Genomic DNA, 55,312 nt, shown 5'->3' on the forward strand with positions numbered 1-55,312 from the left:
CCGTCACGAGAGCGGTCGACACGCCCGGCGCGGACGAACAGATTTTCGGCGCGATCGCGGCGACGCTGGGAACGACACAGGCCGAGCAGCTGTACGATCTCGCCCGGATCGAGACGGAGTACGACGCGCAACTGACCGACGAACAGCGCGAGCTGTTCACGTCGATCCGCGAGCACCTGTTGCACATCGACGTCGCCCGGAAGTACTTCCGGACAGTGTACATCACGAAGGAGCTCTCGTTTCTCTCGCGGGTACTGCTGATCATCGGCCTCCCGGCGCAGCTGTTTCTCGCCGCGACGCTCGCGGTGTACGATCTCGCGGCGATCGAGGCACTTCCGGCGGCAGGAATCGTCGCTGCGACGCTCGTCGCCATGGTCGCCTGCTTCGCGCCGCTTGCGGTCCTGGCGTCGTTCGTTCTTCGGCTGTCGTGGGTCGCACAGCGAAACGCGACCGTGATGCCTTTCGCAGCCTCCGAGAAGGATTACACCCTGTTCTCGACCGACGAGTGACGGGTGGGACGTCCTCGAACCGGGGTGGCGCTCGGGCGAGCGATACGCCTCTCGTGTCGCCGATCCGCGCTCCGACGTTCCCTACAGGAAACGGAACGTCTCCAGGTTCTTCGGCGCGAACGTTCGCATGTTGTAATCGTGGTACAGCGCCGAGGAGAGGTCCTGCGTGGAGCGTTCGTCGCCGTGGACACAGAGGACCTTCTCGGGGCGGGGGTTCATCGTCTTGACGAAGTTCTCGAGGCCCGCGCGGTCGGCGTGGCCGGAGAAGCCGTCGACGGTCTCGACGTTCATGTTCAGCGAGAGCGTGCCGCGGCCGCCGCCGTTGCCCATCGCGCCGACCTCGCTTGTCGGAATCTCGTCCCAGCCGTTCTGGATGCGTCGGCCGAGGGTTCCCTGGGCCTGGTAGCCGACGAAGACCAGCGAAGAGTCCGGATCGGGGCCGAGGTGGCTCAGCCAGGACATGATCGGGCCGCCGGTGACCATCCCGGACGTCGAGAGGATGATACAGGGGCCGCCGTCGGCGACGTCCTGTCGTTCCTCCTCGCCGCCGTCGATGTGGTTGAACTGCTCGGCGAGGAAGGGGTTCTCGTCCTCGTGGAAGATCCGATCCCGCAGATCGTCACGGAGGTACTCGGGGTAGGTCGTGTGGATCGCGGTCGCCTCCCAGATCATCCCGTCGAGGTGGACCGGCATCTCCGGAATGTCGCCCTTACGCATCGCCTCCTCTAAGACGAGCATGATCTCCTGGGAGCGCCCGACCGCGAACGCCGGAATGAGGACCTTTCCGTCGCGGTCGTAGGCCTCGTTGATGACCTTCTTGAGCTTGCGCTCGGAGTCCTCCTGGTCGGTCTGGTAGTCGTTGCGACCGCCGTAGGTCGACTCCAGCACGAGCGTTTCGACGCGCGGGAAGTCGTTGACGGCGCCGTTGAACAGGCGCGTGTCGTCGTAGTGGATGTCGCCCGAGAACGCGACGTTGTAGAGCCCGTCGCCGATGTGGAAGTGCGAGACGGCCGAGCCAAGGATGTGGCCGGCGTTGTGTAGCGTGAGTTTGACGTCGGGCGCGATGTCGGTGACGTCGCCGTACTCCAGCGGGATGGTGTGTTTGATCGCCTCGCGGACCATCTCGGACTCGTAGGGCGGCGACCGACCCTCCTTGGACGCAACGTCGAGGTAGTCGAGGGTGAGCAGCCCCATCAGATCCCGCGTCGGCTCCGTACAGTAGATCGGACCGTCGTAGCCGTACTTGAACAGCAGCGGAATGAGCGCGGAGTGGTCGAGGTGGGCGTGAGTGAGCACGACCGCGTCGATCGTCTGGGCGCCCGCCCCGAGCGCCTCGGGGGCGTGGAGGTACGGCACCTCACCCTCGGCGCCCGGTTTGTCGCCACAGTCGATGAGGACGCGGGTCTCAGGCGTCGAGAGGATAAAGGAGGCCCGACCGACCTCCCGGCAGCAACCCAGCGTCGTGATCCGGACGTACTCGTCGTCGGACATCTCCTCGCGGTGGATCTGTCGGCCCACTCGCTCGAGGATGTCACGTCGGTCGTCGCGTTCCTGTTTGAGGAAGCTCCGAACGTTCGAGACCGTCGAGGACTCGATCGGCGGCGTGCGGACGACCTCGGGGGTCCAGCCGACGCTTTTCGTGATATCCCGGAGCGTCGAGCCGTGACGGCCGATGACCATCCCGGGTTTCTCGGCCTCGATGACGACCTCGCCGGTGTCGGCGTGGAAGTCCAGATCGGTGACGCCGGCCTCCTCCGGGATGACGTTCATGATCTGCTCGCGGGCCTCGTTGGGTCGCGAAAGGACGCTCGGATCCGGGCGGACGGTAATCCGCTTGCGGAGCTTGCTCGCGAGCTGCCGGATGAGATCACCCTGCTGGGCGAACTCCTTGGGGTCGCGCGTGTAGACGACCAGTTCCGGACCTTCGTACTTCACCGAGGAAACCGAGATATCGTTCGGTAACTCGCTCGTGATCTCTGCTTTCAAATCGTCGAGTTGCTGCTCTACAGTGCTCATAATCGCCAGTTGTCGATTGCGTGAACTCGCCGACGAGGGAACGCCGAAACCGTCGGAGCGAACGCACCACCGCGGGGACCGTCGGTGGCTCGTCGGTCGCCGATCCGCAACCGCTGCAGTACTGCCACGGACTGCGATCGACGGCACCGTCGGACAACGGAGGAGCCGTTCCGTCCGGTGTCTCGAGTCATCTGTGGTGATTCGTCCGACGAAGACGCTCCCAGGTCGGTTATCCTGGTTCGTGCGGGACAATTCCAGGGAGAACCCGCTTACCCGAGGCTATTCTTTGCGTGGTATAAAAGCCTTCGCAAAACCCAGGGTGGTTCGGCTCGAAACGGCGGTATGCACCTCACACCGGACCGCGTCGCCGCCGAGTATGAGTGGGTTCTCGAACGCGCTGACACCGTCGTCCCGATCATCAACGACGTGCGCGACGACCTCGGCTCGATCTTCGAAACCGACGTCGATCCCGTCACCGAGGACGCCTACCGCGAGGAGGTCGAGATCGTCTTCGCCGACGGCGACCTCGCGGTCAATGTCGCCGCGATGGTCGCGATCTTGCGGAACCTCGACGTCGACGGGGACTACCCCGGCTTCATTGTCGACGAGATCGTCGGCCGCGAGCTGGCGGCGACGATCGCCGGCAGCCAGCCCCTGCGGACGCTGGGCGAGGCGACGTTTCACTACGCCGACCTGCAGGTCCACGGCGATGAGACCGAGAATGCCGGCGTCGACGACTGCGAGGCCGCGCTGGCCGCGGGCTTTCAGGAACGGCTACCGGGCTGGAACTGGACCGAGCGGGAAAGCCCCTTTAGCGTCCAGTAGCAGTTAGCGTCGGATTACGCGTCGGCGTCGTCTGCGTCGAGCTCCGGCTCGTCGTCGGCATCTCCGCCGTTTTCGCCGTCGGTCGCGTCGTCGTCACCGTCCTCGTCAACGTCGCCGTTTCCGTCATCCTCCCCGTCGGCGCCGTTTTGGTCGTCGGCGTCTTCCTCGTCGGCACCGTTTTCGTCGTCGGCGTCTTCCTCGTCGGCACCGTTTTCGTCGTCGGCGTCCTCCTCGTCCGGTTCGATCTCCTCTTCCTCCGGATCGATCTCCTCCGGCGCCGGCTGCTGTTCCTGCTCCTCGAGGATCCGATCGTAGGCCGCCCCCTCCGAGAGCGAGGCGATCGATCCCCCCTTGAGCTCGTCGACGATCGTCTCTGCGTCGCCGTCGATCCGGTAGAGCCCGTACTCGGCGCTTGCGTCCTCGATCTCGAGCCCGTCGTCGTCCTCGGCTCGCGCCTCGAAGTCGTCGATCGCGTTCTCGACGAGTTCCTGCTGGCGCTGCTGGGCCTCGGCCATGTCGAGTTCCTCCTCGGCGACCTGCTCCTGGAGCTCCTCGATCTCGGCGGTGCTCGGGCCGACGACGGCCGTCAGGACGTCGTCGTACTCGCCGCCGTCGTCGCTCAGCGGGTTGAGGTCGGCACAGCCAGCCAGCGCCGCCGCGGCGCTCGTTCCGGTGAGCTGAAGGAATCGGCGGCGGTCGTGTTCGCTTGTCATTGGTGGTTTGAACCCATCCCCCGACGAAAATAAGGGTTTTCGATCGGACAGGACGTCGTCGATCGCGCGTCGGTCCGGGCCTCTTATCTCTCTCAGCCGGCTACGCCGATCCGTGACCTCCGGTACGCGATCCCCGCAGGCGACGACGCTCGAGCGACCCGCCCTCGAGGACGCGCGCGACGCGATCGTCGACGGCATCGAACGCGAGGCGATGATGACCGTCTTCGGGCGTTGCACCGTCGACTACGACGGGCGGGCCTCGAGCCAGCTCGAGGCCGGCGACCGCCACCTCATGCTCAAACCCGACGGCGCGGCGCTCGTCCACACCGACGAGGGCCAACAGCCCGTCAACTGGCAGCCTCCGGGCTGTGAGCACTCGGTTCGCTGCGAGGACGGCGCGCTCGTGATCGAGAGCGTGCGGTCCTCGCCGGAGGAACGGCTGGCCGTCAGCTTCGAGCTGGTGTTGCAGGTCTCGACGTTCGCGGGGTCGGATCCGACCGAACTCGCGGTCGTCGGCACCGAGGAGGACCTCCGCCAGCGGATCCTCGAGGAGCCCAGGCTGCTCGAGGAGGGGTTCACCCCGCTGGCGACCGAGCGGGACACGCCCGCGGGAGCGGTCGACATCTACGGCGAGGACGCGACGGGCCGATCGGTCGTCGTCGAGCTCAAGCGCCGACGGGTCGGTCCCGACGCGGTGAGCCAGCTCCGGCGCTACGTCGACGCCCTGGAGCGGGATCTCCACGCTGACGCCTCGGTCCGGGGCGTCCTCGTCGCACCCTCCGTAACCGACCGGGCCGATCGGCTGCTGGCCCGCCACGGCCTCGAGTTCGTCGCGCTCGAGCCGACGGAGTGAGCTACGGCGCGTAGGTCCCCTCGAGCGTCGCGTCCGCGAGAACGTAGCCCTCCATCGCCTCTCGGAGGCCGTCGGCGTCGGTCCCGGAACCGAGGTCGAAACTCGTCTCGAGCGCGAAAACCGCAAACCGGTAGGTGTGCTCCCGATCTGGGGGACTCGGGCCGCCGTAGCCGACCTCGCCGAAGTCGTTGGTGCCCTCCGTCGCGTCGTCGTCCGACCAGTCCTCGGGGATCGTTCCGGTCTCCGCGGGAACGTTCCAGACGACCCAGTGGTCCCAGATCGTCCCCGCGGGCTCGACCGCGTCGGGATCGTCCACGATCAGCGCGAGTGTCTCGGCGTCCTCGGGAACCCCGTCGATCTCGAGGGGCGGGTTGACGTTATCCTCGTCGTAACCGTACCGATCGGGGATGCGTGCGCCCGAATCGAACGCGGGACTCGTGAGGGTAAGCGTCGCCATCACTCGGCTCTCCCACTTCATCTACGAAGTAAGTTACACCGGAACACAGTGACATCGGTGTCAGCGCGAACTTATCCCTCTCGGTTTCCTAGCCCCGGTGATGGCATTCGCCTCTCGACTCACGAACCGCAGCGACAGCGACGAGGGTTCCCCCGACCGCACCGAGCCGACCGATGACGACGGGTCGGTCACCGACAGCGCGCTCTTCCGTCTCGGGCGCGTCCTCTTCGGGGGCGTCCTCGCGTTCAACGCGATCGACAACCTGCGGAACCTCGAGGAGCGCATCGGCTACGCCGAGTTCAAGGGCGCACCCGAACCCGACCGCACCGTCCCGGCAGCGAGCGTCGGCCTGCTGCTTGGCGGACTCGGCGTCGTCCTCTGGAAGCTCCCGGCCGCGGCCGCGCTGGGAATCGCTGGCTTCCTGGCCGGTACGACCCCGGTGATGCACGACTTCTGGAACCAGGACGATCCCGAGGAGAAACAGCAAGAGCAGATCCAGTTCCTGAAAAACACGGCACTGTTCGGCGCCGCGCTCGCGTTCGTGCGGGTCGCCCGTCGCTCGAAGTAACGCCGACGATCGCTTCGTTGCCGTTTCGACTACTCCTCGAGCAGCCGCTGTAACCGATCGAGCTCCGTCAGCGCCTCGACGGGCGTGAGGTGGGCCAGTTCGAGCTCCCGGAGCTCGCTTGCGACGTCGTCGGGAAGCGCCTGACTCCCGCCGTCGGTCGACGCCGGAACGTGGGGCTCGGCCGCTCGGCCCTGCGGGTCGGACTGGGAGTCGGGACCGTCGATCGCCGGCTCGTCGGCGTTTTCCGCGACGAGCTCCCGGGAGCGCTCGACGACGTCCTCGGGGACCCCCGCGGCGGTCGCGACCTCGACGCCGTAGGAGCCCGTCGCCGAACCGGGGGCGATCTCGTGGTGGAAGACGACCTCACCCTCGCGTTGCTCGACCTCGAAGTGCAGCGTGAACGCAGCCGGGAGCTCCTCGGCCAGCTCGGTCAGCGGGTGGTGGTGGGTCGCGAACAGCGTCGTCGCGCCGACCTCGTCGTGGAGGTGTTCGGTGATCGCCTGTGCGATCGCCAGCCCGTCGGCCGTCGAGGTCCCGCGGCCGACCTCGTCTAACAGGACCAGCGAGCGTTCGTCGGCCTCCCGCAGAATGGTCGCGAGCTCGTCCATCTCGACCATAAAGGTCGAGCGCCCGCCCGCGATGTCATCGCTGGCGCCGACCCGGGTGAAGATCCGGTCGACAGGCGAGATCCGGGCCGATTTGGCGGGAACGAAGCTGCCGACCTGGGCCAGCAGGACGATCTGGGCTACCTGGCGCATGTACGTCGACTTCCCGGACATGTTCGGTCCCGTGATCACCGCCAGTCGCCGATCGGGCGAAAGGTCGGCGCCGTTGGGGACGAACGACTCTTGGGTGCGCTCGACGACGGGGTGGCGCCCGCCCTCGATGTCGATCTCGAGGTCGGCGTCGCGCTCGCGGATCTCGGGTCGACAGTAGTCGTACTGGGCCGCGACCGTCGACAGCGAGACCAGGGCGTCGACCGTCGCCAGGGCGTCGGCCAGCGCCTGGACGCGCTCGACCTCGTCGGCGACCGCGCTTCGCACCTCGCAGAACAGCTCGTACTCGAGCTCGTCGGCTCGCTCCTCGGCGCCAACGATCTCGTCCTCGCGTTCCTTGAGCTCGGGCGTGACGAACCGCTCGGAGTTCTTTAGGGTCTGGCGGCGCTGGTAGTTCTCGGGTACCGAATCGAGGTTCGGGTTCGTCACCTCAATGTAGTAGCCGTGGACGGAGTTGTAGCCGACCTTCAGCGAGTCGATCCCGGTTCGCTCGCGCTCGCGGGCCTCGAGGTCGTCGATCCACTGCTTTCCGTCCCGCGCGGTGCCCCGGAGCTCGTCCAGATCCGCGTCGTACTCCTCGGCGATGATCCCGCCTTCGGTGATCTCGATGGGCGGGTCCGAGACGACGGCGTCGTCGATCAGCTCGCGGACGTCCGCGAGGGGGTCGAGCTCCTCGTGGAGCCGCTGGAGGCGATCGCAGTCGGCGTCGGCGAGCACCTCACGGATCTCGGGGACCACCGCTAACGTGTCCCGCAGCGAGCGCAGGTCCCGGGCGTTGGCCCGCTCGCGGGAGATCCGTCCGATCAGTCGCTCGAGGTCGTAGACGTCTCGCAGCAGCTCGTACAGTTGCTCGCGGCGCCGGACCGCGCCCGTCAGCTCCTCGACGGCGTCGAGACGGGCCTCGATCCGGTCCGGTTCGAGCAGCGGTCGGCGGAGCCAGTCCCGGAGCGCCCGTCCGCCCAGCGCGCTGGCCGTCTCGTCGAGGACACCGACCAGCGTTGCGTCCTCGTGAGCGCGGACCGCGCGGGGTTCGAACAGCTCGAGGCTCCGCAGGGCAACAGCGTCGAGCAGCAGGTACTCGCGGGGGTCGTACCGGGTGAGGTGGGTGAGATACTCGAGGCGGCTCCGTTCGGTTCCGTCGGCGTTCTCGTCCGCGTCGCTCTCGGCACCGCCGCGGGCGTACTCGGCGTACTCCAGCAGGGCGCCACAGGCCCGAATCTCGGCGTCCGCGGCCAGCAAGGCGTCGGGTTCGCCGAAGTACCCCGAGACGGTGTCGGTCGCGCGCTCGAGGACGAACGCGTCGGGATCGAACGGCGTCACCATGCAGTCCTCCGGGAGGGGGTCGGCGCTCGCGTCGGGGCCGACGACGGCCTCCGAGGGTGCGAACCGGCTCACCTCGTCGGCGATCGCTTCGGTCGAGGTCGAACTCGTCGCGAGGAAGTCGCCCGTCGAAACGTCAAGTAAGGCGACGGCAAGCTCGTCAGTGCTTCGGCCGTCGCCGTCCCCCCGTGCCAGCGCGGCGACGAAGTTGTTGTCGTCGCTGGCCAGCAGCTCGTCCTCAGTGAGCGTTCCGGGTGTGATGACGCGGGTGACTGCTCGCTCGACGACCCCCGGTGACTCGCCGGGCTCCTCGATCTGGTCGGCGACGGCGACCCGGTAGCCGGCCTCGAGCAGCTCCTCGATGTACGACTCGGCGTTGTCGACCGGGATCCCGGTCATCGGATACTCGCCGGTCGAGTCCTCGCGGCTGGTCAGGGTCACCTCGAGCAAGCGGGCGGTGCGTTCGGCCGCACCGCAGAACGTCTCGTAGAAGTCCCCCACCTGAAAGAGCACGAGCGCGTCGTCGTAGCGCGCACAGAGATCGTGGTACTGACGCATCATCGGCGTCAGCTCGTCGCGTTTCTCGGCCATCGCGTCTGGCGGGCCAAGCGCCGGATCCATACCCGCACTCGGCCGCTCGGCGGGGAAATAACTTGCTGGATCGGCGCTCGACTTCCGGATTACCGTTCGAGGTAGTACTCGAGGTGGTCCTTGCAGCCCGGGTTGAACGGCGCTTCACAGGCCGGACACCGCGAGTCCGAGTCGAGATACGTCGGCGCCGTCAGCGTCGTCCCGCAGGCGCCACACAGTACCGACGGCTCGTCGAACCGCGTTTCGGGCCAGCCGCCCGCCTCGTGGTCGGCGACGGCCGCGTGACAGCGAAAACAGGGGTAGTACCGCTCGCAGCAGGCGAACCGGAACGCGACGACGTCGCGCTCGCCGCGGTAGTGCTCACAGCGGGTTTCCGGGCCGACCTCGAGGCCGTACACGGGTATCTCGCCGACGAGTTGCACGATCGGCTCGAAGACGGCCAGCGGCTTGGCGGTTTCGACGGAGCGTCGCGGAACACGGTGAACTACCCCACCCTACTCACTCACGGCTGACGCCGTTCGTTCCTTGAGGGTGGGGCTTCCTGCTTCGATGACGCGCTTTGCAGGAACCGAATGGGTTCCCCTAGGGAGCGCAGTCTCCACAGGCGTTGACGAGAGCGGAGCTCTCGTCCGCACATCAGAATCGCCTTGCGATTCTGAGGACGTTGATTCGGAGCGTCCCGCTCCTAACTGCTTGATACCGCGAGAAAGAATGTTCCAGGCTGCGTTCCAGTCCCTGTCAGCGGTGAATCCGCACGATGGACAGGAGTGTTCGCGGACCCAGAGCGGTTTGTCGGTCGACATACCGCAGGCTGCACACTCTTTGGTCGTCCCGGACGGATTGACGGCGACGAAGTGTGTGCCTTCACGTTCGCACTTGTACTCGAGCATTCGGAGGAACGTACCCCATGCTGCACCGGCACGGTTCCGAGAGTTGCCGTCAAGTTCGACCAGACCTTTTGCGTCAAGGTCTTCGACCGCGACGAGATCGTACTCTCGAGCGTAGTAGTTCGAGAGCTTGTGCAAGAAGTCTCTGCGCTTGCGCTTCAGGTCGGCGTGACACTCGGCCACACGACGGCGTTGTTTCTCGTAGTTGTTTGAGCCGTGTTCTTTGTCCGAGAGTTTTCGTTGCTCACGTTCGAGTCGGTCGCGTTCGTCCGAGAGGTCGACCGATTCGATCGCGTGGCCGTCAGTGTCGTGTGCATACTTGAGAATCCCCACGTCGATACCAACGATGTCCTTCGGATTCTCTGGTTTCTCTGGCGGGTCGTCGGGCGTTTCGACACCGAGAACAGCGAACCACTCGCCCGTTGGTTCCTTTTTCACCGTGGCCTGTTTGATCGTAGCGTCGTCGGGTAGCTCCCGGTGGAGCCGAACAGGTATTTCTCCGATCTTTGAAAGCCGTAGGACGGTCTGACCACCCGTGTTCTTGAGTTCGAAGCCAGACTGTCGGTACGTGAATGATCGGTACTCGTTCGGTGCTTTCCACTTGAGCTGGCCAACCACACGACCATTATCTTTCGCGTCTTTGAGGCGTGAGAGATTGTTGTACAATCGCTCGACGACGTTCTGAAGCGTTCGGGAATACAAGTCGGTGAGGTCGGTCCACCACTTCTTGACCGACGGAAGTTGGTTGATCTCGTCGTACTTCGTCGTCCCGTCGTTGTGGTTGAGGCGGTGGAGGAAGTGGTTGTACACTTGCCGGTACAGATCTCGGTGTCGGTCCAACGTCTCTCGGAGACCATCAGACGGCTCGAGTCTGTACCGGTAGTTGTAGTTCATCTACGAACGTTCTTCGATGAGCTCGTCCAGTTTCTCTTGGACGAACGAGGAGAGATTCAGATGGTTCTCCTGAATCCACTCCTCTTGGTCATCTCGGATCGATATGTTCTTTCGCGTTGCCACAACACAAGCTACACACTTTGTGTAATTAAGTGCCTCGGGCGTGGGCCTGTGGGCCTGCTGTAGAATAGTGTATGAAAGACAAGTGGCGTTGACGAGACGCTTCGCGTCTCGTTCGCGCACAAGAGCTTCGCTCTTGTGAACGCTGTATCCCCTCCCTGCTCGAGCCTTCGACTCTCGCTGAGGAAGGGGTCTTAGCGCCTAAATTCAGATAAACTAGAGAGTGATCGACGGAGCGAACCGACGGTGACGGCCGCGTTACTCGAAGGCTTTCGTGTCGCCGCGGCGGTACCGTCCGAGCCGTCGGTACCCCTGGACGACGCCGTCCTCGTCGAGTTCGATCTCGTAGCGGCCGATGATGTCCTGGGTGTCGGGCACCGCCGAGCGCTCGACGACCTCGACGACCGCGCGCCAGCCCTCGTCCATCGGCGAGATCTCGCTGACGCCGTCGAACTCGTGGCCGATGAGTTTGCCGGCGGTCTCCCGGACCCGCTTCCGGATCGCGAGGACGCCGGCGATCTGGTCGTCGGCGTCGACGTCGTCGGCATCGACGTCCTCGGGGTCGGTTGCCTCCTCGTCGGCCATCTCCGCCGACTGGACGTCCTGATCCTGGTCCTGGTCGGCGTCCTCGGCCTGTTGTTCGTCCTGCTCCTGTTCCTGCTCGTCGGCTGATTGTGTTTCGCTCACGGTCGGATCACTCTCGTCGTGTTGATAACAGAACCCGTCCTCCTGGGCCGGACGGGAGCACCGCTCGTCGTCCCCGGTGCGTGCCCGGCATTGCTCCTGGTCGGTCGTCTCGGCGTCGGACATAGCTTACAGCGCGTCTTCGATCGTCTCTCGAAGCTCGTCGATCTCGTCGTCCTCGCCGGCGAGTTTCGGCGCCAGCACGTCGGTAAACACGTCCGCCAGCAGCTCGTCGTCGAACTCGTCGGCGTCCTCAGCGAAGACGGACAGTCCTTCCGCGGCGGTGATCGCCGCGCGAGTGCCCACGACGACGTCGAGTTCGTCCCGGAGGGTTCGGATCGCGTCGACGACCCGTTCGATCGTCTCCTCGGGGACGTCGGTGTGAGCGGCGACGATCTCGCGTTCGGTTTCGGCGTCGTAGTAGCCGACGTGGACGCCGACGAACCGGTCGAGGAGGGCGTCCTGCTGTTCGTGAACGCCCGCGTACTCGACGTCGTTCGAGGTCACGAGCAGCCGGAACTCTGGGTGGACGTCGATCGTCCGATCCTCGCCGTGTTTGCCGGGTCGCTCGAGGACGCCCTCCTCGAGGACCGACAGCAAGACGTTGTGGGCCGCGGGATCGCTCCGGGAGAACTCGTTGTACACGAGCGTCGCACCCTCCCGAACGGCGACCGACAGCGGGTTGTCGACCCACCGCTCGCGGACGACTTCGGTCGTCTTGCTGACGCCGCTGACGAACTGATCGCGCTCCTCGTAGCGCTCGCCGCCGGAGTGGGTACCGACGAGTTCGGCGGTGCCGACGGCCTCGTCACCGTTGAGCCAGACGACGGGCCGTCCTCGCTCGGCGGCTGCCGACAGCGCAAGCGCCGTCTTCCCACAGCCCGTCGGCCCGATCAGATGGACCGGCTGGTCGGCCTCGAGCCAGCCGGTGATTTTGTCCCGGACCTCGGTGACGGCGTCGGTTTCGACGAACGGATCGGGGGCGATCTCCTCGGGACTCGTCAGCGTGGACGGGTCGGTACCGTTCGCGCTTTCGCCGTCGGTGCCGTTCGACGCACGCTGCTTTTTGGCTTGCTTCTTGGCCTTCCGGCGTTTCTTCTTGCTGCGATCCGCCCTGATCTTCCGGCCACGAACCTTTCGGTCCCGCGAAGACGAATCCCCCATGTGGATTACTCGGCGGACTGGGGCGAGGACTCGGGTCGCTCTTCGATCTCGAGCTCTTCGAGCTCCTCGAGATCGCCCTCTGCGGTGGCTTGCTCAATTTTTGAGATCTCCTCCGCGTAATGGAGGAAGGTGTCGACGGAGGCGACGACGACGCGGGCCTCGATCGTCAGGAGCTCGATCCCGACGACCGAAACGCGTGCCCAGACGTCGATGACGACGCCCTTGTCGAGAACGCGGTCCAGTACTTCCGCGAGACTCGAAGCGTCGGGTCTTCGTTGGGATGCCATTGTATCCCGCCGTTCACACCCGACCGGTAACAGTACTGTCGCTGCGCATGCAAGCTATCGGGAAGCGGGTAGGGGTACTCGCCGACACTGCGTCTGCAAGCAGCACCATAACGCGCGCAGGGCTTCTATCGCTCGTTACGAGCTGTCGATTCAGCGGAGTCTTATCTTATGGTACGGACACACACCTCGTTCGGAGTATCGAAACGGGCGCACCGACGGACGGTGATGCGGTCGTGAGCCACAAGTACGTCTACGGCGTCGTCGAAGCGAGCGACGACGTCGAGTTCGAGACCGACGCGGTCGGCGACGCCGATCGGGTCTACACCGTCTCGCACCGCCGCTACGCCGCGGTCGTCTCGGACATCGATACGACCGAACCCGAAGAGACCGACGAGGACGCCCAGCGCCACGACGACGTGCTCCGGGAGATCATGGCTTACGAGGGCGGGCAAACGATCGTCCCGATGCGGTTCGGGATGGCCTTCGAGGGCGACCGCGAACTGAAAAACGTCCTGCGAAACGCCCAGCCGGCGTTCCGTCGCGCGCTGCGTGACATCGACGGCAAGATCGAACTCGGACTCAAGCTCGTCGAGGAGGAAGACGCCGACGTCGACCGGGAGACGATCGAGGAGGAAGTCGCAGACGTCCTCGAGCCGATCGCCGACCAGTCGGTGCCCAACGACCTGTTCAGCGATCGACTGGTGTTCAACCGGTCGTACCTGGTCGAGAAGGACGACCGGGAGGCGTTCGACGACGCGGTCGCCGACCTGGAGGAAAAGTACGAGGATCGACTCATGGTCCGGTACACCGGACCGTTCGCACCATACAGCTTCGTCGACGTCAAGATCGGCGCCCAGTAACCATGTTCGTGCTCGACGACCTCCTGTTCCGACCGTTCATCGGCATCGTCGACGCGTTGCATTCGATCGCGCTCGACGAGCTGTACGATCTGAACGAGCTCGAGGACCAGCTCAAGGAGAACCAGCTGCTGTACGAACTCGGCGAGCGCTCCGAGTCGGAGTACCGCGAACGCAAAGAAGAGCTGGAGGCGGAGATCGAGATCGCACGCGAAGTCCACGAGCGATTCTCGAGCGGCCGTGTAGAGGTGAAACGATAATGAGCGACCACACGAACGATCCGACCGAACCGAACGACGACCGTAGCGGCTCCGGCCACTGGCTGACCAGCCTGCTGTCGGCGCTCGAGCGCCTCGAGCGCGGGCGTAGCGACGCGTCGGCGACCGGTCGCCGGCGCGGGAACTCGATGCGCCTGAACTACGACATCTCCATCGGCTCCGGGCTCGACCGGGCGATCGACAGGGTTCGGACCGACCGCAGCGGTAGCCGGAGCCGGAGCCGCGACCGCCCCCGTCGGCGGCGCCGATCGTCCTCGCCGGACGGCCACGTAGCCTCACGGCGACACGGCGAGGAGCTGCTGGTCACAGCCGACGTCGACGACGCCGGTGCGGACGATATCACGGTCGGGTTCGACGGGGACGAGCTCGTCGTCGGCGTCTCGGGAAGCGAACTCGACCGGGTCGAGGTTCCGTGGACCGAACGGACCGCGACGGCGTCGTTCAAAAACGGCGTCCTCACGGTCGTCGTCGAGCCGACGGAGGACGAACAATGAGCGAGGACGACGCGGACGAGGAGTCCTTCGAGGAGCTGCTCTCGGCCGGCGAATCGAGCCTCGAGAACCTCCAGACGGCGCTGGAAGACGTCGACACGCCCGAGGAGCTCGGCGACGGCGAGCTCGAGGAGCTGCTCGGCGACGTCGACACGCTCGTCCGGGTCGCCCAGGAAACCGGCGAGCTGGTCGAGTCGCTTGATCTGTCGGAGCTGCCGGAGGCTGTCGACGGCGACGAGCTGCTCGAGGCGATCGAAACCGGCGAAATCCCGGACGCTGTCGGCGAGGACGAGACCGGCGTAACCGACGTCGTCGACCTCACGCAGCTGTTCTCGGCGCTCGATCTCCTGCGCATGTGGGACGCGTCGGACCTGACCGAGATCTGGGAGCAAAAGCGCGAGCTCGACGAGGCGACCGATGCGCTCGGCGACGGCGAGGACGACGGCACCCTCGAGGACGCCGCCGAGACGGTCGTCGACGAGGGAACCGACCTGATCGGCGACGAGGACGACGACGGACTCCTCGACGACGTCGAGCCGCGGGAGGCGGCGATGGAAGCCCTCGAGAAACCCGACGTCGAGGAGGATCCCGAGGCGTATCAGGTGTTCATCCAGCAGCAGGCGATACGCGGGATCGACGCCTTCCGCGACGCCCTGCTCGAGACCCACGAGACGTTCCAGGAGCTCTACGAGACCAACCGGGAGAAGATGCGCCGGGAGGATACGAGCACGTCCTCGCGGAATCCGACGGCCGCCTCGACGATCGCGACCGAACGGCGCGATATCGGCACCAGCGACACGCGCCACTCGACGGTGCCCAAACAGGTCAAGCTCTCGACGGCGCCGACCCGACGACGCATCTACGGGCGCCGGTTCGAACTCGAACTCGAGCGAAAACGACGCCAACAGAACAATGACTGACACTCCACACACGAAGCGTACGACGTCCGAGACCGGTATTCCGAGCCCCGCTGAGCGCGACCGGAGGGCGATCGATGCGGGGTCGAACCGACGGCCAGGTCACGGCCGTATCCGAGACGACAGGCGGGGTGATCGCCGTGGTCGATGACTTTCAGCCCAGCCGTCAGAAGGCCGATCTCGCCGAGGTCGTCGAGATGTTACTCGACAAGGGGATCGTCATCAACGCCGACATCGCGGTTTCGATCGGTGACACCCAGCTGCTCGGCGTCCAGCTCCGGGCTGCGATCGCCTCCTTCGAGACGGCGGCGAAGTACGGACTCGAGTTCCCCGAAGGGACCGACATGCAGCGACTCGCCGAGGCCATCGACGATCCCGAACTCGCTGCGGAGCGTCAGTCGACCGCGCCGGTCGATCCGACCCGCGGCGTCAACGTGACAGCCGAGCCCGGCACGGAGGAAGCGTCGAACGACGAGGACGAAGCCGACGGCGACGACGACGTCGTGGCGGCCGACCACCCCGGGCTGAGTCCGGATCCCGACCGGCCGACCAGCGGCGGATTCGACCTGCTCAGCGACGAGACGGAGGACGACGAGGCGAACGACGACGAAACGGAGGGGGAGGACTGAACCGTGTCCACGATCGACGTCGGCGACGGCGAGAACGCACGCGACGGGCTGATGACCCTCGTGATCGCCGTCGTCGAGATCCTGATCGAGGCCCTCGAGGGCGAGGCCGTCCGGCGCATGGAGTCGGGCGATCTCACCGACGAGGAGATCGAGCGGCTCGGCACCCAGCTCGCGACGATCGAGGACGAGATCGACCAGCTCAAGGCCGACGAGGGGATCGAGGACGGCGTCGAGGACCTCCGCGACGACCTCGACGGGCTGGTCTCGGACGCGATCGAACAGCTCCAGGGGGAGACGACCCCGACCGACAAACCCGGCTACTCCGTGTTCGGAGGTGAGGAACAGTGAGCTCGGACGAGCGGAGCCTCGAGGACGCCATCGACGACGAGGACGTCCCCGAGATCGACGAGGGGCGGTACCTCTACTGTCTCGTCCGGACCGACGGGGACGCCACCCTCGAGATCGAGGGGATCGACGGCGAGCCGGTGTCGGTCCTCGTCGAGGACGGGATCGGCGCGGTCGTCCACGCCTGTGAGGGGCTCTACGACTCGGCGGATCTCGCGCAGGTCAAGCGCTGGCTCGTGCGCCACCAGACGGTCATCGACGAGGCCAGCGAGCGGTTCGGGACGCCGATCCCGTTCCAGTTCGACACGATCCTCCGGGGCGACGACGAGCGCGTCCGCGAGTGGATCGACGAGGAACGCGAGACCCTCGAGCGCGCGCTGTCGGGGCTGGCCGACCACTGGGAGTACCGCGTCGAGGTCGTCGAGGTCGACCCCGTCGACGACGAGACGCTGATCGATCGCGACGACCGTCTCCGGGAGCTTCGTGCGAAGATCGACGACTCCGAGGAGGGAACGGCGTTCCTGCTCGAGAAGAAACTCGACCAGCGCCTGGCGACGGTGCGGGCGAACCGTCGGGAGTCGGCGACCGACGACCTCGAGGACCGCCTGGCGGCCGAGGCCCGCGAGGTCCACTCACTCGAGCGCTCCCCGTCGGCGTCGCTTTCCGACGAGGTCGCCGACGAGCAAGAAACCGACGGCGAGACGCTGTGTCGGCTCACGCTGCTTGCCCACGAGGACGACGAGGGAGCAATCGGCTCGATACTCGACGACGTCGCGGCGACCGACGGGCTCGAGGTCCGCTTTACGGGGCCGTGGCCGCCGTATACGTTCGCACCGGAGCTGGGCGGCGGAGACGAGGAGGGGAACCCGTGAGGCCCCAAAAGGACGAGGACGCGCTGGTCGACGTCCTCGACGTGGTCCTTCGGGACGGCGCGATCTTGCGCGCGGACGTGATCATCTCGGTCGCAGACGTCCCCCTGGTCGGGATCAAGCTCTCGGCGGCGATCGCCGGGATGGAGACGATGACCGAGTACGGACTGTTCGAAAAGTGGGACGTCGATCGCCGAGCCAGGGCGGTCGAGCGCCGGCAGTACGGGCGCCAGCGAAGCGACGAGCGAAGCGAACCGATCACCGTCAACGGCAAGCAACGGGACGAAATCGAGTGATCCGTCACCGACCGCGAGACGTGTTCAGGAACGATACGGCGACCCGAGCCCCCGGTTTCCGGGGGCGTTCGATCAGGCGAACGTCGGCCGTTCGGTCGTGAGTTCGACCTCGCCGGAGACGGATTCCTCCTCGCGGTCCTCGTCGTAGACGTACTGTCCGGTGCCGCCACAGAGCGTACACTCGTAGTTCTCGGAGATCTCGTTGATCATCTCTCCGTCCTCGAAGTAGACGCGGCTCTGGACGATCTGCAGGAACTGCGGCGTCTCGCAGTTGGCACAGGTGATCATACCCGGGAGGTAGCCGTGATCGGTTGTAGTTATCCGGCTTGTAACCGACGGCGTCGGGTGACCTATGGAGGTCTTACCCCGCGTCGGAAGCGGAGCCGGACGACGGTTTCGGTCGGCGGTCTTCCCGACGAAATCACCCGGGGGTCGAAACCCGAGTAAACGCGTCATAATCGCAAGCGGGCGTCGCGATCGTTCGAGTCGTTGCGCCGATCTTAGTAACCGAACAACCGTCGATGTACAGAGGCGGAACGGACGGTACCGCGGTCTTTCCGCGGGGCGATTCCGACCGCGAGGCGGAGTTCCCCGAGATGTCGGTTCGGCCTCGTCTGTCGCCCGTTCGGCTCGCGATCTCGACCCCGACGCGGTTCGCGGGTCGCTGCGTCGTCGCTTCCGATCCCCGATCGAGCGCAGTCGGCTCGAGGACGCTGTCGCTCGAGGTCGACTACAGATCCGGTTCATTCGGCCGTAGCCGACCGCTACGACGGCGTTATACCGTCCCTGTCGAGAGTTCGTACGTGCTACCGGTTGGCAAGACGCCGCATAACAATGATCCTCTCGGTCCTGCCTTCGTCTGCGGGGATTCCCCCCGCCGGGTACGCGCTCGGCCCGCCGCCGACGCGCTGACCAGCCGATTGCGTGCGGTCGTGCCCGGACTCGACGTGGACTCGCCCCCGCCTCGAGTACGCTCATGTCTCTCACGCCAGGGTGGGTTCCCGCCCCCACCCGGCTTCCAGGTAGGCTCACTGTCTACAACCGTGTGAACGACGATATCAGTAGGCTCGGGCCGTCACGGTCGGCCCATCGGAAAACAGCTGCACAGTCCTCGGACCGGTTCTGGGAACATTCATCCAGATTTCCCGCGTAGGGAATCAATTGATTAATACCCCTTACGTCCCTCTATCGGAGATGTGGCACCCGACATCACCCTGATGAACAGCGGGATCAACGGCCTGGACGAGATCTTCAACGGAGGGCTCGCGAAGGGGCGGATGTATCTCGTCCACGGAGAGCCCGGCACCGGGAAAACGCTGCTCGGGATGCACTTTCTCGAGGAGGGGCTGAAAAACGACGAGACGGTGCTGTTCATCCACGGAGAGGAGTCCAGACGGGAGATCTTGGCCAACGGCGAGGCAGTGAACATCGACATTAGCGACGCTGAATTTCTCGATCTCGGCCCCGAGTCGGACTTTTTCACCGACGACGATTCCTACGATCTGGTCGAACCGAGCGACATCGAGCGCGACCGCTACACGAAACGGATCCACGAGGCGATCAAGGAGATCAACCCGTCTCGGGTCGTCCTCGATCCGATCTCACAGCTCCGATACGTCGAGGCCAACGAGTACCAGTTTCGCAAGCGGATCCTCTCGTTTATGCGGTTTCTCAAACAACACGAGATCACCGTCGTCGTGACGGCGACGCTGTACTCTAAACCGGAGTACGACACCGAGCTTCGCTCGCTCAGCGACGGGATCGTCAAGCTGACCCGCGGCGAGGACGGACGACGCGCCGAGGCGACGAAACACCGGGCGCTCGGGCAGATGGGTGGCGATCACGGGATGGAGATCCGCGAAACCGGCCTCGATATCTTCCCTCGCCTCGTCCCGGAGTCCCAGGAACACACGTTCACGCCCAAACGGATCCACTCGGGGATCGACGAGCTCGACGAGCTGCTCGGCGGCGGGTTCGATCAGCGGACCGTTACCTTCCTCAGCGGGCCGACCGGGGCGGGGAAAACCTCGACGGGGACGCAGCTGTTGGCCCAGGCCGCACAGGAGGGGCTCAACTCCGCGATCTACCTGTTCGAGGAGAATATGGAAACCTTCACCCACCGTTCGGAAGCGATCGACATCCCGGTTACGGAGCTTCGTGAGGACGGCGCCCTCTCGGTAACCGAGGTCGAACCGCTCTCGCTCTCGAGCGAGGAGTTCGCCCACATGGTCATCGATCAGGTCGAAGAAGCGGAGACCGACATCGTGATGATCGACGGGATCGACGGCTATACGATCTCGATCCAGGGCCAGCAACAGGAGCTCGTCCGGGAGCTGCACGCGCTGGCGCGGTATCTCAAGAACAAGGGTGTCACTGTCCTCATCACAAACGAGATCTCCGAGATCACCGGCATCTCCGAGGCGACCGACAACCAGCTCAGCTACATCGCGGACAACATCGCGTTCGTCAGCTACGTCGAGATGGACGGGAGCCTGCGAAAGGTCATCGGCGTTCTCAAGAAACGGACCGGAAACTTCGAGAAGACGCTTCGGGAGTTCGAGATCACCGGCGACGGCATCCGCGTCGGCGAGCCACTGACTGGACTCCACGGGATCCTCCAGGGGTCGCCGATGACACAGGTGACCGACCGCAACCGAAACGAATGACACGACCACACGGGAGTCCGAGTTCACGATCAGACGCATGAGTAGACCCGACCGCACGGAAACGATCCAGGTGCTGATCAACGACGACGGAAATCGCGCTGCGGTTCGGCAACTGCTCGAGGATCGCTACGAGGTCGAGACGGAGCGGTCGGTCGAAGACGTCGATCTCTACCTCGTCGACGACTACTCGTTTCACGACTACCACGACCCGCTTCGCGAGCGTGTCGAGGAAACCGATCCGGTGTTCTGTCCCGTCGTCCTCGTTCGCCGCGACGACGAACACCACGCGGTGCCACTACCGAACCCGAACGAACGGGACTCCCCGCTGTTGATCGACGACATCGTCGAGGCACCGATCGATCGGACGCTGCTCTACCGGCGACTGAACACGCTGTTGATTCGACGCAACCAGTCCCAGGAGCTGATGCACTACGTCTCGAAACTCGAGGAGTCGAATCGCTCGCTCGAGCAGTTCGCCTACGCCGCCAGTCACGACCTCCAGGAGCCCCTGCGGATGGTCTCGAGCTATCTGCAGCTGATCGAGCAACGCTACGAGGACGACCTCGATCAGGAGGGCCAGGAGTTTCTCGGGTACGCGATCGACGGCGCCGACCGGATGCGAGACATGATCGAGGGGCTGCTGGAGTACTCCCGGATCGATACGCGGGGGAGCCCGCTCGAGCCGATCGATCTCGACGGCGTCCTCGACGAGGCGCTCGCGGATCTCCGGATGAAAATCGACGAACACGACGCCGACGTCAGGGCCGAGTCGCTCCCGCGGGTCCGTGGCGACGACGACCAGCTCCGGCAGGTGTTTCAGAACCTGATTTCCAACGCGATCGAGTACAGCGGCGAGCAGTCACCGCAAGTACGGGTGACCGCGCGTCGCAGCGGCCTCGAGTGGGAGATTTCGGTGTCGGACAACGGGGTCGGTATCGATCCCGACGATCAGGACCGGATCTTCGAGCTGTTTCAGCGACTCCACAGCCACACGGAACACGACGGGAGCGGGATCGGACTCGCACTCTGTAAGCGGATTATCGAACGCCACGACGGGCAGATCTGGGTGGAGTCGAACGCCGATTCCGGCTCGACGTTTTCGTTTACGCTCCCGGCGGTCGACACCGGCCGGAACTGACGGTCGTCGACGCACCGAATGGGAAGGCGCTTTAGGAAGGGGCCACTGCTAGGAACCGATGATGCGACGTCGCATTCTGGCCGCCGGCGGAGCCCTCGCCGGAACGGCCGTCGCCGGCGCAGCGAGTCGGCCGACGGGCGACCACGAACTGGTGGCGAGAGCACGCCGATCGGACACCGATCCCGAGACGAGGACGGAGACGCTGCTGTCCGGGACCGTCCACGAGACGCCGCTGTACGTGATCGACGCCCCGGCGGACGGTCCGACCGCGATGGTCTTCGGGGGCGTGCACGGCGACGAGTACAACGGAATCGACGTCGCACACGAGTCAACCGAGTGGGTCCCCGACGCCGGACGACTCGTCGTCGTTCCGGAGACCGACCGCGTCGCGGTCGAAAACGACGAGCGCGAGGGGATCGAAGGCGATCTGAACCGCCAGTTCCCGGCCGACGACGAGCCGACGAGCGAGCTCGCAGCCGGTATCTGGGAAGCCATCGAGCGCCACGATCCCGACGTCGTGTTGGATCTTCACCGCTCGCTTGGAATCTACGGCGTCCACCAGGAGTACGTCGGCCAGGCGATCTTTTACTCGCCGGACAGCGAAGGCGACGTCCTCGCGGCGACGCTCAACGACGAGGTCGTTCCCTGGTATCTCCCGTTACATCGGTTCGTTGCCCACGAGAGCCACCTCTCCGGACCATTGCTGTTTCACGAGACTGCACGCGAACTCGACGCCGCGTCGTATCTATTCGAAACGACGAACTTCATGCTCGACCGAGAAACCAAAAACGAGATGACGCGAGTCATGACTGCAGCCACGCTCGAACGACACGGGCTGCTGGAGGAACGATGAGGGTGGCGCCGTTTCGCCGCGTGCTGGTCGCGCCGGTAACGATCGCGACGTTTCTCGTGCTTACCGTTCCACTGGCGCTTGGCTGGCTCAGAACGTCGCTGCTGTCGCCGCTCGCGCTCCCGGGGTATCTGATCTATACGATCGGCTCCGCGATCGGGAACCTCATTGCGCCGCGATTCGAGCTCTGGGCGTACTGGATTCCGTTTGTGGCCGGCTGTTGTGTCGTTTCCGTCACCGTCGGCTACGCCGCCGAGCTGGTACGGGCGCAGCTGTCGGACGACGAAATTCGTCGGTAATCGACCACCGTTTGTTGTCCAGCCATCTGTTATCGGATCGACCAGCCGTCGTCCGCTGAATGAGAATTGCTAGCAATACTTATGGTGTATCAACCCATAGCCCCGCGTACACACCGATGTCATCCAGGTCCCGACCGCCCCGATCGACCACCCTCTCGCTGTCACACGAGGAGCACTGGACGCTCCATCACGTCCTGCTCCACCGGATCGAACGAGAGGAGACCGCTACCGACGCGACCGACGTCGATTCGCCGCCCCTCGAGCTGTTTCAGGCGTTCGATACGATCGACGACGGTCAGCTTCGGTTTACGGAACCACAGCTCGAGGCGATCCAGAACACACTCGCCGAGTATCAGCGGTCGACCGGGTGGTGGGAACTCGAACGGAGCGAGCTCGAGTCACTGCTCGAGCACGTCGTGACTGCACTCGAACACGATCGGCTGCCGGCGGACTGAGCGCCGGCTCCGAGCGGAACTTTTCGAAAACGGTGATACGAACGGCTAGCGCGTTCGAAAGTAGACGTTAGCAGTCGACCGGCAGGTCGTCGACCGTGCGGTCACCGCTGAGATCGTAGTCCTCGCCGGCGCCGATTCCACCGCTCGAACCGGAGCCTCCGCTGCTGGTCGACCCGTCGTCGTTTTCGTCGTCATCGCCGTAGTCCGCGTCGGAATCGTCGCCCGCGTCGGAATCGTCGCCCGCGTCGGAATCGTCGTCCGCGTCGGAATCGTCGTCCGCGTCGGAATCGTCGTCCGCGTCGGAATCGTCCGCTTCAACGTCCTCCTCCGACTCGCCATCGTCGACTTCTTCGCCGTCTTCGACGGTCTCGCCGTCGTCGTCGGAGTCCTCGTCGACGTCCGCCTCATCGTCGTCGTCAGCGTCGTCGGTCTCGTCCTCGACGTCCGACTTCTCCTGTGGCTCCTCGGCCTCGTCGGCGTCCGTCTCGGTCTCGTCCTCAACCTTGTCTTCGGACTTCTCGCCGTCGGGTGCGTCCTCGAGACGCGCCTCGATCCAGTCGATAACTGTCTGGGTCCCGTGATGTGGCGCGGTCGCGTCACCGGCCAGCTCGAGCTGTGGCGTAAAGGAGATTCCGTCACTGCTTGCCAGCTCAGCAACCTGTTCGACGGCCGTATCGTACTCGCCGGCCTGGGCACGCTCGATGCAGGCTTCGGCGTTGCTTACGTCGGCTGCACGCGCGCGGTCCTCGAGCTCGTCGTAGCCAACGTATCCCGATGGCGAGTCGGTGTAGGTCTCGCTGACGAACTGCCAGTAGCTGTTCGGGTCCTCGTCCCAGACTGCGAGTCCGACGGCCGCAAGCCGCGGGTCGCTGTCGGAGATGTAGTGTTGGGAGCTGTCGCCGGGCTCGTAGGCGAGATTACAGAACTCGACGTTGAGTCGGCCCGTGGCGACGAACTCCGCGATAATCTCCTCGAGGTTCCCCGAGACGAAGTCCTCGCTGTAGGGACACTTGAAGTTCCCATAGAAGGTAGCGGTCGGTGCGTCGGCGTTCGTTCCGATCGTCGGATACGTACGCTCGTCGGCGTCGTCCGGTACCGGCATCCCGTCGTCGGACGACGCGTTCCCGGACGCGACCCCAGCGAGTCCGAGCAGCGAGAAGGCCCCAGTAGCTGTCAGTACACTTCGACGTGTCGTCTGCGACTTCCGTGACATCGACTGCTTCTGCTCAGGGGAGACGTATAAACGGGTTCAGCCGTTCTGTATACTTCCCCGAACTTTACGAAACTTCCACCCGATCCAGACACCTCTCGGAACGGCAACCGATCTCGACACTGTTTCAGCTCCGTTAGTTTCGTCGAGAGCGAACGAGCAAAACCGCAAGCAAGCAGCGCTGTTTTCGATACCGAACGGTTATCCTCACCCCAGATCGAGTTTCGATTCTCGAAATGGTGTAAAGATACCGGTCGGTTTAGTCGCTCCTAACTTCATTACAGATGAACTGTCAGAGAGATCGATCGTGAAGCTGCTCGGTGCGGATCTCGCTCGTTAGCTGTGCGTTTTTGTGCCACGATATTCTCACACATATCCTCTCTGTTACTGGATGTATCCGGGAACGAACCGTCGACGCGAACGGTAACCCCCGGAGGAGCGTTCCGGCACCGATCGCGACCGCACCGGTCGTCGCGGAGACCGCGATCGTCCCACGAGGACGTACTCCTCGGGCGGAACGATACGGGCTCCGGCGGCGACGGCTCGCCGATCGAGTCCTCGAGTCGGCGTTCGAACTGTTCGAGTCGCAAGCACACCACGCCGGTGTCCGCGAGCGCGTCGAACGCGGATCGACCGAGCCGCGTTCGGGTGAGCTTCCGGACGGAAACTGCTGTTAGACGTACTCGTTCGGGTCCGAGAAAAACGCCGTTTGATGACAGTGCAGGCCGGCTGGAAGGGGATCGTTCTAGGTAGTCGAGGCGACGGTGACGTCGCCGTCAGCGGTGACCGTAACGGTGTATCCGTAGTAGCGGAAGGTGATCGAGTCGAGCGTGGAGCGACTGCATCCGACGAGGGCGTTTAACGCGTCGGTATCGATCACGTCGTACAGCGGCGGCAGGGCCGTCGGATCCGTATCCGAGACCCTGGCGACCGCATAGACGATCTCGGTCGTGAGCTCGCTCTCCGAGGTGCTTCCGGGGGGTTCGTTTCGGTCAGGGAGCGACGTTTCGGTCATTGCACTCTGGTGCACTTTCCGAAGGGATATTTCTTGGCCATGAACCCGTAGCGGTTATCTAGATAATCGTTCTGCAAGTAAATTTTAACGTTGTAAGTGGGGAACGGGCTCAAACCACGCCCAAGGATCTGCTCGCTTTCCCCGCAGAACCCCGGTCTCGTTGGAATCTGCCAAACGTCACGGATTCGTTCGGCGCAACGCAGTGGGTTGGGGCAGATTTGAACGACGCCCGAGAACCTGCTCGCTTCGCTCGCAGAATCTCGGTCTGATTCAAATCTACCCGTAACGGTTTCTGACGACACGGACTCGTCACTCCGCTCCTCGTCGTTGTGTCGTCAGGAATGGGTTGGGGCAGATTTGAACTGCCGACTTCCTCCGTGTGAAGGAGGTATCATAACCGGACTAGATCACCAACCCGCACTCCGTGATATCCGTGCGCTCGACTTAAGCCTTCCTTTCACTCGTCGTCGATCGAGGACGTCCCCGCGGTCAGTACGTAGGAGCCTCCTCGGGTTCGTCCTCGCGCTGGTTGACCAGTCGGGCGAGGGTGAACAACCCGTCCGAGAGGCGGTTGAGGTACTCGACGGTCCGTTCGTTGATCTGCTCGCTCGCGGCCAGCGCGACGGCGCGACGCTCCGCGCGCCGACAGACCGCGCGTGCGTGGTGGAGCCGCGCCCCCCGGTCGCTGCCGGTCGGCAGGATAAACGAGGTCAGCGGCTCAAGCTCCTCGTCGGAGTCGTCGATCCAGTCCTCGATCGTCTCGACGTGTTCGGCCCGGATCTCGGGATCGTCATCCTCGGGGTCGGGATTCGCGAGGTCGGCCTGGACGACGTGGAGGTGGTTCTGGATCGTCCGGAGCCGGTCGTCGACGTCCTCGTGGCCCGTCGGACGGACGGTACCGAGCAACGCGTTGAGTTCGTCGACAGTGCCGTAGGCCTCGATTCGGGGATCCGTCTTCGAGACTCGGGTCATGTCCCGGAGGTCGGTTTCGCCGTCGTCGCCGCGACCGGTGTAGATCGACATACCGGCTCCGAGGAGGGGTGTCCACTTAGTTTCAGCGTCGGAGCGGGGTCGCCGCGATTCGATCCCGCCGGTCGAGCGAATCAGTACGTTAAACTCGCTTCGAACGGTAGCCGTCGGCATGGCCCTGGAACTCGACCACGAGTGTCCGAACTGCAGCGGCGAAAAGACGTTCTACCGCGCCGCGAGCACGACGCTACACCTCGGCGAGAAGATCAAGTGGCACTGCCCGGACTGTGACTACGGTTTCGTGCAGATCGACGGCATCGACTCGAGCGCAGCCTGAGCCGACGACGGTTTTCGACCGACACCTTGCGGTACCGAGCGTCAGACCCATAGTGACGCGGTTCGACGACCCAACCGATGCAAGGACGGAGGCTCGCGACGACCGAGGAGCTCATCGCGATCGTTAGCCCCGACAGCGACGCCGTCGTCGCTCGTCTCGCGGCCTGGGCCGACGACCGCGAGATCGAGCTCTCGACGGTCGACGTCGGCGAGCCGATCGAGGACGTCTACGACGAGAACCGAGCCACCCTCGGGATCACGGTCGGCGGCGACGGGACCTTTCTCGAGGGGATCAAGACCTTCGCCCCGCGGGGGGTCCCCCAGCTCGGGATCAACACCGGGACCCTCGCCTTCCTCGCACGGGTCGAGCCCGAGGACGTCGAGGCGGCGCTCGACGAGGTGGTTCGCGGGCGGGCGACGATCGACAGCCGCCAGCAGGTAGCGGTCCGCGGGGCGGGAATCGACGCGACCGGGATCAACGACGTGATGATCGAACACGTCCCCCCGGAGAACCCGATCGATCGCAAGGTCACCCGGCTCGACGTCTACGCCGACGACGAGTACGTCGGCGAGTTCGAGGGGACGGGGATCGCGGTTTCGACACCGACGGGCTCGACGGGCGTCTCGCTGTCGGCGAACGGGCCGATCCACTACCCGGCGAACAACCACACGCTCCAGCTGGTCCCGCTGCACACCCACCAGCTGGGCGTGCGACCGATCGTGGTCGCGCCGGAGACGGAGCTACGGGTTCGGACGCAGGGACCGGCGAGTCTGCTCGTCGACGGGGGACGGGCCAACACCCTCCTCGAGGAGGGAGAGGAGGTGGTCGTCACGGGTGCCGAGAAGCTCGCACACGTCGTCCACACCAGCTACGACGACCACTTTTTCACCGCGATTTCGAAGAAGCTCGGTTGGGACGTCCGCAACGTCGACGAGCCGCCACGGGTGGCTGCCGACGCGTCCGAAGGAGGTGTCGGCGAGGACGGCGGGGCCGAGATCCGCGAGCGCGCCCGCCGGATCGCGACCGAAGCTGCCGAGGCAGCCGGCGAACCGCTTCGGGAGCTGCACGGACAGGTCGAATCGGTCGGGGTCAAAACCGACAAGTCAGATATCGTCACCGAGGCTGACCACCAGGCGAACCGCATCATCACGACGGTGATCGAAAACGAGTTTCCCGACCACGGGATCGTCTCCGAGGAGTCCCCCCGGGAGGTCGGCGAGACCGAGTACACCTGGGTCGTCGATCCCCTCGACGGAACCGGGAACTTCGCCCACGGTAACCCCAACTACTCGATCTCGATCGCGTTGCTCGAGCGGGAGTATCCCGTCGTTGGGGTCGTCTACGTCCCCGAGACCGACGAGCTGTTCAGCGCGATCGCCGGACAGGGCGCCCGCCGGGACGGGGATCCGATCGAGACGACAGACCGGGACCGCCTCGACGAGAGCATGCTCATCTCGGGGTACGACCCCGACGGCTCCTTTCTCACGCGGTTCTACCAGGAGACTCGCGGCGTCAGGCGGCTCGGCTCGACCGCGCTCAACCTCTGTTATCTCGCCAGCGGCAGCGCCGACGCCACCTGGGAGTACGACACCTACCCGTGGGATATCGCCGCGGGGCTGGTGATCGCCCGCGAGGCCGGCGCGCGGCTCACCGACGAGCGCAGCGAGCCGTTCGTCTTCGAACTCGCGACCGAGGGGCGCTCGGCGCTGCTGGGTTCGAACGGGCCGCTCCATCCGGCCTTGCTCGAACACCTCGAGGACGACGGGTAGCGCGACGAGCCGCCCCCGTCAGGTCAGCAGCGCCACGCCGGCGACCGCGGCGCCGACGTAGACGCCGTGGTAGAGGACCGTCGCGATCGAGGTGTGAAGCGTGTACCGCGCCGTCGAGTACGAACTCAGCGCCGCGGGGACGGCGATGACGCCGCGGCTCACCGGCACGATGTTGGTCGTAAAGATCGCAACCCCGCCGTACCGCTCGAACCAGCGGTCGAGCCGGCGGTACCGCTCGGACTGGGGGTCGAGTTCGACGTAGGGAAGCCCCTCGAGGACGGCCCAGCCGTATCGCCTGACGCCGAGATACAGCGCTAGCTGTCCGAGGACGTGGGCGACCGTGACGACGACGACAACCAACGCGGCGCCCCGTCCCGTGAGACCGCTGCCGACGACGTAGCCGGGAAGGAAGACGCTCGTCGGGAAGACCTTGCCGACGAGGGCTCCCTTCAGCACGAACACCCCGAACAGTACCGGCAGGCCGAAGGTCCGGATCGCAGCCTGGAGGGCCTCGACGGACGCCGCAGTCGTCCCGATCATCGCTCGGCTCCGGCCGTCGCCGCTCGACCTATTTGTTCCACCACCGACATTCCAGTTAACTATCTGATCCCGTCCGGCGGTTATTTATTTTGTGGTAATCCTAACAAATCACTGTGCGGCCGTCTCGAGCAGGGACGGGACGAGCCTAGAGCGTCGCCGATCGCGAGTATCAGGGAGAAGCGACGTCCTCGTCGCGAGGACCGACTCGCCGACGGACCGGAGCGTCATTTGCCGGTTTCTGTACTGAATTGGGGGTCAGCGACGGAGGATCGAGGACATGCAAACGATCGACGACCGACGAGTGAGCTTCGGCGAGTTCGCCGGCCCGCTCGCGCACGGTGCGTCGTTTTTCGACTGGCAGCTGATCTCGACCCAGGAGGTCGCTGCGGCTTTCGAGTACTCCTTCGCGGAGATCCTCGCCGACGACGGGATCCCTTATGCCCCGGTGGTTGTCAGTACCTCGGTCGACCGCTACCCGCGCATCGGCGAGGCGATCTCGGTCGAAACGGTGCCCCGGAGCGTCGGCGACTCGAGCGTGGAGCTGCTCTACGAGATCGACGGCGACGACGGGGAACGGCTGGCGACGGCACGGATGACCCACGTCACGATCGGTTCCGATGGCACCGCGCTGGCGCTGCCCGAGGACGTCCGGGCAGCGTTCGCGGACGCCTGTGTCGACCGGGCTCCCGCAGTCGGCCCCGAGGACGCCGGGACCGACGCGGACGACGAGCTGGCGTCGTTCTCGTCGACCTTCGAGATCCGCTCTCCGCACATCGAGGGCGCGGAGCTGGCTTACTTCGAGGAGTACCCCCGCTTTGCCGACGTCGCCCTCGAGTGCCACCTCGAGGACTGCGAGACGAGCCTCCTGGAGCTGCGAAACGAGAAAGAGCCCTACCGGATCCGGGACTGGCGCTGGGAGTTCAAAGCCCCGGTCGCGTTCGGGACGACGCTGCGGGTCGACTGCGAGGTCCTGGAGGCGTCGACGGAGACGCTGCGAGTCGCCCACGAGCTCTCGAGCGACGGACGGACCAACATCGAGGGGATCACCGAGTACGGCTGCTTCGATCGGTCCGGAGCGCCCGCGCGGTTCGACGAGGCGATGCTCGAACCGTTCCGAACGTAGGGGCCCCTACTCGTCGCTCTCCAGGGCGTGCCAGGACAGCTGGGGCTCTCGCGCCGCGCTGGTCTGGTCGATGCGCCGGGCGGCCGTCTGCTCGGGGGCGTCCTCGAGGGTCTCGTCGTCCTCCGCGGCGACGGCGTTGAAGGCGGCCGCGAGCCGATCGAGCGTGGCCTTGCTCTCGACCTCCGTCGGCTCGGTCATCAGCGCCTCGGGGACGATCTCCGGCCACTTGGTCGTCGGCGGGTGAACGCCGTGGTCGAGCATCCGCTTGGCGACGTCGGCCGCGTCCTGGTCGCCGGCGCTGGCGACGAACTCGTGGTGGAAGGGGCCGTAGGGGACGTCGTACTCGATCCGGCTCGCGAGGTAGTTCGCGTTGAGCACCGCGGTCGCGCTGGCGTCAGCGAGACCCTCGTCGCCGAGCCGGGCGATGTAGGCGAACGCCTTCACGAGCACGAGCCAGTTGCCCTGGTAGCCGTGGACCTTCCCGATCGTGCGCTCGGGATCGAACAGCTCGTAGGTCGGCTCCGACCCGCTGTCAGCCTCGCGGACGCGGGGTGCCGGCAGGTACGGCGCCAGCTCGTCGACGACGCCAACCGGGCCCGCGCCGGGACCGCCGCCGCCGTGGGGCGTCGCGAACGTCTTGTGGACGTTGTAGTGCATCACGTCGAAGCCCATATCGCCCGGGCGGGCGCGGCCGAGCAGGGCGTTGAGGTTCGCCCCGTCGTAGTACAACAGTCCCCCGACGTCGTGGACCATCTCGGCGATCTCCTCGATGTCGCGCTCGAACAGGCCGAGCGTGTTCGGGTTCGTCAACATCAGTGCCGCCGTCTCCTCGCTCAGGGCGGCCTCTAGAGCCTCGAGGTCGACCCGTCCCTCGTCGTCGCTTGGCAGCGAGACGACGTCGTACCCGCCAAGTGCCGCGCTCGCGAAGTTGGTGCCGTGGGCGCTCTCGGGGACGATCACCTCGTCGCGGCCCCCCTCGCCGTTGTGCTCGTGGTAGGCCGCCGCGACCCGGATGCCGACGAACTCGCCGGCCGCCCCAGCGGGCGGCTGTAGAGTCACGGCGTCCATCCCGCCGATCCGACCGAGGTAGTCCTGCAGCCGGTACATGAGCTCGAGGGTTCCCTGCGTCGAGCGCTCCGAGCGATCGGGGTGGACCGCGGCCTTCGGCAGTGCCGCGACGTCCTCGGTGAACTTGGGGTTGTACTTCATCGTACACGACCCCAGCGGGTAGGGGCCGCTGTCGATCCCGTAGATCATCTGGGAGAGTCGCGTGTAGTGGCGCGCGAGCTCGGGCTCGGAGAGGGCGGGCAGCTCGAGGGAGTCGCGTGTCAGCTCGTCGGGCAGCGGAGAACCACCGTCTTCGTCACCGTCGCCGCCGATCTCGACGCGCGTCAGATCCTTCTCCGAGAGCAGCGGCTCGTACTGGCCGTCCTCGACGTAGCGAGCCTGGTCGTACCGAACTCGGTCGTGAGTCGTCGGCTCGGGCTCGTCGCCGCTCATCGTACCACCTCCTCGAGGACGTCGACGAACGGATCGAGCCGCTCGTCGGGGACGCCCGCGACACAGAGCTGGAGCTCGTGGTCGCCGACGACGTGGACGGCGAAGCCCCGTTGCTCGAGATCCTCGGCGACCGCTCGGGCGGGCTGGTCGACGCGGGCGACGAACTCCCGGAGGTGGTGACGGTCGTGAACCGGGGCGCTGACGCCGACGATCCCGTCGACGCGTTCGGCGAGCTCCGTCGCGCGTCGCACGCCCCGCTCGGCGAGATCGACCATCCCGTCGGGCCCCAGCGAGGCGGCGTGCATCGCGGTTCGCAGCGCCACCCAGGCCTGGTTCGTACAGATGTTACTCGTCGCGCGCTCGCGGCGGATGTGCTGTTCGCGGGTCTGGAGGGTGAGCGTGTAGGCCCGCCGATCGGTCGCGTCCTCGCCCGCGCCGACCAGCCGACCCGGGACCTGCCGGAGGAACGACTCGCGGCAGGCGAACAGCCCCAGTCCCATCCCGTAGCTGGTCGGCAGCCCCAGGACGCTCGCGTCGCCGACGACGACGTCGGCGCCCACGTCGGCCGGACGCTGGAGGACCGAGAGCGCCACGGGATCCGTCCCGAGGACGTACAGCGCGTCGGCCCCCGCCGCCAGCTCGCCGATCCGATCGAGGCCCTCCTCGATCGTTCCCCGCACCGTCGGGTTCTCGGCATAGACCATCACGACGTCGTCGCCGACGGCGTCGGCGAGCGCGTCGAGGTCCGCGTTCGCGTCGTCGGTCGGGTACGTCTCGACGACGAGGTCGGTTCCGGCAACGTAGTTCTCGAGGGTGCTCCGCCGTCCCTCGAGCAGGAGATCGGGAACGAGGACGCGGTGGCCGCTCGTCGAGCGAACCCGGTCGGCGAGCGTCGCGGCCTCGCCGAGCGCGGTGGCGGCGTCGTACATCGAGCAGTTGGCGATCTCGAGGCCGGTCAGCTCGACCAGCAGCGACTGGTACTCGAACAGCGCCTGCAGGAAGCCCTGGGAGACCTCGGGCTGGTACTGCGTGTAGGAGGTGAGAAACTCCGAGCGATCCGCCAGGTGGTCGATCAGCGAGGGGACGTAGTAGCCGTAGTGGCCGCGACCGAGCAGCTCGGTCAGCTCGTCGTTGCGCCCCAGCACCGATCGGACCAGCCGTCTCGTCTCCCGTTCGGTTCGCGCGTCGATCCCGAACTCGTCGTCGAAGCGAACGTCCTCGGGGATGTCGAACAGTTCCTCGACGTCGTCGACGCCGACCGATTCGAGCATCGCCGTCCGTTCGTCGTCCGTGTAGGGAGCATAGGGGCTCCCGGTAGCGTGTGATCCGTTCATGGGTAGCGAGGGACTCGGACCGGGGGACCGTTCGCGGTGGCGATCACCCGTTTCGTTCCGAGACACGATACATGGTAGTTACGGAGACGGGATAATGAACGCACCTCTTCGAGGGAGCGAGGTCGGTCGGGTCAGGGCGTCGGGCCATCGCTCGAACCCGGCTCGCCGTCCTCGGCGGAGTCGTCTTCGGGTGCCGGCTCCGGTCCGTCCGCGCCGTTCGAGTCGTCGACGGCCGGTTCGCCCGGCGCCGACTCGCCCGTGATCCCCGTCTCCGTCGCCGTCTCGGCCGCGGGATCGGCTGCCGGCAGCGGACCGACCGGAGGATTCCCCTCCGCGATCGCCCACTCCCGGGCGAACAGGTCGAGCGTGATCTTTGCGCCCCCGAGGACGACGGGACCGATAAACAGCCCGACCGCGCCGAAGACGACGAGGCCGCCGAAGATCCCGACGACGACGATCGCGGAGTTGAACGCGCTCGTTCGGCCGATCAGCGCCGGGCGGAGGTAGGTGTCGGAGGCGCTGACGAGCAGGCCGTAGCCGACGAGGATCGCCGCCGGAACGGTTTCGCCGACGACCAACAGGTAGATCGAGATCGGCATCCAGACGGCGAAGACGCCGATCAGCGGGAGCAACGCAGCGACGAACGCGGCGACGGTAAGCAGGACGACCGAGGGGACGTCGAGAACCATCAGCCCGATTCCGAGCAACACCGCCTGGATCATCGCGACGACGACGTTGCCGACGACCGAGGCCCACATGAGCTGGTCGAGCTCGTTGAGCAGTTCGCGCTGGACGTGGTCCTCGACCGGGAGCACGTACCGGACCCAGCTGACGAGTCGATCCCCGTCACGCAGCAGGGCAAAGAGGACGAACACGGTCACCGTCAGCCCGATGAGAATCGACGGCACCCCGCCGACGAACTCCAGTGCGCCGGTCGCGACCTCCTGGAGCCCGGTCGCGATCGGCTCCTGGTAGGTGTCGTAGGTTTCCTGGAGGTCGATCGCGTAGCCGATCTCCAGCTCGATCTGCTGTTCGACGTTCTCGACGTTGAGCGAGCCGTCCTGGACGGCCATCGCGATATCGAGGGCCTGTCCCAGCGCGACGGCGAGGACGTACATCATCGGCAGCAGGATCGTCAGGATCGCGACGACGACGAGCACGAGCGCAGCCGTCATCGACCGAACGTGCTTTTCGAGCTGGCGCTGGGCCGGCATGAGGATGTACGCAAGAATCACGCCGAGCAGGACGTACTGGAGATACGGCAACACGATAAGCGCCGCGAGAAGGACGCTCACGACGGTGAGAACGACCAACCCCATTCGGTCGGAGAGCCACTCCGAGAGCTCCGGGCGCGTCGACATAGCTGCCGATTGGGGGTCCAGAACTAATTACTTCGCGTTGAGGTGTCCGATCGGTTCCGCCGTACCTGCTACGGCGTATCGCCCGGTCGTGCTCCGTCTCAATCCTCGAGCAGCGACCGCGAGGAGTTGGTGACGACCAGCAGGCTGCTCGCGCCCATCGCGAGGGCGGCAAACAGCGGGTTGAGCAGTCCCGTCACGGCAAGCGGGATCGCGATCCCGTTGTAACAGAACGCCCAGCCGATGTTGCCCTTGACCCGACGGTCGGCAGCCCGGGCGAGTTCGAAGACGGTGTCGACCGAATCGATCTCGTCGTCGACCAGCGCCACGTCCGCGGCGTCTGCGGCCATCGCGGTGCCACCGCCCAGCGCGATCCCCAGGTCGGCTGCGGCCAGCGCCGGCGCGTCGTTGGTGCCGTCGCCGACCATGACCGTGCGACCGGTCCGCTTGAGCCGTTCGACGGTCTCGGCCTTGCCCTCGGGCGGAACACCTGCGAATACCCGATCGACCGACGGCTCCGCGCGGAACCGCTCGGCCGCGCGGGCGTCGTCGCCCGTGAGAACGACGACATCGGTGCCCGTCTCGGCGATCGACGCCAGGGTCTCCGACCACCCGTCCCGGAGTTCGTCGCCGACGACGATCATCCCCTCCGCGACCCCATCGCGGCCGACCGCGACCGGCACGCGACCCGTCTCGCGGCGCCCGGCGATTCGGTCGGCGAGCTCGTCGGGCATCGTCCAGCCCTGCTCCCGGAACAGATCGGGGTGGCCGACGAGGACGTCCTCGCCGTCGACGGTGCCCGCGACGCCGTTGCGGTAGCTCTCGAACTCCTCGATGCCGTCCGCGGTCGGCTCCTCGCCAGCGCTTGCGTCGGCCGCGGCGGCGGGCTCGACGGCCCCGCCGTCGGCGACCGGGCGCTCGGCCGCGATCGCCTGTCCGATGGGGTGAGCCGAGCGTCCCTCGAGCCGGGCTGCCCGTTCGAGGACGTCCGCCGGGAGATCGGTCTCGACGACGGTCATCTCCCCGGTGGTCAGCGTTCCCGTCTTGTCAAAGACGACGGTGTCGGCGTCGCGGATGCGCTCGAAGACGGTGTCGTCGAAGACGACGATCGATCGCTCCAGGGCGTCCCGGATCCCCGCGGCGACGGCAAGCGGGGTCGCCAGCCCGAGCGCGCAGGGACAGGAGACGATCAACACGGTGAGCCCGACCAGCAGGGCGCCGGCGACGCCGGCTCCGGTCAGCAGGTAGACGCTCGTGACGACGACCGACAGCACGAGAACGAGGGGGACGAAGATCGTCGCCAGCTTGTCCGCGAGCTTCTGGATCCCGTGGCTCGAGCTCTGGAGGTCCCAGACCAGTTCGGTCACCCGGTCGAGGCTGCTGGTGGCGTCCTCGCCGACACGGATCGTGACGGCGCCGTCGGTAACGAGCGAGCCGCCGACGACCGGATCGCCCGGCGTCTTGCCGACCGGGAGGGACTCGCCGGTGACGACGGCCTCGTCGACCGCGACCTCGCCGTCGACGACCTCGCCGTCGACGGGGATCCGTTCGCCCGCCCGCACCAGCACCCGGTCGTCGGGTTCGAGGTCGCCGACGGCGACGTCCTCGTGGTTCCCGCCGGGCCGGACACGGCGGGCCTCGTCGATCTGGACCGCGGTGAGATCCGAGAGCCGTTCGGTGGCCCTGTCCTTGATCGTCGACTCGTAGTAGTTGCCCACCGAGACGATGACGATGATCGCGACGGTGACGTCGTAGTAGATGTGGTCGCCCCCGACCGCGATCGACAGCGTGCTGTAGAGGTAGGCGCTGACGGCCGCGATCGTCACCAGCAGATCCATGTTCGGCGACCGGGTCTTCGTGGCGACGTAGGCGCCCTGCAGGATCGGCTTGCCGGTCACGCCCAGCACGATCGTCGTCAGCGCGCCGATCATCAGGTAAAACGGCGTCGCGAGGTCACTCGCCAGCGCCTGGCTGAAGAACTCGTAGGTCCGCTGGTCGTAGAACAGCCCGCCGAAGTAGGTGGGGTAGATGATCAGCAGGTACTGCATCATCACCATCATCCCCATGAGGACGCCGACGATGATCCGGCCCATCATCCAGTTGTCGGCTTTCCGTCGCATGAACGCGTCCTCGCGGTCGTAGGCGCTGTAGCCCAGGCCGCTGATCGCCTCCCGGAGATCAGGCTGTGAGACGGCGTCGGGATCGTGGTCGATCCGGACCGTGTCGGTGACGTAGCTCGAGTCGGCGTTGCTAACCCCCTCTGTTCGCAGCGCCGCCGACTCGATGAAGGCCTCGCAGGTCGCACAGTGCATCCCGTCGACCTCGAGGTAGGTCGACTCGTGATCGTCGGGCACCGCCCGACTCTCGTCATCGGCTCGCTGGCGACGGACGTCCTCGGGGGCGACGTCCTCGACGTCACCTAAGGCGTCGTAGACGTCCCGACAGCCGACACAGCAAAAGCGGTTCCCGTTGTCGTCGGTGACGTCGCTGCCCTCGACGGGGAGCTCACACAGCGTGCAGCCGGGTTCGTGAGTGTGGTCTGTCATCGTTCAGTGGTGATCGTGGGTGTCGACCCCCGGCGCGTCGATCCCGTCGTAGAACGGGAGCTCGGGGTGGGGGACGTGGACGCCGACGCTCATCAGCCCGTGGGCAAAGAGGACATAGCCCAGTACGACGAACGCGACGCCGAGCAGGCGGTGGACCCGCTGGCGGTGGACGACATCGACCGACTCGACGACGGTGCCGTAGAGAAACACCGCTGGAACGGTCCCGAGCCCGAGTGCTGCCAGCGCGAGCGCGCCGCCGGCCGGCGACCCGGTCGCGAACGCATAGAGGAAGGCCGGATAGAGGATCGGACACGGGAGCAGCCCGTGGAGCGCACCCAGTCCGACGATTCCGGGGCCGTTCGCCAGCCCGTCGACGCGGGTCAGCAGCCAGCCCGTCAGGCGCTCGAGACCGGGCAGGTGGATCCCGCCAGTCGTCCGTCCGAGCAGGTAGTAGATTCCGGTGGCGATGACGAACCCGCCGACGAGCAGGCCGACGCCGCCCCGGATCGGCTCGACGATCGGCGTCAGCGAGTCGGTCGTGACGAACAGGAGCCCTCCGAGCGCGCCGAATAAGGCGCCGAGCAGCGTGTAGCTGGCGGTTCGCCCGAGATTGAACAGCGCGTGCTGGCGCACTTCGTAGGTCGACAGGTGCGATCCCCGTTTCCCGGACGGCTCGCCGTCGTCCATCCGACCCGCGTAGACGGTAACGAGCGGCCCACACATCCCGATACAGTGGGCACCGGCCAGCAGGCCGATGACCAGAAAGAGGACGACATCGACGCCAAGGAGTGTGAACGGGTCCATGCGTGGTCAGTGTCGAGGCGTGCTCGACTCGTTGCCCGAGCTATCCGCCCGACAAGGTAATCCGTTTCGGCTCGCGGCTCGATCGGACGCCGGCACCACGGTCGCGCCGTTCCGAACCCGTACTCGTTCGGCCGACCGCGTCCTCGGGCTTACTTCTCGTGCCCTCGCTCGACCTCCCGTGCGCGCTCCTCGAGCTCGTCGGCGTCGGCGTCCGTCTCGGGACCCACGCTCGCGCCGTGGGCCTGGAGCACCGAGGCGTCGAGTCGCGAGGGCGTGAAGGAGCCGTCGTCCTCGCTCTCGTCCTCTGTGTCGCCGGTATCCGTTCCGCGACGGAGTCGCGATGGGAGCGTACGGAACATACGTGTAGAAGCGTCGACAGGACTGATAACCGTTGTGGGGGGTCGGCCCCGAGAACAGAAGCGACGGTACCGACGACTACTCCACGTAGCGGTACTTGCGCTCGCCCATGCGGCCCCAGCCGTCGAAGACGAACTCCTCCTCCGGGGTGGTGAACTCCTCGACGTCGACGTCCATCTCGTGGTTGTGTGCGTCGTGGACCTCCTCGTAGTCCTCCCAGCTCAGGTCGTAGCGCTCGGCAAGCTGTTCGTCGACGTTCAGCGCCTCGATCTCCTCGGCCCAGCCGTCCCGGACCGTCTCGGCGTGGATCTCGGCCTGGGCGCCGCTGCCGTAGGAGCCCACCAGCAGCGTCTGGTCGGTCATGTCGCGGCCGTTCTCGAGGGCCTGCTTCAGCGCGCTGATGCGGGCGATGTGGACCGAGCCGGTGTACCAGTTGCCGACCTCCCGGGAGATCGTTAGCGTCGGGTCGATCGTCTCGGCGTACCACTCCTGGTAGCGGTCAGTTTCCTTGAGCGCGTCCGTGTACTCGCGGCGCGCTTCGTGGTACTCCTCTTCGGTGTCGAACGCCTCCGCCCGTGGCTGGCGACCGATCTCCGCGGCGAGCTCCTCTTCGATGGCCGTATCCCGCGTGATGTAGCGGTAGCCGAGCAGACCCGCCTTGCGGACCATCCCCGGGAACGGCGTGTGGAACGGGATGAAGGCGACGTCGTCGGGGTGGACGTCGCCCGCGACGGTCTCGAAGTCCTGCAGGGCCTCGCGCATCCGGGCGAGGTAGACCTTGACCGATCGCTTCCCGTCGACCGAGGGGAATTGCTGGTTCGGTTTGAGGAAGTCCGTCTCGTCGGCCGAGCCGTACCCCTGCTCGGGCGAGAGTTCGATGAGGTCCGGGTCCTCGGCGATGTACATCGCGACGGCGCCCGCACCCTGGGTCGCCTCGCCCGCGTCACCGCGAGCGTAGAGGGCGGTGTCGGTCGCGATCACCAGCGCGCCCCGGCCCCGGTTGCGGCCCGCGCGGATCCAGTTGTAGGCGTCGTCGAGACTCTGGGTGCCGGCGATGCAGGCGAACTTCCGTTCGCCCTTGTTGGCGTGGTGGAAATCGCCGTCGTACACCTGCTCGAGACAGCCCGCGACGTACGTCGAAACCGGCTTCGAGTTGTCGAAGGCGCTCTCGGTTGCGACGTCGATTCGACCGACGTCGTCGGGATCGAGCCCCTTCCGGTCCATCAGTCGATAGGCGGCGTTTGCCGCCATCGTGACGATGTCCTCGTAGCTGTCGGGGAACGAACTGGCGTTGAGCCCCAGCCCCTTCGTGTACTTCTCCGGAGCCTCGCCCTTCTGGGGGGCGAACGTCCCGGGTAGATCGAGCTTGAGGTTCCCGGTCCAGATCTCGACGGCGTCGATACCGACTGTGGTCATGGTACGCGAATATTGTCCGATCTATATGATATTGTCGTTCCCCGCTTCGACGGTCGTCGAACCCAGCGTCGAGGATACGAGTGGCTTCGGGAGCGGTGGCCGACGGTCCCATCGGACCGAGCGACGGACGAGCGGGCGGTATCGCTCGTCGGCTGTCGAACCGCGAAAATCAGTCTTCGTCTTCCTCGACGACCTCCGGATCGCTCATCGCGCTCTGGAGGCTGTCGAGGCCGTTGATCCACTCGGTGACCAGGCCGTACTCGAGCTCCTCGGCGACGCTCATATCCAGCTCCTCGCCGTCGATGATCAGTGTCCCGGCCTGGGCGGCGTACCCCAGCGCCGCGTCGAGATCCTCCTCGGCCTCGGCGTTTGCGGCCGCGTCGAGGTAGTCGGCGACGTCCCCCTCCTCGGCGGGGCCATTGGCGACGTACTCCTCGGCGGCAAAGAAGACACAGACGAGACTCGTCTGGACGCCGTCGACGAGGATCAGCTTCTCCTCGTCCTCGATGTCGACCTCGCCGAGGACGACCTCGCGGACGTCCTCGATCTCGGAGAGAGTCTCCTCCTCGTCGAGTTCGCCGTCGTCGTAATCGGAGACGATCTTCGCGATCGCGATCGCGGTATCGTCCTGCAGATTGAGCAGCAGTCGTGCCGAGTCCTCGTCCTCCGGATCGATCTCCTCGTCTTTGATGCGATCGATCCAGTTCTGCCAGCGTTCCGCCGAGTAGTACTCGGTGGGGGGATTGCTCATACAGACACCTACACCGGCCGCTTGAAATGCCTTTCTCTACCTGTATTCCGTGACGACTGTCCCCAAACGGGCGATTCAGGCGCTCTCGAGCGTCGATTCGGTGTCGATCCCGTAGACGTACTCCGGGGTCTCGACGTGGGCGTTCCGGACCGCGTCCTCGTGGCCGTTCTCGAGCAGCCAGGCGACCCGACGGGGGACCGTCTTTGGCCCCATCACGGCGCCGGGCCGGTCCGGATCGTCGATGTAATCGGTCTCCATCAGGAACGGCTCGCCGCGCTCGCTCGCTCGCTCGAGTTCGTCCTTGTCACAGATGACGCTCGGAATCGGTCCCGCGAGACGCCCGCCCGCGTAGTGTTTGACCACCCTGTGAGCGGGGAGGCCGGCTTCCTCGGCCCACTCGGTGACTTCGGTGAGGTCCTCGCTTCCTTCGGCGTGGAGCTGGACGGCACAGTCGAGTTCGGCACCGTACTCGAAGGCCCGACGCATGACCGCGTTCGAGGACGCCCAGACGTCGTCGTCGACCTCGTAGTGGGGTCGACCCGACTTCAGCGCCAGCGCGTCGCCCGACTCGACGTACTCCGCGGCGACGTCGATCCCGCCCTGCATGATCTCGCGGGCCTGCTCGGGCGTGTAGCCCCGTTCGTCGACGAGCCGCGAGATCAGCCCCGGGTGGATCCCCAGAACGGGCCAGGCCCGTCCCGGGAGCTCCGCCGTGGCGTCCGCGACGATCTCGAGGGTCCGCTCGAAGACGGGACGGAAGTCCTCGCCCGCGTCGGCCTCGACGCCGAGGTGCCAGGAGGGTTTGTTCACCACGAGCATGTGGGTGCCGCCGACGCGGACGAAATCGCGCACGGCGTCGATCCCGCGGTTGTTGTCCGGATCGAGGTGGAGGTGGTTGTCCAGCACCGGCCGATCGTCGTCGATCATACCCGCAGGTGGGGCCGCGGCGGGTGAAAAGTCACCGACTCGCGGTGTCCGCGGCGCCTGCGGCGCCCGCGGCACCCGACGTCCGGCGTCGGAGGGACCGACCGACCCGCTACTCGTCGAGGGTCACCGCCTCGTCGGCGGCGTTTCGCAACGCGTCCGAACGACCGTAGCTGCCCGGCGCGATCGCGATCGTCTCGAGACCGGTTCGGCCAGCGTGCTCGAGGACGGGCTTGAAGTCCGTATCCCGCGAGGCGATCGCCAGCCGATCGATCGCGTCCTCGCCGGCCAGTGCGGTCGCGTCGACGGCGAGCTTGACGTCGACGTCGCCGCTGGTGACGATCACCTCGAAGCCGCGGGCCTCCGCGGCCTGGATGAGCCCGGGCGTGGCGTGCTCGTCGAGGTAGAGTCTGAGGACGCCGACCCTGCCGAGGTCCTCGGCGGCGGTCCGCAGGTCGTCTAAATCCACGTCGAACTCGTCGCGAAGGACGTTCGGCCCGTCGACGAAGAGGCCGACCGTCGGACGGTCGTCCCCGACGTCGAATCGGGCGCGGAGGCGGTCGAACATACCCGCGATTCGGGGATCCGGGAAAAAGGTGTGACGGATCGGCTCGGCGCGTGATCGGTGCGTGCGATGTGGCCAGACCACGGCCGACGAAAAGACATTACTACCCGCGGAGTGTCAAACCGACTATGCCGCTTCAGACGCCGCCGTTACGTGGGATCCACGCCGAGCGTGGTGCGAAGTTTACGGAGTTCGGTGGCTGGGATATGCCCGTGGAGTTCGACTCGATCCAGACGGAACACCGGGCCGTCCGCGAGGACGTCGGGATCTTCGACGTCTCCCACATGGGACAGATCCACGTTACCGGGCCCGACGCCACGACGCTGATGCAGCGGCTCACGACCAACGACGTGAGTCGTCTCTCGGTCGGCGACGCCCAGTACGCAGCGATCACGGACGACGACGGCGCGATCATCGACGACACCGTCGTCTACCGGCTGCCCGACGAGGACGGAGACGCGACCTACCTCTTCGTTCCCAACGCGGGCACCGACGAGGCGACCCACGAGCGCTGGATCGGCTACCGCAACGAGCTCGAGCTCGAGGCGACCGTCGACAATCAGACCGACGAGTACGCGATGTTCGCCCTCCAGGGGCCGGAGGCCGCGGAGCTGCTCGCGGAGACCGCCGAGGACGCACCGACCGATCTCGAGCAGTTCGAGGCGACGTACGCGACCGTCGAGGGCGTCGAGTGCTGGACCGCTCGCACCGGGTACACCGGCGAGGACGGGTTCGAGCTCGTCGTCCCCGCCGGTGAGGCCGAGCGGGTCTGGTCGGCGCTTGACTGCCAGCCCTGCGGGCTGGGCGCTCGCGACACGCTCCGGATCGAGGCCGGCCTGTTGCTCGCGGGCCAGGAGTTCGACATCGAGTCGAACCCCCGGACCCCCTACGAGGCGGGGATCGGCTTCGCGGTCGACCTCGACACCGAGTTCGTCGGCCGGGACGCCCTGGCCGCGGCGAAAGACGACATCGAGGAACAGCTCGTCGGCTTCCAGCTGATCGATCGAGGGGTTCCGCGGCACGGCTACGACATCACGAACACCGAGGGCCGGGTCGTCGGCGAGGTCACGAGCGGCACGATGAGCCCGACCCTCGAACAGCCGATCGGACTCGGCTACGTCCCGATCGAGTACGCCGACCCGGGGACGACGCTGCAGGTAGTCGTCCGCGGCCGATCGAAGAAAGCAAGAGTTGAGACCACGCCGTTTATCGACACAGCATAACCATGAGCTTCGACGTTCCAGACGACCGACGGTACCGCGAATCGCACGAATGGGCGCTCCAGACCGACGACGGAATCCGCGTCGGCATTACCGACTTCGCACAGGACGAACTGGGCGACGTCGTCTTCGTCGAACTCCCCGACGAGGGCGAGTCGGTCGCCCAGGAGGAGGAGTTCGGCGTCATCGAGTCGATCAAGGCCGTCTCCGACCTGTACGCTCCGGTCGGCGGCGAGGTGCTTTCGGTCAACGAGGCGCTGTTCGACTCGCCGGAGCTCGTCAACGAGGACCCGTTCGGCGAGGGCTGGATGCTCGAGATCGAGGGCGCCGACGAGGCCGAGCTCGACGAGCTGCTGTCGGCCGACGAGTACGAGGACCAGATCGCCTGATCAGGGCTCCTGTGGCGTCGCCCGGTTGAAAAGTACCATCACCGTTCCCGAGGCGACGACTGTCAGTACCGCCCACGCCAGCCACAGCGTCGGTTCGTCGAGAAGGTAGACGACGGCGAGCGTCGCGAGGAAGACGGCGGTCAGCGCCGCGGTCCACAGATCCTTGCTGCGGGTCGATTTCGGTCCCGTCACCGGTCGCTCACTCGAGCGTGACGAGGTGATCGAGGACGTCCTCGAGCGGTTCGGTCGTCACGGCCAGCGAGTAGCCGTCGATTCGGGCGAGGTCGGCGGCGTGTTCCCAGAGGTCGTCCTCCTCGATTCCGTGGAGGACGACGGCGTTGGGGGTCGGGTTGACGACCCGCAGCGCGACCGCGACGGCCTCGCCCCGGGTGACGCCGGTAAAGACCAGCACGCGGTTCGTGCTCTGGCCGTACAGCCGGAAGAACTCCTCGCTCGAGAGGCGGGTGATCGCGCCGATGCTGTCGATGACGGTGTGGCCGCTGACCCGGTCCGTGTTGCCGACGGCGACCTCGGTCGCGCCGATCTCGTCGTACAGCTGGATCAGCGGCTTCGAGGTCGCGTACTCGCGCAGGTCGTAGACGACGTCGCTCTCGAAGCCCGCCGAGAGGACGCGGCCGTACTGGCGGATGCGGTCGCCGCCGCGCCGTTCGTCGATCGTGAGCAGCCCCTCGACGAGCCGCCCGATGACGCCGATCCCGGGGCTCTCCCGGCGCCCGCTCTCGTAGTCCGAGATCACCGACGAGGACACCTCGAGCTCGTTTGCCAGGTCGGTCTGGGAGACGCCGAAGTCGGTTCGCCACTTGCGCAACGTTGCCCCCGGATCGTCGCTCAGCGTGATCTCTCCCGCGATCTTCTCGGCGAGTTCCTGCTTGGGTCCACGGCCGCCCATACGCGAGGGTCGATCGGTCGGCCCAAGTAGCTACCGGAGTCGCCCCCTCAGGCGCCCCGGCCGACTCAGTCGGTCGACTCCGCCGGCGCTTCGACCGTCTCGATGCGCTCGTCGATCCAGTTCGTGGCGGCCTCGAGGACGTCGGGATCCCCGCCAGCGAGCCGGATCCGACCCGGGCGATCCTCGCCGCGGGGGTAGCTCCCGACGGCGACGTCGAACTCGTCGGTGACGTCCTCGAGGACGGCCGTCAGCGACCCCTCCGGTGCGGGGGTGTACAGCGTCCGCGAGTCGACGTCGCCGGCGAACTCGTTGGCGACCTCGCGAAACATCGCTCGCATCTCCTCGGGGATCCCCGCGAAGACCGAGACGTTCCCGACGACACAGCCCGGCGCCCAGGCCTCCTCGACGACGATCGGTCGCGCCCCCGCCGGGAGCGACGCCGCGTCCTCGAGGTCGATCTCGAGGTCGTACTCCGCGACGAGATCCGGATTCTCCTCGCGGAACCGCCGGGCCTTCTCGGTCAGGCTGTCGTAGATCTCCTCGCGGACGACCATCTCGCGACCCAGCCCCGCGGCGACGGCCTCGATCGTGACGTCGTCGGGCGTCCCGCCGAGTCCACCGGTGACGATCACGGCGTCGAAGTCCTCGCTCCAGTCGGCGACGGTGGCGGCGATGAGCTCGCGGTCGTCGGGAATCGTCAGAATGCGCTCGACGGTCGCGCCCCGGTCGGTGAGCTGCTCGGCTAACCACGCGGCGTTGGTGTTGGTGGTCGTCCCCGCCAGCAGCTCGTCGCCGACGGTGACGATCGCGACGTTCATGGACTGGGTTGGAACTCGAGTCAGTTAGCGACTGCGCCGGCCGGTTCCGGGCCCGACGCCGCGTTCGATTCCGGGGGGACGGTTTTGGGAGCAGGGCTGGTACTTCTCACCGATGCTCATCGCGACGTTCCGACTGGAGCTCGACGCGCTCGCGCTCGCGGAGACGTTCGAACGCCATCCCGAACGCGTCGCCACTCACGACACCGACTGGACGATGCCCTGTCTCTGGGCAGCGAACGCCGACTTCGAGGCGCTCGACGGGACGCTCGCGAACGACCCGACTGTCGATTCCATCGTCGAAACCGTGAGATTCGACGACGAGAAGGACTACCATAGCGACTGGAGCGACGACATCCAGGAGCGAATCGACGCGTACGTCGACCACGAGGGATCGCTGTTGAGCGCGGCGGCGACGGCGGACGGCTGGCGGGTCCGGTTCCGGTTCGTAGCCCGCGACCAGTTCGACGCGTTCCGCGAAGTACTGACCGAGGAGAGGTACTCGTTTCGGCTGCTGGAGCTCGTCCAACCGGACGAACCGCGCCACTCGATCGGGGTCCTCACCCCGATTCAGCGGGAGGCCCTTCGCGCCGCCCGGGAGCACGGCTACTACAGCGTCCCCCGCGAGATTTCGACGCGCGAGCTCGCCGCGGAACTCGACATGTCCCACCAGAACCTCTCGGAAGTGCTCCGGCGAGCGACGGAGAACCCCGTCGAGGCGACGCTACAGCCGACGACCTCTGACTGACGACCGTCCGAGGGGTCCTAAAAAGGTTCCAGGGCAAGCAGGAGAGACATTCGTTCCAAGCCGCTATGACTGCTAATGAGTACGACCCCTCGCGACGTCCTCGTCGGGGACGCTCCCGATATCGGCCACGTGATCGTGACCGAACTCGCCGAGCGGACCGACGCGGATCCGACGACGCTGCCCCCGCTGCACGAAACGATCGACCTGCAGGCAGTGAGCGATCTGTTCCGGGGCGACCGATCCGGCCGCGTTCGCTTCGAGTACGCCGGCCACGAGGTGACGACCGACGGAACCGAACGCGGCCGGATCGACGACCTGGAGCGTGAGCGTCCTCGTTCGAGAACCGACTCGACCGCCCGGATCGGAACGCGGGAACCGGCGGAGTCCGGGTTCCGCCTTCGCTGTGCAGTCTGTGGCTGGAACGCCACCGCCGACGACTCCGGACCCGAGGACGCGAGTCGCCGGGCGATCGAGCACTTCGTCGAGACGGAGCACTCGCCGATTCGGCGGATCGGGTCCGTCGACGGGTAGCTCAGCTCGTCCTTGGAGTCGGGGACAGCACGGGACCGGAGCGACGATCCCTACTGAGACCTGACGTCCTCCCGTCCCGGCTCGACCTGAAGACGGTCGGCGAGGAGTGACGCTCCGCAATCCCTAAACGCGACTCGCACCAACCACGTCCTAATGAGCGACTGGACCGAGAAGTCGGGAACTTGTGATGTGAAGTACCTCGGGGTCAAGCCCCGAGGCACTCTCGCTGTATCTCTGTAGATTCGATGTGCTGAGGATGTCGAATATGCGTCGTTGTTTGCTCATGGATGTGGAGACAAATTCCGACCGGCAGGCACAGAATGGGTATTTCCATATATCGGGGAACATTTTTACTTTCACCCACCATACACCAAAACATGGCAGACATAGCGCTGGACGACCGTGGTCGCCTCACGCTCCCGAAGGAGGTTCGAGAGCGATATGGAGACCGATATCACGTCGTTCAGCTTCCCGACGGGGTCAAATTGGTTCCGGTCGCCGACGACCCGCTCGAGGCACTCAAGGACGAGTTCGCGGACGTCGAGAAATCGGCTGACGAGCTTCGTGACGAAGCTCGTGACGCAGCGCTCGACGAGGCTGGACGATAGATGTATGCAGAAACCGATTTTCTCCTCGCGCTGATTAAGGACGACGACTGGCTCGGAGAGGCCGCTGAGTCGGTGTACCGAGAGCACCGAGACGAGTTGTGGACGTCACAGTTCACGCTCATCGAACTCCTGATGGTCGCCTACCGGGAAGAACGCGATACCGAGCGTGTCGTCTCGAACGCTGCCAACCTCGTCGAGGTGCGTGGTGACGTGGAGACGGTCGTCACAGCGGCGACGTACGTCGAAGACCACGGATTCACACCGTTCGACGCACTCCACCTCGTCGAATCTAACGGCGATACCATCGTCTCGAGCGACGATGCGTACGACGGTGTCACTTCCCGCCTCGATTTGAAAACGGCCGACGAGTAACGCTTCGGAACCACTAAACGCCGCACATCCCAACAACGTAGCAATGAGCGACTGGACCGAGACGTACCGCCCGACGACGCTGTCGGAGGTGCGCGGCAACAACAAGGCCCGGGACCAGCTCGAGGAGTGGGCCGAGAGCTGGGACGATCACCGAAAGGCGGTGATCGTCCACGGGAGTCCCGGCGTGGGGAAGACCTCGGCGGCCCACGCGCTGGCCAACGATATGGGCTGGCCCGTGATGGAGCTCAACGCCAGCGACAGCCGCGGCGCGGACGTGATCGAGCGCGTCGCGGGCGAAGCCTCGAAGAGCGGCACCCTCACCGCGGGCGGCTCCGGGCGACGGCTCGTGATCTTAGACGAGGCGGACAACTTCCACGGGAACGCCGACTACGGCGGCTCGCGCGAGGTCACGCGGGTCGTCAAGGACGCGAGCCAGCCAATGGTGCTGATCGCCAACGAGTTCTACGAGATGAGCCAGTCGCTGCGGGACGCCTGCGAAACGATCGAGTTCCGGGACGTCTCGAAGCGATCGATCGTTCCCGTCCTGCGAGACATCTGCCGACGCGAGGACGTCGAGTTCGAGGAGGAGGCCTTAGAGAAAATCGCCGAATCGACCAGCGGCGACCTGCGGTCGGCGGTCAACGACCTTCAGGCGGTCGCCGAGGAGGCCGAGCGCCTGACAGTCGAGGACGTCGTGACGAGCGAGCGCGACACCACCGAGGGGATCTTCGACTTCCTGGACGCCCTGATCAAAGAGGAGGACGCCCAGGGGGCGCTGTACGCCTCTTACGACGTCGACGAGACGCCCGACGACCTGCTGAACTGGATCGAGGACAACGTGCCCAAGGACTACGAGGGCGCGGAGCTGGCCGACGCCTACGAGTTCCTCTCGAACGCCGACCGCTGGCTCGGTCGCGTGCGGGCCACGCAGAACTACTCGTTCTGGCGGTACGCCACCGACAACATGACCGCGGGAGTCGCGGCCTCTCGCCGCGATCCGAAAGGGGGCTGGACCCGCTACGGGCCGCCCAGCTACTGGTCGAAGCTCGGCCGCACGAAGGGCACCCGTAACACCCGCGACGCCATCGCCGAACGGATCGCCGAGCGGGAGGGAACGAGCGTCGCGACGGCTCGCCGGGAGATCCTTCCGTTCCTCTCGGCGATGACCCACCACTGCAAGAACCGCGAGCTGACGGTGCGGATGGCGGCCACCTACGAGCTCGACGAGGGTGAGGTCTCCTTTGTTACCGGCAGCGGGAAGACGACCAACAAGGTCGAGTCGATCGTCGAAGACGCCGCGGAGCGACGCGAGGAGCAGGCGGTCGAACACTCCGGAAACGCCTTCTTCGGGAGCGCCTCGAGCGACGCCGACCTCGAGGACGTCGATGTAGGCGATGAGGGGACCGGTGACGACCAGCAGTCGCTCGGGGCCGTCGCCGAGACCGAAGGCGAGGGGACGTCCTCGGAGGGGACGACCGACGAGCCCGCCGAATCCGACGACGACCAGTCCGGCCTCTCGGATTTCATGTGATCGGGGTCCTCGGCGCGGCGACATATCTAGATATAGACTCACCGACACTATTACCACGGTTGGTATCGATACCCACGCCTGGTGAGTGTAGATCAATGACCGACTACGACTGCCCGCTTTGCTCGGAGGAGTACGAGGGGCGGACGGAGCTCCGGGTGCACCTCGAGGTCAAACACCGAAAATCCGAGATCGTCTCGTCGTTTATCGATTCGGCGGTGGGCCGTTCGTCGGGGGGCGACGAGCGGACGCTCGAGGATGACCGGCCCGCAGCACCGCTTTGAGCGCGGGCGACGTTTTGCCGTTCCGTTCGGCGACCGCGGGCTGACTCAGAGAAGACCGACTTCAGTTCCGGCCGCCTGGAACGCCTCGAGACAGGCGACGATATCGTCCCGGTCGTGGGCCGCGGTTGGGGAGACCCGGAGCCGACAGCGATCGTCGGGGACGACTGGCGGTCGAAGCGCCGGGACGATCACGTTTCGATCCCGGACACCGGCCGCGAGATCCAGCGTATCCTTCCGATCGCCGACGAGGACGGGGAGGAGCTGTGAGTCGCCGAGCACCTCGAACCCCATCGACTCGAGCCCGTCCCGGAGGTGGGCGACGTTCTCCCAGAGCTGTTCGCGAGCGTCGCCGTGGCGGGCGAGGTGAAGCGCTTCGCTGGCAGCCGCGGCGGCCATCGGCGTGAGCCCGGTCGAGTGGGCAAACGGCCGGGCCTCGTTTGCGACCAGCTCGACGAGCGCGTCGCTGCCCGCGATGTAGCCGCCCTGACTCGCAAGCGCCTGCGAGAGCGTGCCGAGCTGGATGTGGATCCGGTCCTCGAGCCCCTCGGCCTGGACGACGCCGCCGCCGTCGGCGTACAGTCCCGTCGCGTGGGCCTCGTCGACCATCACCCACGCGCCGAACTCCTCGGCGGCCTCGCAGATCGACCCCAGCGGAGCGACGGTCCCGTTCGTGGGGAAGACGGTGTCGGTGACGATCAGCCACGACTCGTCCGTGGAGCTGGCTCGGCCGGCTCGCTCCGCCAGCTCGGCTCGAAGGCTGGCGGCGTCGCAGTGGTCGTAGACGACCGTCTCGGCGTCCGAGAGCCGACAGCCGTCGACGATGCTCGCGTGGTTGCGCTCGTCGGAGAAGATCACGTCCGGCTCGAGGGCCGTGATCGTCCCCACATTGGCGGCGTACCCGGAGGAGAAGGCGAGCGCGCGGTCGGTGCCCTTCGTCTCCGCGAGCAGCCGCTCGAGATCCCGGTGGACGAGCGTGTCGCCAGTGAGCAGTCGGCTCGCTCCGGCACCCGTTCCGACGGTGGCGCCGGCCTGGCGCGCCGCGTCCTGAACCCGCTGGTCGGCGGTGAGCCCGAGGTAGTTGTTCGACGCGAACACGAGCGCCTCCTCGGAGTCGAGCACCGGGAGCTCGCCTCCCGACGGCGCCGCGAAGTACCCCCGCTCGGCAATGCGGTCGACGGGCGCGAGCGATCGTTTCTGGTCGTCCTCGACAAGGACGTCGAGCCGACCCTCGAGGTCGAACCCGCGGTCTTCCATTCGAGTAAAGGGAGTCCGCCCCGTGTTTTCACTGTCACGGTTCGCGTCGGCGTCCCGCCGGACCGGTTAGCGCCCCCGTTCGCGCCGCAGACGCCCGGGAGCGCGCCGTTCCGATAGTGTGTCTCTGTCGCGGTGACGGGATACGCTTGCAAGTCAAGGGGTTCGACATTATATACGGGTTCGGCGTCGGGCGTTCTATGCCGGACACCAATCCCCGGTTCGACTTCACCCGCCGCGAGGCGATCGCAGCAGGCGGTGGCTTCGTCGGGCTAAGCATCGTCGCCAGGCGCGCGGCGGCCTCGAGCGAGTTCTCGCTCGAGGACGTCGAGGAGGCCGAGATCGAAGAGCAAGGCTTGCAGTTTTTCAGCCTCGAGCAGGGCCAGATCGTCCAGGATATGGCCAACCGGATCTACCCGTCCGACGACAACGGGCCAGGTGCCCCCGAGGCCGGCGTTGTCTACTTCATCGACCGACAGATGAACCAGGACTGGGGGCAGGGCGAACGCTGGTACATGGAGGGGCCGTTTCCCGGCGTCGAGCAACTCGATCTGGACACGGGGGTGGAAGAAGCCACTCCTATCGGCGGACCCGTCGGCGGCGAGGGGGTGGGCGAACCGGCCGAACACGACGGCGCGGACGAAGGCGACGGGCACGACGCCGACGACGGCGAAGACGAGATCGAAGACGACGAGGCGGCGGAAGAGGTCGAAGAGCAGGAGGGTGACCCCGGAGAGCCGGAGGAGGACGACGTCGAAGTCGAGTGGGCCGGCGAAGAGCCGGCCGAGGGACAGGGCTGGCAACAGCCCCTGACGCCGGCAGAAGCGTACACCTACTCGATCGACTTCGTCGAGGCGTACTGCGAGGCAGAGTACGACGAGAGCTTCGTCGACCTCGACGGCGACGAGCAAGACGAGGTCATCGAGGCCCTTCAGAACGACGAGGTCGGGACGTTCCGTGGACTCGAACCGAGCGACTTCTTTGGTCTGTTGCGAGCGAACACGCTTGAGGGAATGTTCGCCGACCCGATGTACGGCGGCAACCAGGAGATGATCGGCTGGCGGCTGAAGAACTTCCCCGGCACGCCCGGTTCGCTCGGGAGTTACCGCGCGAACATCCAGGACGAGGAGTACTTCGAGATCGACGAACCGCGGAGCATGGCCGACGACGTCCAGGAGCAGGGGCTCAACCCGGACGGCGATCACAGCCACTGAAGAGAACGGGCAGCAGCGACCGAAGCAACGAAACCCAATCAAGAGACTGAGCAACATGGTACAAGAACTCGATCCCGTCGACGTCGTCACCGTCGGCGTGGGCTGGACCGGCGGCATCATCGCGAAAGAACTGGCGGAAGAAGGCTACGAGGTGGTCGGCTTAGAACGCGGCGGCGAGCGTTCGACGGAAGATTGGCTCACTGTCCACGACGAACTGGGCTACGCCCTGCGATACAAGCTGATGCAGGACCTCTCCCGGGAGACGATTACCTTTCGACACGAGCCGGGAGACACGGCGCTACCGATGCGTCGATACGGCGCCTTCCTTCCGGGGACCGGCGTCGGCGGGGCCGGCGTCCACTGGAACGGCGTCACCTGGCGGTTCCTCCCGTACGATTTCGAGATCAGATCCGAGACGATCGATCGGTACGGCGAGGACGCGATCCCCGAGGAGATGCAGCTTCAGGACTGGGGGATCACCTACGAGGAACTCGAGCCCTACTTCGATGAATTCGAGTACATGGCCGGTATCTCGGGCGTCGCCGGTAACATCGAGGGCGAGATCCAGGACGACGGCAACCCCTACGAAGGACCCCGGTCCCGGGACTTTCCGCTGCCGCCGATGATGGAGACACCGGCGCTCGAGACCTTCATGGACGGCGCCGAGGAGGCTGGATTCGAGCCGTTCATCCAGCCATCGGCGAACCTCTCCGAACCGTACGAGAACACCGACGGCGTGCAACTCGGGCAGTGCGAGTACTGTGGCTACTGCGAACGGTTCGGTTGTGAATGGGGTGCGAAATCCGATCCGACCGTAACTGTCCTCCCGGTCGCCCACGAGACGGGGAACTTCGAACTGCGAACCCACTCGAACGTCGTCGAGTTGCTCTACGACGAGGACGCCGAGGAGGTGACCGGCGTCAAGTACGTCGACCACCGGACGAACGACGTCTACGAGCAGCCTGCGGACGTCGTCGCGCTCACTGCCTACGTCCTCAACAACGTCCGGCTGCTCTTGCTGTCGGAGATCGGCGAACCGTACGACCCCGAGACGGGTGAGGGAGTTGTCGGGAAGAACTACTGTTATCAGAACTTCGGCGGCGCCGCGACGGGCTTTTTCGACGACGAAGAGTGGAACCTCTATATGGGTGCCGGCGCGCTCGGGGCTGCCTTCGACGACATCAACGGCGACAACTTCGATCACGGAGACCGCGACTTCCTGCACGGTGGCTCGGTTTCGATGAGCCAGACCGGCGAGCGGCCGATCGCGAACAATCCCGTTCCCGAGGAGACGCCATCGTGGGGCTCGGAGTTCAAAGAGCAGAGCCTCGAGTACAACCACAGCTCGCTGTCGATCTCGTGTCAGGGTGCGGTTCTCCCCTTCCAGGACAACTACCTCGACCTCGACCCGAACTACACCGACGACTACGGGCTCCCGCTGCTCCGGATGACGTTCAACTGGCACGAGCAGGACTACGCCCTCTCGGAGTTCGCGAGCGACGTCTGCGAACGTGTGATGGAGGAGATGGGCGCCGACACCGTCGACGCGACCGGCGGTCTCGAGGGCGACTTCGACATCATCCCCTACCAGTCGACTCACAACACCGGCGGTGCAATCATGGGTGCCGATCCCGAGGAATCGGTCGTCAACAGCTACCTGCAGTGCTGGGACGCGCACAACCTCTTCGTTCCGGGCGCGTCGGCGTTCGCCCACAACAGCGGCTACAACCCGACCGGAACCGTCGGCGCGCTGGCGTTTCGCGCCGCCGAGGGGATCCAGGAGTACCTGGACAGCCCCGACCTGCTCGCCAGCCCCGAAGCGTAACGGTGGTCGGTAGTACGGATTTCGTATCCGACCCTGTTGTCGAATCCGAGTCGGTCGACCCGTCACGCCGACGCGGCGAAGGCGACCGAGGCGGTACCGCTCGATCTCAAATTGCCGCATAATACGGAGAGCGGTCCGACAAGGAACTTATCAGAGTCGAGGGTCTCAACACGTGTATGAGTGAACGGGCGGGGTCCTCTGAAGCAACGTTCTGGGGTGATGTGGACGACACCGAGGCCCTCCAGCACCACCGTACCCTCCTCGATACGATCGACGACGGGCTCTACCGACTCGACGCCGACGGCCGCCTCGTCTCGGTTAACGACGTCCTCGTCGAGATGACCGGGTACACGCGCGAGGAGCTGCTCGACGAGCACGTGTCCGTGCTCTTCGGCGGCGACGGTGCGACGGTCGAACACGAGATCGACCGTCTCCGAGCGAACGGCTCCGACCAAAGCGAGCCACTCGATCTCACCGTGGAAACCGCCGGGGGAAAACGGGTTCGCTGTGAACTTCGGATGAGCGTGCTCGACGAGGACGATCCCGTCCGGGGAACGCTCGGAATCGTTCGCGAAGTTAGCGAACGCAACCGGGCGGAAACGAAAGCCACCGAAGCGACCTTTCGTCGCCTGTTCGAGAACGTCCCCGGCAACTACCTCATCGTTCAGCCCGGGGAGTACGAAATCGTGGCCGTGAGCGATGCGTATCTGGACGCGACGATGACCGAGCGGGAGGAGATCCTGGGCAAGACGTTGTTCGAGATCTTCCCGAACAATCCCGACGACCCGGCCGATGGCGTCGAGAACCTGCGCGAGTCGCTCGAGAGAGTAGCGGAGGACGGGGAAGCGGACACCATGCCGGTGACGCACTATCCGATCCCCGACCGCGAGTCCGGCGGCGACGACTTCGAGGAGCGCTGGTGGAGTCCGGTCAACTCGCCGGTGTTTGATACGGACGGCGAAATCGACTACATCATCCACAGCGTCGAGGACATCACACCGATCGTCCAGGAGCTCCAGGCGGACGGCGAGCAGGAGCTGCTACAGGATCCCGACGCGACGGACTCACAGCTCGCGTCGGACATCGTGCTGCGCGGACAGGAGTTACTCCAGCAGGCGAAGCAAGAAGCGTACGAACAGCTACGCGAGAGCGAAGAACGGTTTCGCGCCTTGGTCACGACCACGTCGGACGCGGTGTTCAGTACGAACGCGGACTGGAGCGAGATGCACAGCCTGGAAGGGGCAGAGTTCCTTGCTGATACCGACGAGCACGATCCGTCGTGGATTGAAAAACACGTCCCGCCCGAAGATCAGCCGCGCGTTCGAGAAGCCATCGACGAAGCCATCCGCACGAAAAGCAGCTTCGAGCTGGAACACCGGGTCGTTCGCGAAGACGGTACCGTCGCCTGGATCGTCTCGCGTGCCACGCCGCTCCTGAACGAGGACGGCGAAATCACTCGGTGGCTGGGTGCGGCAAACGACGTGACCGAGCGGGTCGAACGCGAACGCTACCTCGAGGACGCAAAAGAGCGCCTGGAGGCGGCGACCGAAGCCGGCGCCGTCGGGACCTGGGAGTGGCAGATTCCCGAGGACCAGATTTTCACGGGCGCTTCGTTCGCCGAGACGTTCGGGATCGATCCCGAGACGGCTACCGAGGGTGTATCGGTCGACCAGTTCGTCTCGGCGATCCACGACGACGATCGCGAGCGGGTCGAGCGAAAGATCGAGGACACCATCGAATCAGGAGCGGAGTTCGAAGAAGAGTACCGCGTCTGGGACGCCGACGGCGACCTCCGGTGGGTCGTCGCACGCGGGCACGTCGAGTACGACGACGACGGGAATCCGGTAACGTTTCCCGGTGCCCTGGCCGACATCACGGAGCGCAAACAGTTCGAGCGACGGCTCGAGAAATCCAACAAGCGCCTCGAACAGTTCGCGTACGCCGCTTCACACGATCTGCAGGAGCCCCTGCGGATGGTCACGAGCTATCTCAAGCTGATCGAGCGTCGCTACGCGGACGAACTCGACGAGGACGCCGAGGAGTTCATCGAGTTCGCCATCGACGGCGCCGAGCGGATGCGCGACATGATCGAGGGACTGCTCCAGTATTCGCGGATCGAAACGCGCGGCGATCCCTTCGAGCCGATCGATCTGGACGCCGTTCTCGAGGCCGTTCGCCAGGACCTTCGGATGAGGATCGAAGAGAGCGACGCCGAAATCACGGCCGAGTCGTTGCCTCGTGTCGAGGGCGATCCGGGACAGTTACGCCAGGTGCTCCAGAACCTGCTCTCGAACGCGATCGAGTACAGCGGCGACGAGCCGCCGCAGGTGGATATTTCGGCCGTT

General features: G+C 65.8%; 59 protein-coding genes and 1 tRNA gene (2 of these 60 only partly in view). 31 read left to right on the top strand and 29 right to left on the bottom strand.

Annotated elements, in window-relative coordinates; genetic code table 11:
• Positions 1-509, top strand: the 3' portion of a protein-coding gene (locus tag NATOC_RS13515) for a hypothetical protein (RefSeq protein WP_015322011.1). 487 nt of this gene lie to the left of the window's left edge; only the last 509 of its 996 coding nucleotides appear in the window; its start codon lies off the left edge, out of view; it ends in the stop codon at positions 507-509.
• Between the two features lie 81 nt (positions 510-590).
• Here NATOC_RS13515 and NATOC_RS13520 read toward each other — a convergent pair whose 3' ends face one another.
• On the bottom strand, positions 591-2,525 hold the full coding sequence (locus tag NATOC_RS13520; protein WP_015322012.1) for a beta-CASP ribonuclease aCPSF1: 1,935 nt from the start codon (positions 2,523-2,525) through the stop codon (positions 591-593).
• Positions 2,526-2,867: 342 nt separating this feature from the next.
• Here NATOC_RS13520 and NATOC_RS13525 point away from each other — a divergent pair, with 342 nt between their 5' ends.
• A complete protein-coding gene (locus tag NATOC_RS13525; RefSeq protein ID WP_015322013.1) occupies positions 2,868-3,350 on the top strand; it encodes a hypothetical protein in 483 nt (160 codons plus the stop codon).
• A gap of 14 nt (positions 3,351-3,364) precedes the next feature.
• On the opposite strand, the gene NATOC_RS22865 is transcribed toward NATOC_RS13525, so the two are convergent.
• A complete protein-coding gene (locus tag NATOC_RS22865) occupies positions 3,365-4,063 on the bottom strand; it encodes a hypothetical protein (RefSeq protein ID WP_015322014.1) in 699 nt (232 codons plus the stop codon).
• 112 nt (positions 4,064-4,175) lie between these two features.
• Here NATOC_RS22865 and nucS point away from each other — a divergent pair, with 112 nt between their 5' ends.
• Positions 4,176-4,916, top strand: a complete 741-nt coding sequence (gene nucS, locus NATOC_RS13535) for an endonuclease NucS (protein WP_015322015.1) — start codon at positions 4,176-4,178, stop codon at positions 4,914-4,916.
• Between the two features lies 1 nt (position 4,917).
• On the opposite strand, the gene NATOC_RS13540 is transcribed toward nucS, so the two are convergent.
• Positions 4,918-5,373, bottom strand: a complete 456-nt coding sequence (locus tag NATOC_RS13540; protein WP_049888932.1) for a YbhB/YbcL family Raf kinase inhibitor-like protein — start codon at positions 5,371-5,373, stop codon at positions 4,918-4,920.
• A gap of 100 nt (positions 5,374-5,473) precedes the next feature.
• Here NATOC_RS13540 and NATOC_RS13545 point away from each other — a divergent pair, with 100 nt between their 5' ends.
• Entirely contained in the window at positions 5,474-5,941 is a 468-nt protein-coding gene (locus tag NATOC_RS13545; RefSeq protein ID WP_015322017.1) for a DoxX family membrane protein, read from the top strand.
• A 29-nt stretch (positions 5,942-5,970) separates the two neighbouring features.
• Here the strand turns inward: NATOC_RS13545 and mutS are convergent, their stop codons facing one another.
• From mutS to gvpA, 6 genes are all read right to left on the bottom strand, one after another.
• Positions 5,971-8,658 (bottom strand): DNA mismatch repair protein MutS, encoded by a 2,688-nt coding sequence (gene mutS / locus NATOC_RS13550; RefSeq protein ID WP_015322018.1) that lies wholly within the window; start codon positions 8,656-8,658, stop codon positions 5,971-5,973.
• Positions 8,659-8,717: 59 nt separating this feature from the next.
• Positions 8,718-9,050: a CHY zinc finger protein gene (locus NATOC_RS13555; protein ID WP_015322019.1), complete on the bottom strand. Its 333-nt coding sequence runs from the start codon at positions 9,048-9,050 to the stop codon at positions 8,718-8,720.
• Positions 9,051-9,122: 72 nt separating this feature from the next.
• Entirely contained in the window at positions 9,123-10,409 is a 1,287-nt protein-coding gene (locus NATOC_RS13560) for an RNA-guided endonuclease InsQ/TnpB family protein (RefSeq protein WP_015322020.1), read from the bottom strand.
• Positions 10,410-10,787: 378 nt separating this feature from the next.
• Positions 10,788-11,339, bottom strand: coding sequence for a gas vesicle protein GvpO, halophile-type (gene gvpO / locus NATOC_RS22870; RefSeq protein ID WP_015322021.1), 552 nt, complete (start codon positions 11,337-11,339; stop codon positions 10,788-10,790).
• Positions 11,340-11,342: 3 nt separating this feature from the next.
• A complete protein-coding gene (gene gvpN, locus NATOC_RS13570; RefSeq protein ID WP_015322022.1) occupies positions 11,343-12,377 on the bottom strand; it encodes a gas vesicle protein GvpN in 1,035 nt (344 codons plus the stop codon).
• A gap of 5 nt (positions 12,378-12,382) precedes the next feature.
• Positions 12,383-12,664 carry a gas vesicle protein GvpA gene (gene gvpA / locus NATOC_RS13575; RefSeq protein ID WP_015322023.1) on the bottom strand — a complete coding sequence of 94 codons (282 nt, stop codon included), beginning with the start codon at positions 12,662-12,664 and terminating at the stop codon, positions 12,383-12,385.
• 233 nt (positions 12,665-12,897) lie between these two features.
• Here gvpA and NATOC_RS13580 point away from each other — a divergent pair, with 233 nt between their 5' ends.
• The 8 genes from NATOC_RS13580 to gvpM all read left to right on the top strand — a co-directional run bounded on the left by NATOC_RS13580 (position 12,898) and on the right by gvpM (position 17,346).
• Positions 12,898-13,524 (top strand): GvpL/GvpF family gas vesicle protein, encoded by a 627-nt coding sequence (locus NATOC_RS13580; protein WP_049888772.1) that lies wholly within the window; start codon positions 12,898-12,900, stop codon positions 13,522-13,524.
• A gap of 2 nt (positions 13,525-13,526) precedes the next feature.
• On the top strand, positions 13,527-13,781 hold the full coding sequence (gvpF, locus tag NATOC_RS13585; protein ID WP_015322025.1) for a gas vesicle protein GvpF: 255 nt from the start codon (positions 13,527-13,529) through the stop codon (positions 13,779-13,781).
• A complete protein-coding gene (gene gvpH, locus NATOC_RS13590; RefSeq protein ID WP_015322026.1) occupies positions 13,781-14,293 on the top strand; it encodes a gas vesicle protein GvpH in 513 nt (170 codons plus the stop codon). Before gvpF ends, gvpH begins: the two co-directional genes overlap by 1 nt.
• Positions 14,290-15,210 (top strand): hypothetical protein, encoded by a 921-nt coding sequence (locus NATOC_RS13595; protein WP_015322027.1) that lies wholly within the window; start codon positions 14,290-14,292, stop codon positions 15,208-15,210. The genes gvpH and NATOC_RS13595 overlap by 4 nt, the downstream gene beginning before the upstream one ends.
• 74 nt (positions 15,211-15,284) lie before the next feature.
• On the top strand, positions 15,285-15,836 hold the full coding sequence (gene gvpJ, locus NATOC_RS13600; RefSeq protein ID WP_015322028.1) for a gas vesicle protein GvpJ: 552 nt from the start codon (positions 15,285-15,287) through the stop codon (positions 15,834-15,836).
• 3 nt (positions 15,837-15,839) lie between these two features.
• Positions 15,840-16,184: a gas vesicle protein K gene (locus NATOC_RS13605; protein ID WP_015322029.1), complete on the top strand. Its 345-nt coding sequence runs from the start codon at positions 15,840-15,842 to the stop codon at positions 16,182-16,184.
• Positions 16,181-17,053, top strand: a complete 873-nt coding sequence (gvpL, locus tag NATOC_RS13610) for a gas vesicle protein GvpL (RefSeq protein WP_015322030.1) — start codon at positions 16,181-16,183, stop codon at positions 17,051-17,053. The genes NATOC_RS13605 and gvpL overlap by 4 nt, the downstream gene beginning before the upstream one ends.
• The gene (gene gvpM / locus NATOC_RS13615; RefSeq protein ID WP_015322031.1) at positions 17,050-17,346 is read left to right on the top strand and encodes a gas vesicle protein GvpM; all 297 of its coding nucleotides are present in this window, start codon (positions 17,050-17,052) and stop codon (positions 17,344-17,346) included. The genes gvpL and gvpM overlap by 4 nt, the downstream gene beginning before the upstream one ends.
• A 72-nt stretch (positions 17,347-17,418) precedes the next feature.
• Here gvpM and NATOC_RS13620 read toward each other — a convergent pair whose 3' ends face one another.
• The gene (locus tag NATOC_RS13620) at positions 17,419-17,634 is read right to left on the bottom strand and encodes a hypothetical protein (protein ID WP_015322032.1); all 216 of its coding nucleotides are present in this window, start codon (positions 17,632-17,634) and stop codon (positions 17,419-17,421) included.
• Positions 17,635-18,563: 929 nt separating this feature from the next.
• Here NATOC_RS13620 and NATOC_RS13625 point away from each other — a divergent pair.
• From NATOC_RS13625 to NATOC_RS13645, 5 genes are all read left to right on the top strand, one after another.
• Positions 18,564-20,012, top strand: coding sequence for an ATPase domain-containing protein (locus tag NATOC_RS13625; protein ID WP_049888934.1), 1,449 nt, complete (start codon positions 18,564-18,566; stop codon positions 20,010-20,012).
• Between the two features lie 37 nt (positions 20,013-20,049).
• On the top strand, positions 20,050-21,150 hold the full coding sequence (locus NATOC_RS13630; protein ID WP_015322034.1) for a sensor histidine kinase: 1,101 nt from the start codon (positions 20,050-20,052) through the stop codon (positions 21,148-21,150).
• 58 nt (positions 21,151-21,208) lie between these two features.
• Positions 21,209-22,003, top strand: a complete 795-nt coding sequence (locus tag NATOC_RS13635; RefSeq protein WP_015322035.1) for a succinylglutamate desuccinylase/aspartoacylase family protein — start codon at positions 21,209-21,211, stop codon at positions 22,001-22,003.
• A complete protein-coding gene (locus NATOC_RS13640) occupies positions 22,000-22,299 on the top strand; it encodes a hypothetical protein (protein WP_015322036.1) in 300 nt (99 codons plus the stop codon). Before NATOC_RS13635 ends, NATOC_RS13640 begins: the two co-directional genes overlap by 4 nt.
• Before the next feature lie 116 nt (positions 22,300-22,415).
• Positions 22,416-22,754, top strand: coding sequence for a DUF7853 family protein (locus NATOC_RS13645; RefSeq protein WP_015322037.1), 339 nt, complete (start codon positions 22,416-22,418; stop codon positions 22,752-22,754).
• Between the two features lie 67 nt (positions 22,755-22,821).
• Here NATOC_RS13645 and NATOC_RS13650 read toward each other — a convergent pair whose 3' ends face one another.
• The 4 genes from NATOC_RS13650 to NATOC_RS13670 all read right to left on the bottom strand — a co-directional run bounded on the left by NATOC_RS13650 (position 22,822) and on the right by NATOC_RS13670 (position 26,002).
• Entirely contained in the window at positions 22,822-23,967 is a 1,146-nt protein-coding gene (locus tag NATOC_RS13650) for a DsbA family protein (RefSeq protein ID WP_015322038.1), read from the bottom strand.
• Positions 23,968-24,709: 742 nt separating this feature from the next.
• Positions 24,710-24,979, bottom strand: a complete 270-nt coding sequence (locus NATOC_RS13660) for a HalOD1 output domain-containing protein (RefSeq protein ID WP_015322039.1) — start codon at positions 24,977-24,979, stop codon at positions 24,710-24,712.
• A gap of 342 nt (positions 24,980-25,321) precedes the next feature.
• Positions 25,322-25,396: transfer RNA gene (locus NATOC_RS13665), tRNA-Val, on the bottom strand.
• A gap of 72 nt (positions 25,397-25,468) precedes the next feature.
• Positions 25,469-26,002, bottom strand: coding sequence for a cob(I)yrinic acid a,c-diamide adenosyltransferase (locus NATOC_RS13670; RefSeq protein WP_015322040.1), 534 nt, complete (start codon positions 26,000-26,002; stop codon positions 25,469-25,471).
• 118 nt (positions 26,003-26,120) lie between these two features.
• On the opposite strand from NATOC_RS13670, the gene NATOC_RS22395 reads away from it, so the two are divergent.
• Together NATOC_RS22395 and NATOC_RS13675 are read left to right on the top strand one after the other, a co-directional pair.
• A complete protein-coding gene (locus tag NATOC_RS22395) occupies positions 26,121-26,285 on the top strand; it encodes a DUF7838 family putative zinc beta-ribbon protein (RefSeq protein ID WP_015322041.1) in 165 nt (54 codons plus the stop codon).
• Between the two features lie 77 nt (positions 26,286-26,362).
• On the top strand, positions 26,363-28,054 hold the full coding sequence (locus tag NATOC_RS13675; RefSeq protein WP_015322042.1) for an NAD(+)/NADH kinase: 1,692 nt from the start codon (positions 26,363-26,365) through the stop codon (positions 28,052-28,054).
• Positions 28,055-28,072: 18 nt separating this feature from the next.
• Here NATOC_RS13675 and NATOC_RS13680 read toward each other — a convergent pair whose 3' ends face one another.
• Entirely contained in the window at positions 28,073-28,594 is a 522-nt protein-coding gene (locus NATOC_RS13680; RefSeq protein WP_015322043.1) for a DedA family protein, read from the bottom strand.
• 277 nt (positions 28,595-28,871) lie between these two features.
• On the opposite strand from NATOC_RS13680, the gene NATOC_RS13685 reads away from it, so the two are divergent.
• Entirely contained in the window at positions 28,872-29,717 is an 846-nt protein-coding gene (locus NATOC_RS13685) for an acyl-CoA thioesterase (RefSeq protein WP_015322044.1), read from the top strand.
• Between the two features lie 6 nt (positions 29,718-29,723).
• Here the strand turns inward: NATOC_RS13685 and gcvPB are convergent, their stop codons facing one another.
• The 10 genes from gcvPB to NATOC_RS13735 all read right to left on the bottom strand — a co-directional run bounded on the left by gcvPB (position 29,724) and on the right by NATOC_RS13735 (position 41,275).
• Positions 29,724-31,217 (bottom strand): aminomethyl-transferring glycine dehydrogenase subunit GcvPB, encoded by a 1,494-nt coding sequence (gene gcvPB, locus NATOC_RS13690; RefSeq protein ID WP_015322045.1) that lies wholly within the window; start codon positions 31,215-31,217, stop codon positions 29,724-29,726.
• The gene (gene gcvPA / locus NATOC_RS13695) at positions 31,214-32,551 is read right to left on the bottom strand and encodes an aminomethyl-transferring glycine dehydrogenase subunit GcvPA (RefSeq protein WP_015322046.1); all 1,338 of its coding nucleotides are present in this window, start codon (positions 32,549-32,551) and stop codon (positions 31,214-31,216) included. Before gcvPA ends, gcvPB begins: the two co-directional genes overlap by 4 nt.
• 131 nt (positions 32,552-32,682) lie before the next feature.
• Positions 32,683-33,912: an AI-2E family transporter gene (locus NATOC_RS13700; RefSeq protein WP_015322047.1), complete on the bottom strand. Its 1,230-nt coding sequence runs from the start codon at positions 33,910-33,912 to the stop codon at positions 32,683-32,685.
• Between the two features lie 98 nt (positions 33,913-34,010).
• Positions 34,011-36,455, bottom strand: a complete 2,445-nt coding sequence (locus NATOC_RS13705) for a heavy metal translocating P-type ATPase (RefSeq protein WP_015322048.1) — start codon at positions 36,453-36,455, stop codon at positions 34,011-34,013.
• Positions 36,456-36,458: 3 nt separating this feature from the next.
• On the bottom strand, positions 36,459-37,259 hold the full coding sequence (locus NATOC_RS13710; protein ID WP_015322049.1) for a sulfite exporter TauE/SafE family protein: 801 nt from the start codon (positions 37,257-37,259) through the stop codon (positions 36,459-36,461).
• Between the two features lie 149 nt (positions 37,260-37,408).
• Positions 37,409-37,618 carry a hypothetical protein gene (locus NATOC_RS13715; protein ID WP_015322050.1) on the bottom strand — a complete coding sequence of 70 codons (210 nt, stop codon included), beginning with the start codon at positions 37,616-37,618 and terminating at the stop codon, positions 37,409-37,411.
• Between the two features lie 76 nt (positions 37,619-37,694).
• A complete protein-coding gene (hmgB, locus tag NATOC_RS13720) occupies positions 37,695-39,032 on the bottom strand; it encodes a hydroxymethylglutaryl-CoA synthase (RefSeq protein WP_015322051.1) in 1,338 nt (445 codons plus the stop codon).
• 169 nt (positions 39,033-39,201) lie between these two features.
• Positions 39,202-39,783: a DUF2150 family protein gene (locus tag NATOC_RS13725; RefSeq protein ID WP_015322052.1), complete on the bottom strand. Its 582-nt coding sequence runs from the start codon at positions 39,781-39,783 to the stop codon at positions 39,202-39,204.
• A 75-nt stretch (positions 39,784-39,858) separates the two neighbouring features.
• A complete protein-coding gene (locus tag NATOC_RS13730; RefSeq protein WP_015322053.1) occupies positions 39,859-40,710 on the bottom strand; it encodes a TatD family hydrolase in 852 nt (283 codons plus the stop codon).
• 109 nt (positions 40,711-40,819) lie between these two features.
• Positions 40,820-41,275, bottom strand: a complete 456-nt coding sequence (locus NATOC_RS13735; protein ID WP_015322054.1) for an NYN domain-containing protein — start codon at positions 41,273-41,275, stop codon at positions 40,820-40,822.
• 125 nt (positions 41,276-41,400) lie between these two features.
• Here NATOC_RS13735 and gcvT point away from each other — a divergent pair, with 125 nt between their 5' ends.
• Together gcvT and gcvH are read left to right on the top strand one after the other, a co-directional pair.
• The gene (gene gcvT, locus NATOC_RS13740; protein ID WP_015322055.1) at positions 41,401-42,495 is read left to right on the top strand and encodes a glycine cleavage system aminomethyltransferase GcvT; all 1,095 of its coding nucleotides are present in this window, start codon (positions 41,401-41,403) and stop codon (positions 42,493-42,495) included.
• 2 nt (positions 42,496-42,497) lie between these two features.
• Positions 42,498-42,881 (top strand): glycine cleavage system protein GcvH, encoded by a 384-nt coding sequence (gcvH, locus tag NATOC_RS13745; protein WP_015322056.1) that lies wholly within the window; start codon positions 42,498-42,500, stop codon positions 42,879-42,881.
• On the opposite strand, the gene NATOC_RS13750 is transcribed toward gcvH, so the two are convergent.
• From NATOC_RS13750 to NATOC_RS13760, 3 genes are all read right to left on the bottom strand, one after another.
• On the bottom strand, positions 42,882-43,073 hold the full coding sequence (locus NATOC_RS13750; protein WP_015322057.1) for a hypothetical protein: 192 nt from the start codon (positions 43,071-43,073) through the stop codon (positions 42,882-42,884). It abuts the gene before it with no gap.
• A gap of 7 nt (positions 43,074-43,080) precedes the next feature.
• Positions 43,081-43,791: a helix-turn-helix domain-containing protein gene (locus NATOC_RS13755; protein WP_015322058.1), complete on the bottom strand. Its 711-nt coding sequence runs from the start codon at positions 43,789-43,791 to the stop codon at positions 43,081-43,083.
• 65 nt (positions 43,792-43,856) lie between these two features.
• The gene (locus NATOC_RS13760; protein WP_015322059.1) at positions 43,857-44,609 is read right to left on the bottom strand and encodes a competence/damage-inducible protein A; all 753 of its coding nucleotides are present in this window, start codon (positions 44,607-44,609) and stop codon (positions 43,857-43,859) included.
• A 112-nt stretch (positions 44,610-44,721) separates the two neighbouring features.
• On the opposite strand from NATOC_RS13760, the gene NATOC_RS13765 reads away from it, so the two are divergent.
• From NATOC_RS13765 to NATOC_RS13790, 6 genes are all read left to right on the top strand, one after another.
• Entirely contained in the window at positions 44,722-45,354 is a 633-nt protein-coding gene (locus tag NATOC_RS13765; RefSeq protein WP_015322060.1) for a helix-turn-helix domain-containing protein, read from the top strand.
• A gap of 75 nt (positions 45,355-45,429) precedes the next feature.
• The gene (locus NATOC_RS22400) at positions 45,430-45,885 is read left to right on the top strand and encodes a HalOD1 output domain-containing protein (protein ID WP_015322061.1); all 456 of its coding nucleotides are present in this window, start codon (positions 45,430-45,432) and stop codon (positions 45,883-45,885) included.
• Between the two features lie 377 nt (positions 45,886-46,262).
• The gene (locus NATOC_RS13775) at positions 46,263-46,493 is read left to right on the top strand and encodes an AbrB/MazE/SpoVT family DNA-binding domain-containing protein (RefSeq protein WP_015322062.1); all 231 of its coding nucleotides are present in this window, start codon (positions 46,263-46,265) and stop codon (positions 46,491-46,493) included.
• Positions 46,494-46,865: a type II toxin-antitoxin system VapC family toxin gene (locus NATOC_RS13780; protein WP_015322063.1), complete on the top strand. Its 372-nt coding sequence runs from the start codon at positions 46,494-46,496 to the stop codon at positions 46,863-46,865. It begins immediately after the preceding gene.
• A 43-nt stretch (positions 46,866-46,908) separates the two neighbouring features.
• Positions 46,909-48,396 (top strand): replication factor C large subunit, encoded by a 1,488-nt coding sequence (locus tag NATOC_RS13785; RefSeq protein WP_015322064.1) that lies wholly within the window; start codon positions 46,909-46,911, stop codon positions 48,394-48,396.
• A gap of 95 nt (positions 48,397-48,491) precedes the next feature.
• The gene (locus tag NATOC_RS13790; protein ID WP_015322065.1) at positions 48,492-48,677 is read left to right on the top strand and encodes a hypothetical protein; all 186 of its coding nucleotides are present in this window, start codon (positions 48,492-48,494) and stop codon (positions 48,675-48,677) included.
• Positions 48,678-48,722: 45 nt separating this feature from the next.
• Here the strand turns inward: NATOC_RS13790 and NATOC_RS13795 are convergent, their stop codons facing one another.
• A complete protein-coding gene (locus tag NATOC_RS13795; RefSeq protein ID WP_015322066.1) occupies positions 48,723-49,931 on the bottom strand; it encodes an aminotransferase class I/II-fold pyridoxal phosphate-dependent enzyme in 1,209 nt (402 codons plus the stop codon).
• A 197-nt stretch (positions 49,932-50,128) separates the two neighbouring features.
• On the opposite strand from NATOC_RS13795, the gene NATOC_RS13800 reads away from it, so the two are divergent.
• From NATOC_RS13800 to NATOC_RS13810, 3 genes are all read left to right on the top strand, one after another.
• Positions 50,129-51,142, top strand: coding sequence for a gluconate 2-dehydrogenase subunit 3 family protein (locus tag NATOC_RS13800; protein ID WP_015322067.1), 1,014 nt, complete (start codon positions 50,129-50,131; stop codon positions 51,140-51,142).
• 55 nt (positions 51,143-51,197) lie between these two features.
• On the top strand, positions 51,198-52,967 hold the full coding sequence (locus NATOC_RS13805) for a GMC family oxidoreductase (protein WP_015322068.1): 1,770 nt from the start codon (positions 51,198-51,200) through the stop codon (positions 52,965-52,967).
• 176 nt (positions 52,968-53,143) lie between these two features.
• Positions 53,144-55,312 carry the 5' portion of a PAS domain-containing sensor histidine kinase gene (locus NATOC_RS13810; RefSeq protein WP_015322069.1) on the top strand. The gene runs 252 nt beyond the window's last position, so the window shows 2,169 of its 2,421 coding nt (coding positions 1-2,169); it begins with the start codon at positions 53,144-53,146; the stop codon falls past the right edge of the window.

Source organism: Natronococcus occultus SP4 (genome assembly GCF_000328685.1).
Taxonomy (GTDB): Archaea; Halobacteriota; Halobacteria; order Halobacteriales; family Natrialbaceae; genus Natronococcus; species Natronococcus occultus.

Excerpts from the sequence above, each read along its gene's own strand:
- NATOC_RS13725 (WP_015322052.1), bottom strand. The coding sequence starts at position 39,783 with ATGAGCAATCCCCCCACCGAGTACTACTCGGCGGAACGCTGGCAGAAC.
- NATOC_RS13630 (WP_015322034.1), top strand. The coding sequence starts at position 20,050 with ATGAGTAGACCCGACCGCACGGAAACGATCCAGGTGCTGATCAACGAC.
- NATOC_RS13525 (WP_015322013.1), top strand. The coding sequence starts at position 2,868 with ATGCACCTCACACCGGACCGCGTCGCCGCCGAGTATGAGTGGGTTCTC.
- NATOC_RS13780 (WP_015322063.1), top strand. The coding sequence starts at position 46,494 with ATGTATGCAGAAACCGATTTTCTCCTCGCGCTGATTAAGGACGACGAC.
- NATOC_RS13640 (WP_015322036.1), top strand. The coding sequence starts at position 22,000 with ATGAGGGTGGCGCCGTTTCGCCGCGTGCTGGTCGCGCCGGTAACGATC.
- NATOC_RS13540 (WP_049888932.1), bottom strand. The coding sequence starts at position 5,373 with ATGGCGACGCTTACCCTCACGAGTCCCGCGTTCGATTCGGGCGCACGC.
- gcvPA (WP_015322046.1), bottom strand. The coding sequence starts at position 32,551 with ATGAACGGATCACACGCTACCGGGAGCCCCTATGCTCCCTACACGGAC.
- NATOC_RS22865 (WP_015322014.1), bottom strand. The coding sequence starts at position 4,063 with ATGACAAGCGAACACGACCGCCGCCGATTCCTTCAGCTCACCGGAACG.
- gvpO (WP_015322021.1), bottom strand. The coding sequence starts at position 11,339 with ATGTCCGACGCCGAGACGACCGACCAGGAGCAATGCCGGGCACGCACC.
- NATOC_RS13660 (WP_015322039.1), bottom strand. The coding sequence starts at position 24,979 with ATGACCGAAACGTCGCTCCCTGACCGAAACGAACCCCCCGGAAGCACC.
- gvpN (WP_015322022.1), bottom strand. The coding sequence starts at position 12,377 with ATGGGGGATTCGTCTTCGCGGGACCGAAAGGTTCGTGGCCGGAAGATC.
- NATOC_RS13645 (WP_015322037.1), top strand. The coding sequence starts at position 22,416 with ATGTCATCCAGGTCCCGACCGCCCCGATCGACCACCCTCTCGCTGTCA.
- NATOC_RS13765 (WP_015322060.1), top strand. The coding sequence starts at position 44,722 with ATGCTCATCGCGACGTTCCGACTGGAGCTCGACGCGCTCGCGCTCGCG.
- NATOC_RS13520 (WP_015322012.1), bottom strand. The coding sequence starts at position 2,525 with ATGAGCACTGTAGAGCAGCAACTCGACGATTTGAAAGCAGAGATCACG.
- NATOC_RS13675 (WP_015322042.1), top strand. The coding sequence starts at position 26,363 with ATGCAAGGACGGAGGCTCGCGACGACCGAGGAGCTCATCGCGATCGTT.
- NATOC_RS13775 (WP_015322062.1), top strand. The coding sequence starts at position 46,263 with ATGGCAGACATAGCGCTGGACGACCGTGGTCGCCTCACGCTCCCGAAG.
- NATOC_RS13805 (WP_015322068.1), top strand. The coding sequence starts at position 51,198 with ATGGTACAAGAACTCGATCCCGTCGACGTCGTCACCGTCGGCGTGGGC.
- NATOC_RS13700 (WP_015322047.1), bottom strand. The coding sequence starts at position 33,912 with ATGTCGACGCGCCCGGAGCTCTCGGAGTGGCTCTCCGACCGAATGGGG.
- NATOC_RS13735 (WP_015322054.1), bottom strand. The coding sequence starts at position 41,275 with ATGTTCGACCGCCTCCGCGCCCGATTCGACGTCGGGGACGACCGTCCG.
- NATOC_RS13715 (WP_015322050.1), bottom strand. The coding sequence starts at position 37,618 with ATGTTCCGTACGCTCCCATCGCGACTCCGTCGCGGAACGGATACCGGC.
- hmgB (WP_015322051.1), bottom strand. The coding sequence starts at position 39,032 with ATGACCACAGTCGGTATCGACGCCGTCGAGATCTGGACCGGGAACCTC.
- NATOC_RS13560 (WP_015322020.1), bottom strand. The coding sequence starts at position 10,409 with ATGAACTACAACTACCGGTACAGACTCGAGCCGTCTGATGGTCTCCGA.
- NATOC_RS13635 (WP_015322035.1), top strand. The coding sequence starts at position 21,209 with ATGATGCGACGTCGCATTCTGGCCGCCGGCGGAGCCCTCGCCGGAACG.
- NATOC_RS13795 (WP_015322066.1), bottom strand. The coding sequence starts at position 49,931 with ATGGAAGACCGCGGGTTCGACCTCGAGGGTCGGCTCGACGTCCTTGTC.
- gvpJ (WP_015322028.1), top strand. The coding sequence starts at position 15,285 with ATGCGGGGTCGAACCGACGGCCAGGTCACGGCCGTATCCGAGACGACA.
- NATOC_RS13670 (WP_015322040.1), bottom strand. The coding sequence starts at position 26,002 with ATGTCGATCTACACCGGTCGCGGCGACGACGGCGAAACCGACCTCCGG.
- NATOC_RS13625 (WP_049888934.1), top strand. The coding sequence starts at position 18,564 with ATGAACAGCGGGATCAACGGCCTGGACGAGATCTTCAACGGAGGGCTC.
- NATOC_RS13620 (WP_015322032.1), bottom strand. The coding sequence starts at position 17,634 with ATGATCACCTGTGCCAACTGCGAGACGCCGCAGTTCCTGCAGATCGTC.
- NATOC_RS13705 (WP_015322048.1), bottom strand. The coding sequence starts at position 36,455 with ATGACAGACCACACTCACGAACCCGGCTGCACGCTGTGTGAGCTCCCC.
- NATOC_RS13595 (WP_015322027.1), top strand. The coding sequence starts at position 14,290 with ATGAGCGAGGACGACGCGGACGAGGAGTCCTTCGAGGAGCTGCTCTCG.
- mutS (WP_015322018.1), bottom strand. The coding sequence starts at position 8,658 with ATGGATCCGGCGCTTGGCCCGCCAGACGCGATGGCCGAGAAACGCGAC.
- NATOC_RS13785 (WP_015322064.1), top strand. The coding sequence starts at position 46,909 with ATGAGCGACTGGACCGAGACGTACCGCCCGACGACGCTGTCGGAGGTG.
- gcvPB (WP_015322045.1), bottom strand. The coding sequence starts at position 31,217 with ATGAGCGGCGACGAGCCCGAGCCGACGACTCACGACCGAGTTCGGTAC.
- NATOC_RS13545 (WP_015322017.1), top strand. The coding sequence starts at position 5,474 with ATGGCATTCGCCTCTCGACTCACGAACCGCAGCGACAGCGACGAGGGT.
- gvpA (WP_015322023.1), bottom strand. The coding sequence starts at position 12,664 with ATGGCATCCCAACGAAGACCCGACGCTTCGAGTCTCGCGGAAGTACTG.
- NATOC_RS13790 (WP_015322065.1), top strand. The coding sequence starts at position 48,492 with ATGACCGACTACGACTGCCCGCTTTGCTCGGAGGAGTACGAGGGGCGG.
- NATOC_RS13760 (WP_015322059.1), bottom strand. The coding sequence starts at position 44,609 with ATGAACGTCGCGATCGTCACCGTCGGCGACGAGCTGCTGGCGGGGACG.
- NATOC_RS13730 (WP_015322053.1), bottom strand. The coding sequence starts at position 40,710 with ATGATCGACGACGATCGGCCGGTGCTGGACAACCACCTCCACCTCGAT.
- gcvT (WP_015322055.1), top strand. The coding sequence starts at position 41,401 with ATGCCGCTTCAGACGCCGCCGTTACGTGGGATCCACGCCGAGCGTGGT.
- NATOC_RS22395 (WP_015322041.1), top strand. The coding sequence starts at position 26,121 with ATGGCCCTGGAACTCGACCACGAGTGTCCGAACTGCAGCGGCGAAAAG.
- gcvH (WP_015322056.1), top strand. The coding sequence starts at position 42,498 with ATGAGCTTCGACGTTCCAGACGACCGACGGTACCGCGAATCGCACGAA.
- NATOC_RS22400 (WP_015322061.1), top strand. The coding sequence starts at position 45,430 with ATGAGTACGACCCCTCGCGACGTCCTCGTCGGGGACGCTCCCGATATC.
- NATOC_RS13710 (WP_015322049.1), bottom strand. The coding sequence starts at position 37,259 with ATGGACCCGTTCACACTCCTTGGCGTCGATGTCGTCCTCTTTCTGGTC.
- gvpH (WP_015322026.1), top strand. The coding sequence starts at position 13,781 with ATGAGCGACCACACGAACGATCCGACCGAACCGAACGACGACCGTAGC.
- NATOC_RS13800 (WP_015322067.1), top strand. The coding sequence starts at position 50,129 with ATGCCGGACACCAATCCCCGGTTCGACTTCACCCGCCGCGAGGCGATC.
- NATOC_RS13650 (WP_015322038.1), bottom strand. The coding sequence starts at position 23,967 with ATGTCACGGAAGTCGCAGACGACACGTCGAAGTGTACTGACAGCTACT.
- NATOC_RS13680 (WP_015322043.1), bottom strand. The coding sequence starts at position 28,594 with ATGATCGGGACGACTGCGGCGTCCGTCGAGGCCCTCCAGGCTGCGATC.
- NATOC_RS13685 (WP_015322044.1), top strand. The coding sequence starts at position 28,872 with ATGCAAACGATCGACGACCGACGAGTGAGCTTCGGCGAGTTCGCCGGC.
- NATOC_RS13755 (WP_015322058.1), bottom strand. The coding sequence starts at position 43,791 with ATGGGCGGCCGTGGACCCAAGCAGGAACTCGCCGAGAAGATCGCGGGA.
- gvpF (WP_015322025.1), top strand. The coding sequence starts at position 13,527 with ATGTTCGTGCTCGACGACCTCCTGTTCCGACCGTTCATCGGCATCGTC.